A 57671-nucleotide genomic window follows, 5' to 3' on the forward strand; every position below is an offset into this window, starting at 1 on the left:
TTCTCCCCGGCATATTCGCGGAACCGGTCTGAAACTGTCAGATTTCGTCCGCTGATCATAAACTCCATGGTGCCCTCCAAATGACTTCGGTGACACGACGGCAGCACTTCCCTGGGCCGATCTGTTTGACAGTCAAGCCCCTCTCCGAGCCGCCATCGACAGGTACATTCTGTTCTTGGTACCCACCACCGACGTTAGTTCATAGCCATCCTTTATTCATCCTTTCCTGGTTTATTTTTTTCTAAGACATGCTCCCTTCCGCGGCCTTCCGGGGATGCGGCGCCGGGGCCTGAAGAGTCGGGCGGGCGTGTCGCAGCCAGCACGATTGCGCCCGTCACCAACGCACCGGACACGTGTAGTGCCCGGGCTGCTTCCGCGAGTGTCGCGCCTGTAGTGAGGACGTCGTCGACAATGATGCAGCGCTGTCCGGCTACTTGGTTCCGGCCACTTTGGCGGACCTGCATGGTACCCCGGACCCGCTTTGCGCGGCCGCCACGGTCGAGGCCTTTTTGCCCGCCCGGCAGCTGCAGGCCGCCCGACCCGGTCTTTCCCAGCACATCCTGCACCGCAAGCCCGGGCACCTGGCGTGACACCTCCTCCAGGAGCAGGTGGACGGGGCTGAAACCGCGTTTAAGGAAGGCCGCATTGCTGCTCGGCACCGGGACCAGACAGCTCACTCCCGTTCCGGGTGATGCGGAACGGACAGCACCGGCGAGCACCCGCCCGAGGCTGCTTTTAAGCTGATACTGGCCGTGGCGTTTGAAGGACAACAGTGCCTGGGCGAGCTCCTCCCGGTAAACACCGGCAGCCACGACGGGCAGAAGAACCCTGCCGCCAACATCCATCAGGGCAGGTGCTCCGCTCTCGGCACGGAATGGGTCGCACGTCAGCCGCCGGATACGGCGGTCGCACTGACCGCAGAGGGCCCGGTCTTCGGCGCCGCAGCAGACGCAGTCCACCGGAACAGCAAGCGCAAGGAGGTCTGCCGCAGCCCCCGCTGCCTGGTCCAGCAGCCGCAGGAGTGCACTCTGATATTCGGAGCGGTGGCCGGCGGACCGTTCGGGTGCCGGTGCAAGGTCCGGGTCCAGCCGAACCCTCCTCCCCGCCCCGGCCTCCGTAGTGCATTTGTTGCTCACCGCATAAGGATCTGCCCGCACGTACTCCGAGGAAACGACGCTCCACGCCTATGTGGACAACGCCGGGCGGGGCAACAGCATCAGCCAGGGAACGACGGCTCGATGGGTCCCTTGATCTGGGGGGACCAGCCATTTCCGAGCCGCTGGAAGACGCCTTCCGCGGACTGCGCATAGATTTCCTCAGCCCCGTTCCCGGCGCTGAGTGCCACCAGTCCGGGCCACGGGGCCAGTTGTTGTGGCTGCCCCGAGGTGAGGGACAGCAGCTCCGGCGTAACGTTCGACGCCGCGGCGCCCTTCATCACGGCAACGGTGGTGTCACTGACCCAGACGCCCTGGTCCGGTTCGCTGTTGGTGGCCAGGGAAACCGGCGGCGTCAGCTCCCGCGGTGTTCCGTCCGTGCCGCGGATAATGCCGGTCACCTGCACGCGGGTCTTCCCGTTTTGTTCGGAAATCACCAGCGCCCGGACTCCTTCCCGCGAGATCCGGAAGTCCTTGACGGTGCGTCCCGCCAGCCAGGCGGGCGCCAGGGTTACCGACGGTACGTTGGCTCCCTCGGCCACGCCCGTGGGGCGGTATGCAACAACTTCGGTTCCCCCCGAAGCTCCCGGCCCTGCCGACCACACCCATTCATTCAGGCCGAAGGACGGCCGGGTCAGGGTGCTCCGTGTAGTCAATGCCCTCGCCGGCTGGCCGGGATTGATGCTGTACAGGGTGGTGCGGCTGTCGTTGAGGAAGGCCGCTGTCTGTGACACCGGGGATTCTGCGGGAAACCGCGGGTTGAGGGAAGACACCGGCTGCATATCCGGCAGTGGTGACACCCTGTTGTTCTCGTAGCGCACCAGATCATTGCCGCTGACAGCAATCTGGCGTGAGGGCACGCTTTTGTCCAGCACCGGCGGGAGGACCGAGCCGTTGTCCTCGACGCGGACCAGGTCCTGGTTTGCGCGCAGCTCGACATTGACCACATCCGGCTGGCTGCGGAAGGTCAGGGTCAGCTGCATCTGCATACGCAGGCGGTCTTCGGGTGAGGTTTCAGTGAGTTCCTTGGCTGTCAGGTCCACCTGTGCAGCGCCTGAGACAACAGGCACCGATTCCCGGGCCAGCTTGATGCCCGAGGGGAAGGCGCTCACCACGGCACCACGCAGATACGGGGCAGGCCCGGCCAGCAGCGCACTGGTCATCGCCTTGACGGTCTTGTTCTTGATGAACCAGCGGACATCAGGAACCGCGTACGTGAAGCTGGGGTCATAGAAGTAGATGGGGTATGCACCGTAGATGACCTTGAAGGTTTCTTCGGCGATGGCTGTGCCATCCGGAAGGGCGGAAATCCGCCATTCCCCGTCCACTTGGGTAACCGTCACCGGGATCTTCTCAACGGTGCCCTCTGGGGACTGGGTGGCTATTCCGTCGGCGTCAACCGTGTAGGCGACGTCGAGCTCATAGTTGTAGACATTCTCCGCCTCGCCCGGCACAACCCGTGCTTCACGGTACACAAGGGCGCGCTGGTCCGGCTTCCAGGAGACGGATGACGCCTGGGTCAGATATTGGCGTGCGACCGCGTAGTCGTCCTCATAGCCGCTGCCTGCCCGGTAGAAGTAGTCGATGATCGTTTCGGGCGTAGCGCCGTCCTGCGGCGCAGCCGGCAGGAACACGGGTGCGCTGAGGTTGCCGGCGCTTCCCTCACTGCTTTTGCCTACCGGTCCGGACGTGGGGATGCGGGCGCAGCCGGCCAGCAGGACGGCCAGCAGGACCAGCAGTAAAGCCACGGGTTTTGCCCGGCCTGAGGTGTCGCCCGTCATGTGGTCTCCTTCGGCGTGGACGCCGGAACAAGCGGCGCTCCGCCGGCTTCCAGCACGAGCATGTTTTTGTTGTCCGCCTCGTCGGGGAGCGTGATGTCACTGGGTTCCAGCTGAACCGGCGACTTGTCGATGTCTTCGCCCTGGCGAAGAGGCAGTGTCAGCCGGAAGTTTGCCCCGTGGCCCTTCTTCCCCCACGCCTGGAGCCAGCCGTTGTGGAGTTTGGTGTCCTCCATCGCTATGGACAGGCCAAGGCCACTGCCCCCGGTGGTACGGGCGCGGGCAGGGTCTGCCCGCCAGAACCTGTCAAAGACGCGGGCGGCTTCCGCCGGTGCCATGCCAATGCCGTGGTCCCGGACTGCTATTCCGACGGCGGTCCGGCTGGCTGCCACGGTGACCCTTACCGGCTTTCCTTCGCCGTGCTCCACGGCGTTGAGGATGAGGTTCCGAAGGATCCTGTCAATCCTGCGGGCATCCATTTCCACGATGATGGCGCCGCCGGGGGCGCTGAGGATGATTTCGGAGCCGTACTCGGCTGCTACCGGCGCCGCCCCTTCAATAACGTGGGCCACCACCTGAAGGATGTCCTCCGGCTCGGCGTCCAGCATGGCCACGCCGGCATCGAAGCGGGAGATCTCCAGCAGGTCCGAAAGAAGGGACTGGAAACGCTCCACTTGGTTGTACAGGAGCTCGGCGGAGCGTTTGTTGATGGGATCGAATTCTTCCCGCGCGTCGTACAGCACTTCCGCTGCCATTCGGACGGTGGTCAATGGAGTCCGCAGTTCGTGGGAAACATCGGATACAAAGCGCTGCTGCATCTGGGACAGCGTGGCCAGCTGCGTGATCTGCTCCTGAAGGCTTGCTGCCATATGGTTGAAGGAGGCGCCAAGGCGGGCAACCTCGTCCTCGCCCCGGACCACCATCCGTTCCTGCAACTGGCCGGCCGCCAGCTTTTCGGACACCATGGCGGCGTGGCTGACCGGGCTGACGACGTTGCGCGTGACGTACCAGGCGATGGCGCCGATCATCAGGACCAGCACGGCGCCGCCTGCCCACAGCACGCTTTGGATCTCGTCGAGGGTCTGCTGCGCGGTGTTCAGATCGTAAATAAGGTACAGCTCGTAGACGGTGCCATTGAAAGTCACCTTGTTGCCCACGGCAATGCCGGGACGGTCCTCAGTGCCGACCGGGATCACGGTGGACGCCCAGTACTGGTCCTTTCCCGACTCCTGCACGGCCTTACGCAGCTCAGGCGGGATCACACTGACTGTTAGCTGGTCCGATGCCCGTGACTCCACCCACCGGTTGCGGGGTTTGGTCTGTTCGGGCATGGCCTCGAAGACATACCGCCGCTGGATGACGGAACCCCGGCCCTCCACCGCGTTGAGGGTGTCGTATACCAGGGTGATCACGCTGGACTGATCGGTGACCTGGGCGCCGTCGAAGGTGTCCTGGACTTGCTTGACGTTGTAGCGGGTTTCCGACTCGGCCTGGGTCAGCCGCTCCTGGAACAGGTTGTTGGCGATCTGGTTGGACAGGTATGCACCTACCACTGCAAACGAGGTGATCGCGAGCATCAGGGTGGTGAGGACGGTGCGGAACTGCAGCGACCGGCGCCATCGCCGGTGCAGGGCCCGCCCTATATAGCGGACCGCCGGAAGGAACCGCCGGATCCCTGTTAGAACCAGCCGGGCAACGCGCAGGCAGACGATCAGGGTGCGCCGCCGCCAGATCCTGGCGCGGAAGGACAGCTTCTGGAAGCCGGCAGTTACGGCGTCGGTGTGCTCCGGCGCCTTGTGGGGCTCAGGCCGGTCAGGCCCGCCGTGGGATTCCGGAGAATTTCCCGCAGCGGGCGCGTTGGCAGGTCCCCCCGTGGGAACTGCGGGGTCAGGCCCCTGCTTTGTAGCCGACACCACGCACCGTTAATACAACTTCCGGGGCTTCCGGATCCTGCTCGATTTTTGACCGGAGGCGCTGGACATGGACATTGACCAGCCGCGTGTCGGCGGCGTGGCGGTAGCCCCAGACCTGCTCGAGCAGCAGTTCGCGGGTAAACACCTGCCACGGCTTGCGGGCAAGGGCTACCAGGAGGTCGAACTCCAGCGGCGTGAGGGAGATCCGCTCATTGCCCCTACTGACCGTGTGGCCGGCTACGTCGATGGTGATGTCCGCGATCTTCAGGGTTTCCGGGGCCTTCTGGTCACCTGGCCGGAGCCGGGCGCGGACACGGGCCACGAGTTCGGCCGGCTTGAACGGCTTGGGCACGTAGTCATCGGCACCGGACTCCAGGCCGCGGACGACGTCGGAGGTGTCTGCCTTGGCGGTGAGCATCACGATGGGCACGTCAGACTCCGCGCGGATCTGCCGGCAGACCTCAATGCCGTCCACGCCGGGAAGCATAAGGTCCAAAAGGACAAGGTCCGGCCGGGATGAGCGGAAAACGTCAAGCGCCTTGGCGCCGTCGGCGCAGAAGACCGGCTCGAAGCCGTCATTGCGAAGAACAATTCCGATCATTTCGGCCAGCGCTTCGTCATCGTCTACCACCAGAATGCGTGCCTTCATAGTTATATATTCCCTTATCAGGCAGGCTTTGTCCTGTTCAGGGCGCTGCGGCATGGCGGAACGCTAGGTGGCCCGCCTGCGGAACTATAGGCTGGGACGAAGCCGGACGTTCCCGGTGCCCACCGTGTGCTGCAGCCCGGGCGCCGACAGCCGGGGCACAGCTACGGGGGAAGGAACAAGGGTGTCACAAGAAGATCCGGGCGCGCAACAGCCCCAGGGCTGGGACCGGTCCGCTAAAGGCGGCGGCGCCGGTAGCCAAGGCCCCGGCGCTGACAGCCAACCGCCCACTTACGGCCAGGCCGGTTGGGGTGCGGTACCCGCGTGGAACAAACAGCCTGAATGGGGCGGCCAGCCTGTTTGGGGCCCCGGGCCAGGGCAGCAGCAGTGGGGCGCACCGCAGTCCCCGCACCAGTACCCGGGCTATGGCCAGCAACCCTATGGCCAGCCCCGTTACGTAGCCCCGCCCAAACCCGGCATTGTTCCGCTGCGCCCCCTGATGTTCGGTGAGATCCTGGACGGCTCCTTCCAGACGATCCGGCGCAACGCAAAGGCCATGCTGGGCGCCGCCGTCCTCGCGCAATCGCTCGCAGCCATCCTCGCCGCAGTGATCACGGCCGTGACAGCCACCTCCTTGGTCTCCGTCGAAACCTGGGCGGAGAACGCCAGTCCTGCCGACCTTGCCTCCCTCGGCCTGGGATTTCTGGCCGCCATCCTGCTGGTAGTAGTCCTGACGCTCTTTATCTCGGCCGTGCTCCAGGGCGCAATGGTGGTGCCCGTGGCGCGGTCCATCCTCAACCGCCCCACCGGCTTCCGGCAAATGTGGGGCCTGGCACGTTCGCGGGCCTGGGCGCTGGTCCGCTTGGCCGCGCTGATGATGGTTGCGGGCTTGCTCGGGTTTCTGGTCATTGCAGCGGTCGCCGTGGGGCTGGTCGCCGGCCTGGAAGGCATGGGAGCCCTGCTGCTCATTCCCCTGGTGCCGGCTTTTATTGCCGTGTTCGTATGGATCTACATCAAGCTGATGGTGGCCCCCGCCGCCGTCGTCATTGAAGAACTTGGCGCCGTTGATGGCCTGCGCCGCTCCTGGGCACTCACCCGCGCCAACTGGTGGCGGATCTTCGGAATCACCTTGGTGGTGGGCATCTTGGTGGGCATCATCGGGCAGGTGGTGATGATCCCGGTGAGCCTGCTGCCCACCTTCCTGGGCGATTTCATCTCGCCCCACGGCGGCACCGAGCAGGACGTCGCCATCGCCGTGGGAGTCGGTGTGGCCACTGCCGTCCTGGGCGCACTGATCGGCGCAGTCGGCTATGCCTTCCAAACGTCTGTGATGGCGTTGATCTATATGGATCTTCGAATGCGGAAGGACGGGCTGGACATCGCGCTGCTCCGCCTGATGGAAACCGGCGCCGATCCGGAAGGAATCCCCGGACGCGGGATGACTGCATCGGGGCCGGGCCCTCTCCCCGGGACGGGCCCCGGCGGAGACTGGCCGAATGTCCGCTGAACCTCCGGTGCTCCCGGGGGCCGAGGAAGCCCGGCGGTGGGCAACTGAGGAACTCGCCAAATCCGAATACCGGGACGCCGAGCCGGGTTGGCTGGAATCGTTGTGGCGAAGTTTCCTGGACTGGCTGCTGTCCCTGGACGGGCCCGCCGGCGAACCGGGACCGGTGCCGAGCCCGGTGATCGGAATCGTCATCGCGGTAATCATCGCCGTCGCCGTGATCCTGGCCCGGCCCCGCCTGAACCCGAAGACGCGGCAGCGTAAGGAAGTCTTCGAGCCGGATACTGAACTGACAGCTTCCGACTACCGGCTGCGCGCGGAAGCCTCGGCCGCAGCAGGCAACTGGGGGGACGCCGTCGTCGACCGGTTCCGCGCGCTGGTCCGTTCCGCGGAAGACCGTACGGTCCTCGATCCGCAGCCGGGCCGGACCGCTGATGAAGTGGTCCTCGCCCTGTCCGTCCCGTTCCCGGCTGAAGCGGCACGCCTCCACCAGGCAGCCAGGACTTTCGACGCAGTGCGCTACGGAAGCTGGACGGCGGGCAACTCTGACTACCAGGCGATAGCCGGCCTGGACCAACATCTCGAGGCAACCAAGCCTGCCAAGAATTTGGACCAGCAAAAGGGCGCCCTGCAGCAGGATCCGGCGGCGCTGCCATGACCGGGATGGTTTCCGAGGCTACGGTCAGGGAGAACCACAGCGCCGAAACCGGGGTTGCCGGCAGGAATCCGCTTCGGTGGCTACGCAGGCACCGCGCCCTTGCTGCCGTGGCAGCAGTCGTGGCCGTGGCCTTGGGACTGGTCATCTGGGGACAACTCGCCCCCAAGGGCGACGGTGTTTCCTTGTCCGTCCATAACCCCGGACCAGAGGGGGCACGGGCTGTCACCCAAATATTAGGCCGCCACGGGGTTGACGTCCGGGACGCCGACACGTTCGAAGACGCAATGGCCGCCCTTGCCGACGGCGACTCCCCCACGCTCCTGCTGTACGACCGGGACGGGTTCCTGGATGACTCCCGGCTGCGCGAATTGTCCGGCGCCGCGAATCGCGTGGTAGTTGTATCGCCCCGGCTGCAGACGCTCGCCGCACTGGACAGCGGCATCAGCCAGGCCGGTGTGGTGCCTGAGGCATCAACAGTCCTGGAGCCCGGCTGCGCGCTCGCCGATGCGGAAGCCGCCGGTGCCGTCTCCGGCGAGTCCGGCTTCGTGTACGACGGCGGGACGTCCTGCTACCGGCCCACGGGCTCCGCCGCCGGGCTGCTGACCGTAAGCGGCGACGGGCACGTTTCAGTCCTGGGCAGCACGGCTATCCTCAGTAACGAACGGCTCGACGAACTGGGCAACGCCGCCCTCGCGATCCGGACCCTGGGCGGTTCAGCGGACCTGGTCTGGTACTTGCCGTCCGTGGAGGACCTGGAGACATCCGGTTCCCCGCAAACGCTGGACGAGCTCGCACCGGACTGGGCCCGTTTCCTTGGCCTCTGGCTCGCCCTGGTGGCCCTGGCGGCAATCCTCTGGCGGGGCCGGCGCCACGGACCCCTGGTTTTCGAGCCGCTGCCCGTGGTGGTCAAGGCTGTGGAGACGGCAGAGGGAAGGGCCCGGCTCTACCACGACTCGCATGCGATCGACCAGGCACGGGACAACCTTCGGGCCGGTACGCTGGTGCGGCTGGCCCGGAAGCTGCGGCTGGGGCCAGGTACCACCGCGGACGACACTGCGGAAGCGACGGCACGGTTCCTGGACCGGCCCTCCCGGGACATCAAACAACTGGTTAACGAACGTCCCCGCAGCGAGCCGCGGCTTGTTGCCTGGGCGCAGGAACTGGACACCCTAGAGAAAGAGGTCAGTAGCCGATGAGCGAACAAGGCAGCGGCCCCCGGGTCCTTGACAATACCCATGATTCCGCCCGTCAGGCGCTGCTGGACGTGCGCCATGAGGTGGCAAAGGCGGTGGTGGGGCAGGATGCAACCGTCACCGGCCTGCTGATTGCCCTGCTGTCACAGGGGCATGTGCTGCTGGAAGGCGTGCCGGGTGTGGCCAAGACCCTGTTGGTGCGGGCGTTGTCCGCGGCCCTGAGCCTTGACACCAAACGGGTGCAGTTCACCCCGGACCTGATGCCGGGTGACGTCACCGGTTCCCTGGTGTACGACTCCCACAGCTCCGAGTTCTCGTTTCGGGAGGGCCCGGTGTTCACAAACCTCCTGCTCGCCGACGAAATTAACCGGACCCCGCCCAAGACCCAGGCGTCGCTGCTCGAGGCCATGGAGGAGCGGCAGGTCTCAGTGGACGGCGTATCGCGGCCGCTGCCCTCGCCATTCCTTGTAGCCGCCACCCAGAACCCGGTGGAGTACGAGGGCACCTATCCCCTCCCCGAGGCACAGCTGGACCGTTTCCTGCTGAAGCTCACCATGCCCTTGCCGGAGCGCCGGGACGAGATGGAAGTCATCCGCCGCCACGCCGCCGGTTTCGATCCGCGGGACCTTGCAGCGGCCGGCGTCCGGCCGGTGGCAGGTGCGGCGGACCTTGAGCGGGCCCGGCAGGCGGTGGCCACCGTTGCGGTCGAGCCCGAAATTATCGGCTACATTGTGGACCTTGCCCGGGCCACGCGGTCGGCACCATCCTTCCAGTTGGGCGTCTCGCCCCGCGGTGCCACGGCGTTGCTGAACACCTCAAGGTCCTGGGCCTGGCTGTCGGGACGGGGTTTCGTCACACCCGATGACGTCAAAGCGCTGGCCCTGCCCTGCCTGCGGCACCGGGTGACGCTTCAGCCTGAAGCGCAGATGGACGGGGTGCGGGTGGACGATGTCCTGGCCAGCATCCTCGCTTCCGTACCCGTTCCACGCTGATGGCCATTTCCGGGCGTTTTGTGGTGCTGGTGCTGCTGGGCCTGGTGCCGGTCCTGCTGTTGCCCGGATGGGGAACGGTCTGCCTCGTGGCCGGCTGCCTGCTTGCCCTGGCAGCCGTGGATCTGGCCCTCGCCGGTTCGCTCCGCCACGTCCGGGTGGTGCGCCGGGAGCCCGGCAACGTGACCCTGCACGGGACCGCGGACTCTGTGCTTACTGTCCGGAACGATGGACGGCGCCGGTTGCGCGGAACCCTGCGTGATGCCTGGCAACCCTCGGCAGGGGCCCAAAATCCGGTTCAGGACATCAACGTTCCGGCAGGCGAAGGCCGGCGTAGCAGTGTGCGGCTGCAGCCTGCCAGACGCGGAGACCTCAAGGCCCCCCACGTCACCGTCCGCTCCTACGGACCATTGCTGCTGGCAGCCCGGCAGCGGACCATCGACTGCCCCGGCGTACTGCGGGTCCTGCCTCCTTTTAATTCCCGGCGGCACCTGCCGTCCAAACTGCGCAAGCTTCGCGAGCTCGACGGCAAGGCCGCCGTCCAGATCAGGGGTGCCGGCACGGAGTTTGATTCCTTGCGTGACTACGTCCGCGGCGACGACGTCCGGTCCATCGACTGGCGGGCAACGGCCCGCCGGTCTTCCGTTGTGGTTCGCACCTGGCGGCCGGAACGCGACCGGCGCGTTGTGATGGTCTTGGACACTTCCAGGACCTCGGCAGCAAGGATCGACGACGAGCCCCGCTTGGATACCGGCATGGAAGCGGCCCTCCTGCTGGGAGTCCTTGCCGAAAGGGGCGGCGACCGGGTGGATTTCCTGGCCTTTGACCGCCGGACCCGGGCGAGGGCGGGATCTGCCGGGCAGGGCAATCTCCTGGGCCAGCTGGTCCAGGCGATGGCCCCGCTGGAAGCCGAACTCATCGAACTGGACTGGTCGGCAATCCCGGGGCAGGTGCGGGCTGTGTCCGCCCACCGGTCCCTGGTGGTGCTGCTGACCTCCCTGGAAGGCGGCGCGCCGGAGGAGGGCCTCATTCCCACTACGGTGCAACTGGCCCGCCAGCACGTGGTGGTGGTGGCGGCCGTCCGGGACCCCCAGCTCGGAATGATGCTGCGGGAACGTGACAGTGCCGCCGGTGTCTTCCGCGCTGCCGCCGCCGAACGCGCGCTTTTGCAGCGCGCAGCAGTCACCGCCGAGCTCCGGCATCATGGCGTGGAAGTGGTGGATGCCGAGCCGCAGGAACTCCCGCCACAGCTGGCGGATATGTACATCAGGCTCAAGGCTGCAGGTAGATTGTGAAGTCCCTATCGCTGTCCGTGCCCCGCTCACGAGGAGGTCCCCCATGAACTTACCGATCTACCAGCAGGCCCTGGGTTCGGACTTCAGCCGGCTGCAGCCCGAACTGCAGGAGTACTTTGCCCTGGTGCCGGGCAGCGGCCAGTATGGCGTGGGCGAGGGCACGTTCGACGTCGTAGGCTGCCGCCAGGACTGGCTGCGTCCGCTGCTGCGGCTGACCGGCGGGGAGGAAGCGTTTTTTCCCGAGTACGGGGAGAACATTCCGTTCCGGATCGAAAACCACGCGCACCAGGATCCCTTTGGCCGTTCCAGCCTCACGGCGCGGCGGGAAATCCGCTTCCCGGGGCGTACCCGGATTTTCCAGGACACCACCAGCGTGGCCCGCCACAACGGGGCACCCCGGCTGGTGGACTACGTGGGGAGGTACCGGCGGCTGGTGACGGACCTGAACCTGAGCGTGACAGCGCAGGGGCGGCTCCGCGGCGTTTCCGAAGCCTCAAGGCTTTTCCTTGGCCCCCTCCGCATCCCCCTCCCCGCCGCCCTGGACGCCAAAGCCTACGCCGAACAGTGGTGGGACCCGGCCGAAGGCGGCAACGGGAAGCACCACATCCAGGTCAAGGTGATCCAGCCCCAGATCGGCCTGGTGCTGGTGTATGCCGGCAGCTTCGACTACAGGCTGCGTGCATACACTGGCGGGAGCGCCGCCCAGAGCTTCCTGCCGCGGTACGCGCAGCCGGACCGCTGGGAAAACCGGGTCTGACGCTCTTAGCCCTGCGCCAGCTGGTTCAGCCCATCGGCGAGCTGCGTGATCCGGCCCAGGACCGCCGTAGCCTCAGCCGGGCTGCGGCCGGCAAGTCCTGCAGAGGGCGTGACGCGTACCGTGCTGAGGGCCGTTGCCGGCAGGCCGAGCTGCCGCCACGGGCGCCATACCGCCTCGACGCAGTCAGCCACCCTGGGCAGTGAGTTCGCCGCTAAGTCCAGCGCCCCGATCCACAGGCGTTTATCCGCTTCCACGGCTCCGGCCAGCTGCTCCCATTGCCGGGCAGTCAGCGCCTTCAGTGGAACAGCAATGCCGTCGGCTCCGGCCGCGAGGACCTGTTCGAAAGGCGCTTCAATTTCAGGAACGGCAATAACGATCTCGGCGGCGCCGGCGGCCCGTAAAGCGTCCAAAACAACACGCCAGGACTCCCGCGCTTCGGAGGCCGCAACGGCACGCAGCGTGCGGTAGCCGCTGGACGTGGGAATGCTGCCGGCCAGGACGGCTGCGATGTCAGGCTCATCCACCTGGACCACCAGCCGGGCACCCGGAACTGCTGCCGAGACCCGGGAAAGATAAGCGCCGACGCCGGCAGCCAGGGAAGCTGCGAGGTCCCGCCGGGCGCCGTAGTCCATGAGGGCGCGCTCGCCGTTGTGCAGGTGGAGGCCGGCCGCAAGGCTTAGCGGACCCACCAGCTGGACCTTGACCTCCGCAGCAGGTTTCTCCTCGGCACCGGCCACATCGGCCAGGACGTTGATGTCAGTGGCAAGGGCCGAGGCAGCGCGGCGGAAGTCCTTGCCGGGACGGTCCACGAGCCGCCAACCATAAGGCTGGACGTCCACGGCCAACTCCTCGAGAAGGCAAGCGGTGCGGCCCAGGGCATCTGACCCCACGCCCCGGTCCGGCAGTTCGGCGAGGAATGGCAGATGGGGGCTGCCCAGCTCGCCCCGGATGATTTTTGCCGCCTCCACCGGGTCCTCGCCGGGCCAGGGCCCAAGTCCGGTAGCCGTTACCTCCCGCGGCGGCGCCTCGTTCCCGCGTGTTGCGCCGGACCCGGCTTCGTGCCGTTCTCCGGTCCTCACGCGAGTGCTGATGCCTGCGGGTGCTGCCCCGAGGCGGCCTCATGGTCTTCGGCGATCGCCTCGTGATGCCGGATGACCTCGCCGATGATGAAATTCAGGAACTTCTCTGCAAAGGCAGGATCCAGGTGGGCGTCTTCGGCCAGCCTGCGCAGCCGGGCAATTTGGGCGGCCTCACGCCCCGGATCGCCTGCGGGCAGCCGATGCGTGGCCTTGAGGAACCCGACTTTCTGGGTTGCCTTGAAGCGCTCAGCCAGGAGATAGACCAGGGTGGCGTCGATATTGTCGATGCTGGAGCGGATGGACAGCAGCTCAGCCATCACCGAGTTGTCCACCTGGCCGGCCAATGAACTGGCGGAGGGGTCGTAGTCATCGGAGTCAGGAGCGTGGAGGTTGTGCTGCGTCATGGTTCAAGTCTATGGGAGGGCTCCTGTTTCAACCGGGTGTTAAGCGCCGGTGCCGGTATCCGGCACCGGCGCTTAGTGCAGGCTCAGGGTCAGCGCATCAGATGCCGAGCAGCGCCCGGTGTTCTTCCCGCCGCCTCGCCTGTTCCTGCGGATCCGGTACGGGAAGGGATGCGATGAGCCGCCGCGTGTAGTCATGCTGCGGGTTTCCCATCACCTGGCTTCCGATCCCCTGCTCCACCAGCCTGCCCTTGTACAGGACGCCCACCCAGGAGGACAGGATGTCCACAACGGCGAGGTCGTGGCTGATGAAGAGGCAGGCGAAGCCGAACTCCTCCTGGATGTCCTTGAACAACTCCAGGACCTTGGCCTGCACTGAAACGTCCAGGGCCGACGTCGGCTCGTCAGCTATCAGCAGCCGCGGGTTGAGGCTGAGGGCCCGCGCCAGGGATGCCCGCTGGCGCTGCCCTCCGGACAGCTCGTGCGGGTACCGTCCTGCGTACGACGCCGGCAGCTGGACTGATTCGAGCAGCTCGCCGACGCGTTTGCGCGCCTGCGCCGGGCTTGGCTTCGTGTGAATGACCATGGGTTCGGCGATGCAGTCCCCGATGCTCAGCTGCGGGTTGAAGGAAGCAGCAGGGTCCTGGAACACAAAGCCGATGTCCTTCCGGAGCGGTTTGAAGGTTCGCTCCCGAAGGTTCAGCATCTCGTAGCCCAGCACGCGGAGGCTGCCTCCGGTGGTCCTGTTCAGGCCCGCGATGGCCCGCCCGATGGTGGTTTTGCCGGAACCGGACTCCCCCACCAGTCCGAACACTTCGCCCCGGGAAAGGGTGAAGCTGACCCGGTCCACGGCCTTGAACGCCGGTGTTCCGAGCCTGCCCGGGTACTCGATGGTCAGGTTGTTGGCTTCGACCAGGACTTCCTCTTCCTGGTGCGCCCGGGCGGTCAGTCCTTGCGACGCGGAGTTATGCCCGAGGTGCGGTACCGCGGCGAGCAGCTTTCGGGTGTAGTCCTGCCGCGGTTCCGCAAAGAGGGTGCTGGCGGGCGCCTCCTCGACGACGTCCCCCTGGTACATCACCACCACGCGGTCGGCGAGGTCCGCTACCACACCCATGTTGTGCGTGATGAGCACAATGGACGTGCCGTACTTGTCCCGCAGGTCCCGGAGCAGTTCCAGGATCTCTGCCTGGACCGTGACGTCCAGCGCGGTGGTGGGCTCGTCGGCAACAATCAGGCCGGGATTCAGTGCCAGGGCCGCGGCGATCACCACCCGCTGCTTCTGTCCTCCGGAGAACTGGTGCGGATAGTAGTTGACGCGGGTTTCCGGATCCGGGATGCCCACCTTGCGCAGCGCTTCAACAGCCCGGGACTTGGCTTCCCTGGCCGAAACCCGTTTTCCTCCGCTGCCCGCGTGGGCCCGGATACCTTCGGCGATCTGCCAGCCCACGGTGAACACCGGGTTCAGCGCCGTGGAGGGTTCCTGGAAAACCATTGCCACGTCACGGCCGCGGATCTGGCGGAGGCGCGCGGCGCTGACACTGATCACGTCGGCTCCGTTGATCACCACTGCCCCTGAACTGCTGGCCGTTTCCGGGAGCAGGCCCAGGATGGTCTTGGCGGTGACTGTCTTGCCGGACCCGGACTCCCCCACGATGGCGAGGACTTCGCCTTTCCGCACCTCCAGGCTGACGTCTTTGACTGCATGGACGGGACCGCCGTCGGTAGCGAAAGTGACCTGGAGGTGGTCGATGTCGAGAACCGGGAGGCCGCCGTCGGACTGGCCTTCGCCTGCGTGCCGTCCGGACAGTGGATCAATGTTGATCGTCATAATGTCCTGCCTTCGATTGCCATGGCGGCGTTGTCCACCGGCGCCGGGGAGCTGCCGCCTGTGCTCTTGCGTCCGCGCAGGCGCGGATCGTTGAGGTCATTGATGCTCTCGCCCACCAGGGTCAGGCCCACCACGGTGAGCACGATGGCCAGGCCCGGGAACATGCCGGTCCACCAGATCCCGGAGGTAGTGTCGGCAAGCGCCTTATTGAGGTCGAAGCCCCATTCCGCGGCCGAGCTGGGTTCGATGCCAAAACCAAGGAACCCCAGTCCGGCAAGGGTGAGGATGGCTTCGGAGGCGTTGAGGGTGAAGATCAGCGGCAGGGTACGGGTTGCGTTGCGGTAGATGTGGCGGCTCATGATGCGGATGTTGGAGGCGCCCACCACTTTGGCGGACTCTACGAACGGCTCAGCCTTCAACCTCACGGTCTCAGCCCTGATGACCCGGAAATACTGCGGAATGAATACCAGCGTGATGGCAGTGCCGGCGGCGAAGATGCCGCCGACGAGGCTGGACTGGCCCCCGCTGATAACGATGGCCATCACGATGGCCACCAGCAGCGACGGAAAGGCGTAGACGGCGTCGGCGATAACCACCAGGATGCGGTCGAGCCACCCGCCCAGGTAGCCGCTGACCAAGCCAAGGACGACGCCGACGACGATGGACATGGCCACGGCGACGACAATCACCAGGATGGCGGTCTGCGCACCCCAGATCACCCGCGACAGGACGTCGTAGCCTCCTACGGTTGTACCCAAAAGGTGCTTGCCGCCCGGGGCCTGCTGGGTGGGGAAGTTGCCATCGGCGTCGGACAGCTGGGAGAAGCCGTAGGGCGCCAGCAGCGGGGCGAAGAGCGCCGTCAGGACAAAAGCTCCGGTCAGGATCAGGCCTGCCACCAGCATGCCGCGCTGGAGGCCCACGCTTTTGCTGAAGTGCGAGACGACCGGCAGGCGCCGGTACCAGGGCGCCCGGGGGCTTTCCATGGGGATGGGAACGGTTGGAATGCTCATGTCAGTACCTCACCCGGGGATCGATCAGCGCGGCGATGATGTCCACGATGAAGTTGGTCATGGCCACGATGATGGCGAGCAGCACCACGATGCCCTGGACGGCGACGAAGTCACGCGCTGTGAGGTAGTTCGCCAGCTGGAATCCCAGGCCCTTCCACTCGAAGGTCTTCTCCGTGAGTACGGCGCCGCCGAGCATCACGGCGATCTGCAGCCCCATCACGGTGATGATCGGGATCAGGGCGGGCTTGTAGGCGTGCTTGGTGACCAGGCGGTATTCGCTCACTCCCCTGGACCGGCCGGCCTCCACGTAATCCCTGCCCAAGGTCCCGATGACGTTGGTCCGGACAAGTCGGAGGAAGATTCCGGCTGTCAGGAGCCCCAGCGCCACCGCAGGCAGAACAGCGTGGGCCATGACGTCGCTGAGCGCTGCCATGTTTCCGCTTCGGAGCGCGTCCAGCCAGTAGATCCCGGTGGGGGCCTCCAGGGATGTCAGGGCCAGTTCGCTGGATGTTTTGGCCCTGCCGGCAACCGGCAGCCAGCCCAGCCACACCGAGAAGGTCAGCTTCAGCAGCATGCCCGCGAAGAATACGGGGGTGGCGTAGCAAAGAATGGCGAAGACCCGCAGGACGGCGTCAGGCGCCTTGTCCCGGCGGTGCGCCGCGACCATGCCGAGCGGGATGCCTACCAGGAGGGCGACGAGCAGTGCGTTGATGGTTAGCTCCAGTGTTGCTGAGCCATAGGTTGAGAGCATTTCGACGACGGCCCGGTTGTCCGTGAGTGTGCGGCCGAAGTTGCCCGTGGCCAGCTGGCCGAGGTATTCGAAGTACTGGACCAGGAGGGGCCGGTCGTAGCCGGCCGCCTGGATGCGCTCCTGAAGCTGGTCGGCAGGCAGCCGCCCGCCCATGGCCGCAGTAATGGGGTCACCGGTAATCCTCATCAGGAAGAAAACCATGGTCACCAGGATGAAGATCGTGGGGAAGATCAGCAGGAAACGGATCAGGATGTACTGGCCCAGTCCCCCGCCGGAAGATTTTTTGGTGGCCGGGAGGAGGCCGTCCGCGTCGCTCGGGGGCGCGTCAATGAGTGTTGTCATGGGTACCTAAAGTTGTCGTTGCCGGCGCTGCAGCTCCAGCAGGAGAGCAGCAACCGTGACCAGCAGACGGGGCGGGACACGTGCACCTGGCTGCAGGCGCATCACGTCCCGCCCCGTGTGCGGTCAGAACCGGATGGTCGACGGACCTACTTGGACATCACGCCAAGACGGGTCTTGAACGACGCGTCCAGGGTCTTTTCGACTCCCTGGACATCCGTTCCGGCCACCATCACCTGGGCACCCTGCAGCAGCGGCAGCGTGGAGAGATCCTTGGCGATTGCTTCCTGGGCCTGGCCGAGCAGTTCGCTCCGCTCCGCCTTGTCCGTGGTTACCAGCTGCTTCTTGACGATGTCCGTTACGGCAGGGTTCTCGTAGTGGTTGCCGAGGAAGTTGCCGGGGATGAAGAACGGGGTCAGGTAGTTGTCCGCATCCGAGTAGTCCGGGAACCAGCCGAGCTGGTACACCGGGTAGGCATCCGCGCGGCGCTCCTTCGTGTAGGTGGTCCACTCCGTGGACTTGAGGTCCACGGTAAAGAGGCCGGACTTCTCGAGTTGTTCCTTCACGAGGGCATACTCGTCTGCGGCGGACGTGCCGTATCGGTCGGTGTACTGCAGCTTGAGGTCAACCGGGGAGGTGATGCCGGCGTCGGCCAGGACCTTCTTTGCCTTGTCCAGGCTGGGCTTGCCGCTGCCGTCACCGTAAAGGCTCTTCAGCGGTTCCGCAGCTCCCTCGAATTCCTTGGGGACGTAGGAATAGACGGGAGTGTAGGTGTTCTTGAAAACCTGGGAGGCGATGACGTCGCGGTCAACGAGGTGCGCGATGGCCTGGCGCACGGCCAGCGACTTCGCGGGATCGGCTTCGGGAGTCTTCGCGCCGAACGGCATGGTGTCGAAGTTGAAGACCATGTAGCGCAATTCCCCGCCGGGGCCCTTGTGGACCTTGACCTTGGAGTCCTTTTCCAGGTCGGCCACGTCGGTTGCCGTGAGGATGCGGCCTGCGACATCGATGTTGCCCTGCTGGACGTCGAGTTTCAGGTTGTTCGGGTCCGCGTAGTGCTTGAGCGTGGCGCCGTCATTGGCGGCTGCGCCCAGCATCCCTTGGTAGTCCGGGTTGGGCTTGAAGCTGACCAGCTCGTTCTTCTTGTAGCTTTCAATCGTGTACTGGCCGGCAAAGGGCTTAGCGGCGATGATGGCGTCATCATCCATAATCTTGTCCGCGGGGAAGACTTCCTCGTCCACAATGGGTCCCGGGTTGGAGGCGAGGACGCCAGGGAACACCTGGTCGTTTCCTGCGGCGAGGGTGAACACCACCGTGTTGGGGTCCGTCGCTTCGATTTTCTCCATATTGGCCAGGAGCGAAGCGGGGCCGTTGGGATCGTCGATGGCCTTCACGCGGTTGAATGAGAAAACGACGTCGGAGGAGTCAAGGGTGTGGCCGTTGGCGAACTTCAGGTCCGGTTTAAGCTTCACAGTGAATTCGGTGGGGCTGGTGAAGGAAGCAGACTCAGCGATGTCCGGGGTGGCATCGGCGGTGCCAGGCTTGTAGTTGAGCAGGAAGGGATAGATCTGGTTCATCACCATAAACGAGCCGCCATCGTAGGAACCGGCGGGGTCCAGCGTGACGACTTTGTCAGTGGTTCCGTAGGTGATGGCCCCGCCGCCGGCATCACCGGTGGAGGTTCCGCCGCCGCCTGAGGGGCCCGTGCAGGCAGTCAATGCGAGTGCGGAGATGCCTGCCAGCGCGATCGCGCCGTGCAGTGCCTTGTTGCTCTTCGTCATCTGTGAACTTTCTGTTCGATGAATACGCGGCCCGCCGGTCGCTGCAGGGTGCCTTTGCTTCGGCGGGAGCGCGCTGTGCTGATGCCTAGATTCAATCAGAGAGTCAACCCCCAACACGGGCCATTTTGTGAGTTGAGACACAAAATTTACCTGAATGATGCGGTGCTCTCATTTGCCGGCGGCGCAACGAAGAACGCCGCCCCGGTTGAACCGGGGCGGCGTGTGGAATGAATGGTTCTAGAGCGCGGCGCGCTGGAGTGAGCGTGCGGCGTCGATAGTGGCCTGGCCCAGTACCCGGCTGCCCTGGTAAAGGACCACGGTTTGCCCGGGGGCCACGCCCCGCAGCGGCGTAGTCAGCCGAACCACCAGTTCAGCGCCGGCACCTTCTTCCTGAGCTTCCATGCGGGCCGTAGCGGGGACCGGGTCGCCGTGCGCCCGGACCTGGGCGTAGCAGGCAAAGTTCCCGCCCGTTTCCACTTCCGCAATGGGCAAGCCCGCCCAGGACACCTTGATGCCCCTGATTTCGTCAATGGCCAGCAGGGCTTCGGGACCCACCACCACCTTGTTTTCCTTGGGCCGGATCTCAAGGACAAACCGGGGCTTGCCGTCGGCGGCGGGTGTGCCCAGTTTCAGGCCGCGGCGCTGGCCCACTGTGAAGGCGTTGGCGCCGGGGTGCTCCCCCACCTTGGTACCTGTTTCGTCCACGATGTCGCCGGTGGTCATGTCGATCTTTTCGGCGAGCCAGCCGGCGGTGTCGCCGTCGGGGATGAAGCAGATGTCGTGGCTGTCGGGCTTGTTGGCCACGGAGAGTCCGCGGCGTTCAGCCTCCGCACGCACTTCAGCCTTGGAGGGTGTGTCGGCCAGCGGGAACATGGAGTGCTTGAGTTGCTCGTGGGTCAGGACGCCCAGGACGTAGCTCTGGTCCTTTGCCCAGTCAGCGGCGCGGTGCAGTTCGCGGTTGCCGTCCGCGTCCTCGATGACCTTGGCATAGTGTCCGGTGCAGACGGCATCGAAGCCCAGGGCGATCGCCTTTTCCAGCAGCGCCGCGAACTTAATACGCTCATTGCAGCGCATGCACGGGTTGGGGGTGCGGCCCGCGGCGTATTCATCGATGAAGTCCTGGACAACGTCCTCCTTGAAGCGCTCGGAGAAGTCCCACACGTAGTAGGGAATGCCCAGGACGTCGCAGGCGCGCCAGGCGTCCCGGGAGTCCTCGATGGTGCAGCAGCCGCGGCTTCCGGTCCGCAGCGTGCCGGGCATGCGGGAGAGCGCCAGGTGGACCCCGACGACGTCGTGCCCCGCCTCGACGGCGCGGGCGGCGGCGACGGCGGAATCAACTCCGCCGCTCATGGCTGCTAGGACTCGCATACTGGCTTTCTGTTGGGGGTGTTTCCGGCTCTTGTCCGTGTGGTGCCGGACGGTGCTGGCTGGACCTGCTGCCGAAAACTCAGGCAGGCTCACGGGAAACGATCTTGGCCTATCTATTCTACGGCCTCTGGCAAATGCACGGTCAGCGAGCGCCCAAACCCTGCCGGGCAACGGTACCGGCCGTCTGGATGGAGGACTCGTGGCCGGCCATCCCTGCCTGCCGCGCCCGCACGTAGGCATCGGGAAGGGCGGCCAGCAGCGCATCGACGTCCTCTGCCTTCGAGGAGTGCCCCAGAGTGAACCGCTGGGCGCCGCGCGCTGTTTCCTCGTTCAGTCCCATCGCGAGCAGCACGTGCGAGGGCCTCGGCACGCCCGCAGTGCAGGCTGACCCGGTGGACGACTCCACACCAGCCAGGTCCAGGAGGAACAGCAGGGAGTCCCCTTCGCAGCCCGGGAAGGTGAAGTGGGCATTGCCGGGGAGCCTGCCGGCGGCGGGTGCACCGCGCAGGACTGCTTCCGGCACCTGCTCGCGGACGCCTTCGATCAGCCGGTCGCGGAGTGCGGTGATGCGCTTCGATTCAGTACCAAGGTTCGCGACGGCGGTTTCGGCCGCCGCGGCGAAGGCTGCGATGGAGGCGGTGTCCAGGGTGCCTGAGCGGACGTCCCGTTCCTGGCCTCCGCCGTGCTGGACCGGGGTGAGTTTCACCGACCTTCCGAGCAGCAGGGCGCCCACTCCTACAGGTCCGCCAATCTTGTGCCCGGAGACGGACATGGCATCCAGGCCTGATGCCTTGAAATCAACCTGCAGTGATCCGAACGCCTGGACCGCGTCGGAGTGGACGGGAACATCCACGGCGTGCGCCAGTTCCACCACGCGTTCGACGGGCTGGATGGTTCCTACCTCATTGTTCGCCCACATCACCGTCACCAGGGCGATGGTGTCCGGGTCACGGGAAAGCTCAGCCTCCAGGAACGCCAGGTCCACCAACCCGTCGCCGTCGACCGGAAGCCAGGTGACCTCGGCGCCCTCGTGCCGCTCCAGCCACTCCACCGTGTCCATCACTGCATGGTGTTCGACGGCGGAGCACAGGATGCGCCGCCGCGCGGGGTTTTCGCCGACCCGGGACCAGTACAGGCCCTTGACGGCAAGGTTGTCCGATTCGGTGCCACCGGACGTGAAGATCACCTCGGAGGGATGGGCGCCTGCCGCTGCGGCGAGGGCTTCCCGTGCATCTTCCACGGTGCGGCGTGCCCTGCGGCCGGAGCCGTGAAGGGAGGACGGATTTCCGGTGCGGGCAAGTTCACGCGTCAGGGCAGCCAACGCCTCAGGAGAAAGAGGGGTGGTGGCTGCATGGTCGAGGTAAACGGGCACCCTGTAATTCTAGCCGTCCTGCCCCACCGGTCCGGGGCCGCAGCTTTTGGCGAATTTAGGCAGGCGGCATGATCCTGACACAGCAGTGGCCGGGCAGGTCTACAGGTGCGACGCGGTCCGAGGAGGCGTCGAAGTGGCTTGCGGCGCCCCTCAGGAAAGCACCGTTCATGGTGCACACCACCCCCGGATGCCCATCGGAAAGGCGGTGGAAAGGACAGTTTGGCAGGCGGAAACCGCCGTCGCCATCCGGCTCCGGGCGGTAGCCGGACTGCACCAGGAAGTCCTCCAGGGTCTCCGACGTTTCAGCGAGGGAGCGGCCCTTCCGGAATGACTCGGCAGGCAGGGAATCGCCGACTGGCTCACCTCCGGTGGTGGACCGTTCGATCGCAGCTGCCATCAGCTCGCCGGCGAGGTCGTAGTTCCGGTCCGGCACTGACGCCCCGATTTCACCTGCAACCGGACGGTACATCTTGGCCGGGCGGCCCGAGCCCGGCCCCGACTTCCCCGGCGGCTTGTGGAACTCAACCGCCAGCAGGCCGTCCTGCACCAGCCGGTCCAAGTGGAAGGAGACAGTGCTGCGGGGAATTCCGGTGGCACCGGCCACTTCGTCCCGGCCTACGGCTCCCGGGGAAGCCGCAACGAGCTCAAAGAGCTGGCGGCGCTTTTCATCACCAAGGGAGGCGAGTGCGGCCATCCGGCCGGCCCAGGAAAGTTTGCTCATTGCCCACCAATCCAAAGTCAAGATGTATTGATTATAGACCCGTCCGGATTCTAAAATAGCATTACCCATTTTTAGAAGGAGTCAGCTGTGAAAACCACATCAGCACTGCGCGCCAACGCCACCGCAACCGTGGAGCCGGCCCGGCAGGCCTTCCTGTTGCTGCGGACCGTTTTTACCGTTGCACCCATCGTCTTCGGACTGGATAAGTTCACGAATATCCTCGCGGACTGGACCACCTACCTCGCACCGCAAGCCACGGCCCTGGTGCCGTTGCCCGCCCCAACCCTGATGTACGTCGTCGGGGTGGTGGAAATTGTTGCCGGTATCGCCGTAGCCGTCCGTCCGCAGTTCGGGTCGCTCCTCGTGGCCGCCTGGCTGGGCGGAATCATCCTCAACCTGCTGCTGCTCGGAGCCTTCTTCGACGTGGCACTTCGTGACTTTGGACTACTCGTCGGCGCCCTGGCCCTCTACCGGTTGTCCCGGCGGACCGACAAGCCCTCCCGCAGCTAGGCCGAAGGCGGCAGCACCGGCAGGAACCTGGCCACGTCATCGCGTGCCGCGCCCAGGGATGCTGGGTCCGGGCATGACACGGAAACGTAGACCGATGATTCCGCAGTTCCAAAAAGCCTGGCCAGCACCGCTGTGGCCCTGCCTCCCGCCGAGGCAGCCTGTTCCAGAACCAGCACTTCAACCGAGCGCCCCGGGGAGGAGTCATCCCCTCCCCACCGCAGCGTCCCGGCTTTGAGGTAGTCCGGCAGGATCGTGGGATCCAGGTACTGAAACAGAGCCACAGTGGACTCGTGGTCGCCGTCCCGGGCCAGCACAGACTGGTTGGTCCGGACCTTTGCGGCCACCAGGCAGCCATCAGCCTTTCGATACTGGCTTTCGCCGGCAACATCGTCCTTCACCATCGTCCAGCCGGGCGCGTCCTTCAGACCGTCCGAGATCCCCACCGGTACTCCAGGGGCCAGGATGCCGCCCGCGGAGAAGGGCAGGTCCTGCCCCGCCACTGCCTCGGCGTCATGGCCCGGAGTGATGGTGGGCGTGGCAACCACCGCCACGCTTTCCACGGGTTCCGGCGCCGCAGGGTCAGGAACGCCAACACTGCAGCCCCCGGTAAACACGGCACTCAGCACGGCAGCGGCCAGCGGCACTCTTCCCGCACGAACCCTGCGGGCCCGGCCCGCCGTCGTCGGCTTTTGCATGCGCTCCCCAGTACACTCCCTGCCCGGCCCCCGCGGCCGTCATCCCCAAGAGTCTAAACGCCGTCCCCGCCTGTCCGAATGGGCAACAGGCGGCCGGGAACCCGGAACGCCGACACGATCGTTGTCAGGGCAAGGGCCGATAAGCTGGGCCGACAGGGCTGCCCCCGCGGACTGGCCATACCGACAGAAGGATGAGTGCTTGACCGAGAGCAGCTCGCATTACCAGGTGCTTCGTGTGGCAGTCACCGCCACCGAGAAGGAAATTAAGGTGGCCTATCGGCGCGCCGCCCGCGTTGCCCACCCCGACCATGGCGGGGACGCGGCCGCTTTCCGCCGGGTCACCAGCGCCTACGAAACCCTGATTGATCCACAACGCCGGAAAGCCTACGACCGCTCCTATGCAGCCGGCACTGCCGGGGTAAACCAGGATTCGGAGCCGCACTTTGATGCACCGCCGGCGGGCAGCCGGGCTTCGGCCACCGTGCACAGGACCGGCGGCAGCCGCAACACTGCCGGAGACCCTCCGGTCTACGTTCCGCCCTACGATCCCGCGGACGGTGAGATAGTTCCCCTGATCCCGCTGGCTGAGGCTAGTCAGCAGATTCACGGCATGCCGCGGAAGCGCGGGATCTTCGGGGCCGAAGCGCGGATCCAGCGCGAGATGCGCACCGTCCAGCTCCTGACCCGCCAGGTACTCCCCGCCATACCGGCGGCGAGGCTCATCAACGGGCTCCAGTCACCGGCGGACAACAGCCACATCGACCACGCCGTGCTGTCCGGCTACCGGCTGGCGCTGATCGGCTCCATGCTTTTGCCCAAGGGCGCCTATGCCTGGGACGGCAGGACCCTGAACCACGGCGGACGCTCTGTTGCCCCGCCGCAGCTGGCGCACGTAGTCCGTGCCATGCAGGACATTTTTCCGGAGTTGAATGTCACCGGCTGGACGGTGGTGCATAGCCCTGGCGGGAATCTTCACGAGCCGGTAATCGACCAGCATCGCCGCTCGGCCGGCGCACTGGAGACCGTCCGCATTGTGAATGCCGCGGGCATGGTCCGGGGTCTGAAAGAGTTCCTCGCGTCCGGTCCGGCTCCGAACACTGTCAACGTTCCTGTACTGGCCAGGTTGCTGCGCGGCATGCACTGACGGCGTTGACTAGGATGGGATGGTGTTCCGCATCCTCTTCCACGCCCCCGAGATCCCCGGCAATACCGGCAACGCCATCCGCCTGGCAGCCATCACCGGCGCTGAACTGCATCTGGTGGAGCCCCTGGGATTCGACTTCTCGGACGCGAAGCTCCGCCGGGCCGGCCTCGATTACCACGACCTCGCCGTCGTCACAGTGCACCGGAGCATGGAAGCCGCCTGGCAGCACCTCCAACCGGAACGCGTTTATGCCTTTACGTCGGACGGAACCGCCAGCTACGCAGACATCGCTTACCAGCCGGGAGATGTCCTGATGTTTGGCCGGGAATCCGTGGGCCTGCCACCGGAATTGAAAACGGATTCCCACGTCACTGCCACCGTTCGGCTGCCCATGCTGCCCGCCCTGCGCTCGCTCAACCTCGCCAACGCCGCTTCCATCGCCGTCTACGAAGCCTGGCGCCAGCAGGGATTCGCCGGCGCACGGATCTAGGGCCGCGGGTCCGCTTCACTCCGCCCGGCAGGATGCTGCCGGAATGCGCCGCCAAACAATATTGGGCCCCGGCCAATCCGCCTCCGCAGCTGCGCCGAATAACTCCTGAGAACATTCCACAGCGATTAAGGAGCGGCAGGTGACACTTCTCCGGGAAGGTTCCAGGTCAGGCCACCGCATCCCCGGCGGCACTGCTAAGGATTCATCTCCTGGAGACTTATGCTTGGTAGTGATGGAAACTCCCAACGCGCCTCATTCCGAGGCTCCGGCCACGGTGGCGGAAACGCCGGCCGACGTCAACCAGCGACTTGTTGCCCTGCTGCAGCAGATAGCCGACGGCGACCGTACGGCATTCGCGGAGTTTTACCAACTGACGTCCCGGCGTGTTTACGGTATGGCGCGCAGGGTCCTCGTAGACGCTGAGCTCAGCGAGGACACGACGCAGGAGGTATTCCTGCAGGTCTGGCAGAACGCGGCCAAGTTCGATCCGGCCGCCGGCAGCCCGCTGGCGTGGCTCATGACCATTTCGCACCGGCGTGCTGTGGACAAGGTCCGGTCGTCCCAGTCGGCCACCGACCGTGAAGCCCGGTACGGTGCCAGCACCCAGGACATCGACCATGACAGCGTGTCCGACGAAGTGGGAAGCAGGCTCGAAGCAGAGGCCGTGGTCCGGTGTCTTGGCACGCTGACCGAGACGCAGCAGGAATCGGTTCGCCTCGCCTATTACGGCGGGCTCACCTACCGCGAAGTCGCAGAACGCCTGAACGCCGCAGTTCCCACCATCAAGTCCCGCATCCGCGACGGACTAATCCGCTTGAAGACCTGCCTGGGGGTGAGTTGAAATGACCGAAATGAATAACGGACGCAGCCGCTCTGGCGCCTTCGGCGATACCGTCTCTGCTGACCTCGCCTCCGGCCGTGCTGTTGACCTGGCCGAACTGTACGCTATGGATGCAGTGACGGACGAGGAACGCCGTACCATCGAGCAGTATATTTCAACGGCACCGCCGGCGGAACGGGACTCCTTCGACGAACGCGTCCGCCAAGCCAGGGAAACGCTGACGCGCACGTTCAAGGCGGAGGAAGAACCGCCGGCTGACCTTTTCGACCGGATCACAGCCCAATTGCCGGCGCAGCTGCCCGCCCATTTGCCCGCTCAGGACGCGCGCCGGGACACCGTCGCGCCCGCTCCTTCCGCCGGCTCCGCCTCCTTCCCTGGCGTCGGGGAAGATTCCAATGACGAACTGGCCCGGGCCCGGCAGCGCCGTGAGGAACAGCGCCGTCCGGGTGGCGCCCGCCGCTGGCTCGTCGGAATCGCAGCGGCAGCAGCGATAGCCCTGGGCGGAGTTGGCGTCGGCTCCTACATTGCGGACCAGAACGACCCCCTGAACCAGGTGGTCCGTGCAGGGGACCTCCGGGAGGCCTCGGTGGACGTTGCCGGCGGCGGTACTGCCACCGTCCAGATTTCCTCGTCCCAAGACGCAGCCGTTGTCAGGATGAAAGATGTTCCTGCTCCGCCCGAGGGCAAGGTTTACCAGATGTGGCTGATTCCCAAGGACGGGTCAGCACCTGTCTCGCAGGGGCTGATGGACGCGGAAGCACTCTCCAAACCCGCAGTAGTGGAGGGAATCTCCTCTGCCGCAGCGCTCGGGATCACCGTCGAGCCCGTCGGCGGCTCCGAGTCCCCCACCCTGCCCACCGTCGCCGCCGCCCCCTTGGACGCGTAGCACCGGCCAGCAAAGCATCACAAAGGCGCCCAGCGGAAATCCGGAATGAAAGCCGCGGGGCGCCTTTTGTGTATTCAGAACACCGGTCCCCTAGAAACCAGCTATGGTTCCGGGCCCGTTGACCGCTACTACATGGAACGCTTCAGCGCTGTGCCCGGCGGGAAGCCCGGCACGGGCAGCATTGGCGTGCATGCCCTGGCGTACTGCTGATTCCATGGCCTCGACGTCCGGGTGCTGACTGACGTGTACATGGATGGCGTCGAGTTTGGCGTCCACGTGCTCGGTGACATCAACGAAGTGGTTTTCCCGTTCGTCCGGCCCCGCGTACAGCCAGAGCCACGGAAGCTTGTACGCCTCCAGCCCGGCCTCGGCGAGTTCGGGGTAGGCGAACGGATTTTCCAGCGCCGGATAAACCGCGCGTGTCACGGCCTCCCCCACGGCAAGGTGGTCCGGATGGCTTTTCTGGATCCGCCGCCAGTTCCGTTCCGGATGCATGGCAAGTACGACGTCGGGACGAATTTCGCGGATGAGCTTCACCACTCCACGCATCACCTCGTGCGAAGGTTCGAGGTAGCCGTCACGCTGATGGAGGTAGTGGATGTCGGTCACCCCGACCAGTTCAGCAGCGCGGCGCTGTTCGGCGTCGCGCATGGCAATGATGTCCGCCCGGTGCGCCGGGTCGAAGCCGCCCGCGTCGCCGTCGGTCATGATGCAGTAGCTGACCTGCACACCTGCCGCCGTCCAGGCCGCGATGGTGCCGGCAGCACCGAAATCAATGTCGTCAGGGTGGGCCGCAAAACAGAGCACCCGCCCAATCCGGTCCGTGGCCGGGTTGAACGGGCTCTCCGCCTGCGCAGTGAAGGCAGCCAATAATCAGCCTTTACGCTTCTTGATTTCTGCAGTGGCCTGCGGGAGGACATCGAAGAGGTCCCCGACTATGCCGAAGTCCGCGATCTCGAACACGGGGGACTCGGCGTCCTTGTTCACCGCGACAATGACCTTTGCTGTCTGCATGCCGGCCTTCTGCTGGATGGCACCGGAGATACCTGCGGAAATATACAGCTGCGGGGAAACGGTCTTGCCGGTCTGCCCCACCTGGGCGTCATGGCTGATCCAGCCGGCGTCGGTGGCTGCACGTGAGGCTCCCACGGCCGCTCCCAGTGCGTCTGCGAGTTCCTCGACGGGACCAAAGTCGCCGTCGAGGCCGCGTCCGCCGGCCACCACGATCCGGGCGTCGGTCAGGTCCGGGCGGCCGCTGGCAACCTTCTGCTCGCGGGCGGTGATCCGGGCCGCGGCTTCAGTGCTGCCCACCGGAACGTCAACCGTGACGGTTTCCGGCGTGCTCGGTGCGGCAGCCGGCTCCGGGACCACGTTGTTGGCCTTGAGGGTCAGCACGGACACGGGCGTGGTGGTTTTGCACGCGGTGTTATAGGAACCGGCGAGAACCGACTTGTGGGCTGTTCCGTCAGGGTCCACGGCGACAACGTCGGTAATAACACCGGCGCTAAGGCGGATTCCGAGGCGGGCGGCAATTTCCTTGCCCTCCGGAGAGTTGTCGAGCAGCACGGTGGCGGCCCCGGTGCTTTGCGCTGCGGCCGCAAGGTAAGCGGCCTTGGGTGCCACAAGGTAGTCGTCCAGGTCCTGCGCGGAGGGGCGAAGGACAGCGCTGACGCCGTACTCGCCGAAAGCAGCTGCTACGTCGTTGTGCAGTTCCCCGTTCAGGGCAACAACGCTTTCCCCTAGGGAACGTGCCAGCGTCAGCAGCTCAAGGCTGCTCTTCTTGAGCGAGTTGCCGGGGTTGTCAATAAAAACAAGTACTTTTGCCATGTCGATGTTCCCTCTTAGAGCAGCTTCTGGGCGGCCAGGAAGTCAACCAGCTTGATGCCGGCGTCGCCTTCGTCGGTGATGATGGTGCCGGCGGTGCGCGGCGGCCGTTCCTCGGCATTGGTCACTGTGGTCCACGAACCTGCGTGCCCCACCTGGGCGGGATCCACTCCAATGTCGGCGAGGGACAGGGTGGTGATGGACTTGCGCTTGGCGGCGATGATGCCCTTGAAGTTGGGGTACCGCGGCTCGTTGATCTGATCCGTCACCGACACCAGCGCCGGGAGGGCTGCCTCGACGGTTTCCGAGCTCGTGTCCGCGTCGCGCCGCGCCACGAGCCGTCCGCCGTCCACCTCCAGTGAGGAAGCGAACGTGACCTGGGGAAGGCCAAGGCGTTCGGCCAGCTGCGCGGGGACCAGGGAGGTCTCGCCGTCGGTGGAGGCCATACCGGTAATGATCAGGTCCACAGGCGCATCCTGGCCCAGGTACCGGACAGCTGCCGAAAGTGCCAGTGACGTGGCCGCCGCGTCGGAGCCTGCCAGGGCATCGTCCGTCAGGTGCACGCCCTCGGTGGCGCCCATCTGAAGGGACTTCTTGACCGAGTTGACCGCACCGGCGGGGCCCATGCTCAGTGCGATGACCTGGTTGCCCGCCTTGCTGCCGCCGCGCGCCTCTGCCAGCTGCAGTGCCGCCTCGAGGGCATATTCGTCCAGCTCGGACAGGATGCTTTCATCACGGTCCGTCGTGTAGCCCTCCCCGTTGAGGTGACGGTCGAACTGGGCGTCCGGTACATGCTTGACCAGGACGATGATTTTCAATGTCTTTTCCACTGTATCGACAGCAGCCTTCCATGCTTGTGGACAGCCAGCCGGGTAGGGTCATGGCCGCGGAATGCCCGGCGTACGGGTAGCTCCTAGCTAACCATATAGGCGCACCTGTGCGCCGTCTTCCGTTAACGCCTGTGTCAGCACTCCCTTGACGCCGGTGCCGCCTTCCCCCGCAAGCGCGGAAACAACGACGGCGACGCCCCCTCCCGAAGGTGGGCACGCCGCCGTCGTACTGCTGCTGCGCGGTTGGCGCCGCGTACGGCGCTTAGCTCGCTGCGGTGCCCAGCGTGACGTCGAGCGTCTGTTCCTGGCCGTTGCGCAATACGGTGATCTTCACTTTGGAACCGCCGGGCTGCTCACGGACAGCTGCGGTCAGTTGCTCCGGTTCACCGACTGCAAGGTCGTTGAACCTTGTGATCACGTCACCCACCCTGATTCCCGCCTTAGAGGCTGCCGAGTCCGGTTCCACGGTGGCGACGTCTGCGCCCACAGAGAACTCTGAGGACGCGCTTGTGCCCTTCGGCTTGACGCTGACACCCAGCTGTCCGTGCGAGGCCTTGCCGGTCTCGATGATCTCGTTGGCCACGCGCTTGGCGTGATTGATGGGGATGCTGAAGCCCACTCCGATGTTGCCGCTCGAGGAGGACAGCGAGCCGGATCCGGCCGATGCGATGGCCACGTTGACGCCGATGATCTCGCCGCTGCTGTTCACCAGGGCGCCACCCGAATTGCCGGGGTTGATGGCGGCGTCTGTCTGGATCACGTTGATGGAGATCTGGCCCTGTGCCGCCGATTGCTGGCTCTGGCCGCCGTCCGGAGGCGCAAACTGGAACCCGCCCTCGTCGTCGCCCTCGGCGTTGTCGCCCTCTTCAGGGGCTGCGGCTGAGGCGACGCTGATGGTCCTGTTGAGCGTGGAAACGATGCCATCCGTCACCGTTCCGGTCAGGCCCAGCGGCGAGCCGATCGCAATGGCGGTGTCCCCGACGTTGAGCTTGCCGGAGTCGCCCAGGGTGGCAGGCGTAAGGCCAGAGGCGTTGTCCACCTTGATGACGGCAAGATCTGACAGCGGGTCGGTACCAACCAGTTTGGCGGTGACCACCCTGCCATCGCTGGTGCGGACTTCGAGGGCGGCGTTGGCCGTCTGGCCGTCCAGCGTGACCACGTGCGTGTTGGTGAGGATATGGCCCTGGTCGTCCAGGACGATGCCTGAACCTGTACCGCCGGCGCCGTTGCTTGAAGCGCTAATGGTCACCACGCTCGGTGATGCCTTCAGGGCGGCAGCCGTTATGGCGTTGACATCATCCTGGTTGTTGACGATGACCGTTCCGGGCTGGCTGTTGCTGCTGGTAGCTGAAGCGGAGCCCGGGCTGTCAAAGGCCTCGCCGCCCGCAACGGTCGCTACGCCGCCGCCCACCAGGCCGGCCGCGAGGATGCTGGCCACCAGGGTCCCGACGCCAAATGAAGCCTTCTTGCGTGGGGCATCCTTCGGATTCGGAGCCAGTCCCGGATGACCACCGGGGGCATGGTGCTGGCTCTGGCCGTAGGAGCCGTCGTGGGGCTGGGAGCCGTGGGGTTCATTGTGTGCAGGCTGGCCTGGGTGCTGGCCGGAAGCAGCCTGCCCGTAGAACGGCTGGCGCTGCGGATAGGGCTGGCGCTGCGGGTACGCCGGCCGCGCTCCCGGAAGCTCCTGGGTGGGGTTATCCCCCGGGTTCGTCCGGTCCAGCTGTTCAGTCGGATACTGGCGCGGACCGGGAGCCTCATTGGGCGCGTGTCCCGTGGAACGCGGGGCGGCCGTGCCATCCGCATCCTGAACCTCGCCAGGATTGTTCCCCGGCTGGGTTGAGTGCTGCTGCCAGGAATCCTGCCGCCCCGTGCCGCGGCTCTCCGGAGCGGCACCGGGGGTTTGGTTCTCAGTCATGGGACTTCCTTTCATCCTCGTCTGAATTAACTATGGACTCCCTCCCTGTAACAAGCGCGGATGTTTGCTGAGAGCTTGCTGTGGACTTTTCCGGAGACTGATTTCGCCCTCCCCGCGACGTTTCGCTGGTGGCATATTCGACCCGATGGACGGCCTGTGGGGTGCACCATAGAATCAAGATGATTGCCACAGCGACCTGCGGCTACACACATGCGTGGGGGCGCTGCTGCATTCTGAGACGACCGGTTCGTCCCGAATCGGTGTCAGGCGTGCTGAAGGGTTGCACATGCGGTCAAAGTTCAAACGTATTCTCGCCGTGATCGGCCTTACCGGCCTGCTGGCGGTTCCCGCCGCGGCCGCGTGGGCAGAGGATCCGGTCACCTTGGATCCGGCATCAAAGATAGTCGATTCCGCCGGTGTCCTGGGTTCCCAAAAGGGCGAAGTACAGGAAGCCATCAAGAAGCTCGGCACTGACCACGCGACCGTGCTCCACGTCGTTACGGTCAAGAGGTTCGAAAACCCGGCTGATCGGGAAGCATGGACGGACGCCGTAGCCGAAAAAGCAAGCCTCGGGCCTAACGCCTTGATTTTCGCGGTCGCCACCGATACCCGGCAGTACGTCCTGAATAAGGGCGGCAGCAAGATCACCGCGGCCCAACTCGAGAACATCAAGAGCAAGGCCATTGGTCCGCAGCTGGCTAATGACAACTACGCCCAGGCAGCAATCAACGCTGCTGCGGCAATCGGCGATGCTGCCGGAGGCGGCAGTGGCAACGTCCCTTCAGGTGACGGTGCCGGGGCAGCCGTACTGGTGGGAACCGGCGTGGTTGCCGCAGGCGGTGCGGGCGCATACCTGTACTTCCGGAACAAGCGCAAGAAGGCTGCTGCCCAGGCGTCCAGCGCGAGCTACGGCCCGCAGGGTGCCGAAGTTGATCCACTGGCTTCCCTGAGCGTAGAGGAGCTTCGCCGCAAGAGCGGATCCCTCCTTATCGAGGCCGATGACGCGATCAAGTCCAGCGAGCAGGAACTGATGTTCGCCCAGGCACAGTACGGTGATTCTGCCGTCGGCAACTTCACCAAGGCGCTGGAGGAAGCCAAAGGCCACATGACGGAATCGTTCAAGCTGCAGCAGCAGCTGGACGACCACATCCCCGACACCGAAGAGCAGCAGCGTACGTGGCTGGGTGAGATTATCCGCCGTTCGGAAGCCGCACTCGCCTCGCTCCAGGAGCAGAAGGCAGACTTCGATTCCCTCCGCGAACTTGAGAAGAACGCCCCACGGGCACTGGCAGCAGTCAACGCCGGGGCCCGCGAAGCGGATTCGAAGATCGCCAGCGCTGAGCAGTCCCTCACCGCGCTGAGGGCCAAGTACGCGGAGAGCGCACTGGCGCAGGTTTCGGACAATATCCTGCAGGCCAAGGAACGGCTCGCCTTCGTCCAGAACGCCTCAGCCACTGCGGAGCAGAAGCTGGCTGAGGGCGAAGGAAGCCTGGCCGCCGTTGCTGTCCGCGCCGCAGAAGAGAGCCTGCACCAGACAAACGTCCTCATCGATGCAATCGCCAAAGTCTCGTCCAGCCTGGATGAGGCCCGAAGCGGCCTTGATGCGGCAGTAGTTGACACGTCCCAGGACCTCGCGCAGGCACGGGCCATGATCCAGTCCGGCGCCCATCCCGATCTCGCCGGACCGGTGGCGGCCGTTGAAGCTGCACTGGCCCAGGTCAAGTCAGAGATCCAGGGCGGGAAGATTGACCCCATCGCCACCTTGCAGCGCGTCGAAACGGCACACCAGTCGCTCGACCAGTCACTCAGCGGCATCAGGGACCAGCAGGAACAGGCGCGCCGGGCCCAGGCATCACTTCAGCAGACCATCATGTCCGCCCAAGCCCAGATCAGTGCCACCTCCGACTACATCACTGCCCGCCGCGGCGGAGTGGGAACAGAAGCACGCACCCGGCTGGCGGAGTCGCAGCGCAACCTGGATTACGCGCTGTCCATAGCACGCACTGATCCGGTGACGGCCCTTACCTACGCCCAGCAGGCACACGCACTGGCGGCGCAGGCAGCCCAGCTGGCACAGGCCGATGTTGACCACTTCGACGGCTACGCCAACCAGGGCTACGGCCGCGGCGGCATGTTCGGCGGAGGCGGCGGCGGCGGACTGGGAGGCGCCATCCTCGGCGGCATCCTGATCAACTCAATCCTCAATGGAGGTGGTGGCGGCGGCTGGGGCGGCGGCCACAGCGACGGTGGAGGATGGGGCGGCGGCGATTTCGGCGGCGGAGGAGACATGGGCGGCTGGGGCGGAGACTCCGGCGGCGGTGGAGACTTCTGATCCGTTAGGCACCATCCCTGGCCGGAACGGCACTTGAACCCCTTGGCCTGGCGCCCGGGGCGCAGTACATAAACGTTCACTGATTTCAGTGGTCAACACAGAGCAGGACGAAAGGTAACACCATGGTTAAACAGTCCATTTTCGGTCGAGTCGCGCAGCTGGCAAAGGCGAACATCAACTCCTTGCTGGATAACGCTGAGGATCCGCAGAAGATGCTGGACCAGATGGTCCGGGACTACACCAACAACATCGCTGAGGCGGAGTCAGCCGTCGCGCAGACCATCGGCAACCTCCGTATGCTCGAGGACGACTACAACGAGGACGTCAAAAACTCGCGCGACTGGGGAAACAAGGCCCTTGCCGCATCCCGCAAGGCTGATGAGTACCGCGCCAGCGGTAACGTGTCTGACGCCGAAAAGTTCGACAACCTTGCCAAGGTGGCCCTGCAGCGCCAAATGGCCGCTGAGAATGAGGCCAAGGGTGCAGAACCCAGCATCATGTCGCAGCGCGAAGTGGTGGACAAGCTGAAGACCGGCCTGGACCAGATGAAGGGCAAGCTTAACCAGCTGACCAGCAAGCGCAACGAACTGGTTGCCCGTTCCAAGACCGCAGCTGCCCAGGCACAGGTCCACGACGCCATCAAGAGCATCGACATCATGGACCCCACCAGTGAAGTGGGCCGCTTCGAAGAGAAGATCCGCCGGGAAGAAGCCAAGGTCCGCGGGCAGCAGGAACTCGCCTCGTCGAGCCTTGACGCGCAGTTCAACCAGCTTGAGGACCTCGGTGAGCAGGTGGAGATCGAGGCACGCCTGGCTGCCCTGAAGTCGGGTGGCACATCAAAGCCTGCCATCGGCGCCGCGGGCTCTGCCGCCTCCGACGAGTCCACTGCGACTGAAATCGACTACGACAAGCTCTGACCGCCGGGCGGGGAGCAGCCTCCCCACTAGCACAATAGGAAGGCCGGGACCGTTGCCCCGGCCTTCCTGGTGCCGGGGTGTGTAGCGTGGTGGCATGGCTTCCCCTGACGCAACGTCCCTCGTCTGGCTGCGTGATGACCTCCGCCTGGACGATAACCCTGCGCTGACCGAGGCGGCAGCGCTGGGCCTGCCCTTGACCGTCGTCTTCATCTTGGACGAGGAGTCGGCGGGGATCCGGCCGCTGGGTGGAGCAACCCGGTGGTGGCTTCACCATTCCCTTGCGGCGCTGGCCGCTTCCTTGGAAAACAAAGGTTCGCGCCTCCTTCTTCGCCGCGGGCCGGCGGCAGCTGTGATCAAGGAACTGGCCGCCGAAATGTCTGCCACGCACCTCTTCTGGAACCGGCGTTACGGACTGGCGGAGCGCACCGTGGATGCCGATGTGAAGGCCTGGGCCGGCGGCAACGGCGTTGACGCATCCAGCCACCAGGCAAACCTCCTGTTCGAGCCCTGGACCATTCGCACCGGCGCCGGTGGACCCTACAAGGTGTTCACGCCCTTCTGGCGTGCATGCCTCGCCCACGGCGACGTGCGGGACCCGCATGAGGTACCGCTCCAGCTTCCCTCCCCCGCCCTGGAAAGAGGAGGAGCACTTCCTGCCGGTGAAGAGCTGGACAGCTGGAACCTCCTGCCCCGCTCCCCCGACTGGAGCAGCGGCCTGGCAGACACCTGGGAGCCGGGCGAAAAGGGCGCCCTGCGCCGCCTGGCGGATTTTTTGGACGGACCGGCGGAAGACTACGGAACCGGGCGCAACGTGCCGGGTGTGGAAGGTACCAGCCGTCTGTCCCCGCACCTGCGCTTCGGCGAGGTCAGCCCGTTCAGGGTGTGGCGCGAGATCCGGGAACGGTACCCGCGCAAGATACCGGCCGACGTCGGAATATTCCGTTCAGAGCTGGGCTGGCGGGAGTTCTGCTGGCACCTTCTTTACACGAACCCCGAACTCGCCACCCGCAACTACCGGCCGGAGTTTGACCGCTTTGAGTGGCAGCAGCTCAGCCGTGGCGAGCTGAAGGCGTGGCAACAGGGCCGCACGGGTTATCCCCTCGTTGACGCCGGGATGCGGCAGCTGTGGCAGACAGGCTGGATGCATAACCGCGTGCGGATGGCGGCCGCTTCATTCCTGGTCAAAAATCTCCTGGCGGACTGGCGCATCGGCGAGCAGTGGTTCTGGGACACCCTCGTGGACGCGGATGCTGCCAGCAACCCCGCCAACTGGCAATGGGTGGCTGGCTCCGGAGCCGACGCGTCCCCCTACTTCCGCATCTTCAACCCGGTGACGCAGAGCAGGAAATTCGATCCCGCAGGCAGCTACCTGCGCCAATACATCCCGGAACTTGCCGGCCTTGACGGTAAAGCCATCCACGAGCCATGGAAAGCCGCCGACGCGCCCGGGTACCCGGCGCCGCTCGTTGGGTTGCCGGAGTCCCGGGAGAGGGCACTGGAGACCTACAGCAGGCTCAAGGACTAAGGGCTGATGCGCGGGCCCCCGCCGCGGATTACCGGCTGACCTTGCCCATCAGGGACGCTATCGGCCGCAGGAAGATGGGGCGGGCCAGGAACCAGGCCGCCACCATGACCACAACCGAGGCGAGGAAAACCCAGAACCCGAACCAGCCGTCGTCGTCCCGTACTCCGTACATGTGGTTGAGGTTGCGCAGCGCTCCTGTAGCGAGCACCAGGAAGACGTGCACCACAATGAAGGCAACGAAGTAGATCATCACCGGGAAGTGGACGGCCCGGGCCCATTCAATCGGGTAGGACTTGTTGAGGCCGGTTGCCTTCTTCGGCCACGCAGACGACATCCGGAGGCCCGTGATGAAGGCCAGGGGCGCCGCGATGAAGACCGTCACGAAGTAGGAGAGCAGCTGAAGCGCGTTGTAGTTCACCCAGCCGTTCTCTGTGGGCCAGCTCAGGGAGGCGTACTGCAGGGCGGCGGAGAGCGCATTGGGGAAGACGTCCCAGCTGGTGGGAACAATCCGCATCCACTGCCCGGTGGCAAACAGCAGGACCGCGAACACCAGGCCGTTGAGGATCCACAGGGCGTCCAGCGTGAGGTGGAACCAGAGCTCAAGGCTGATCTTGGTGGGCGGGTTCTTCGTCTTGATCAGGCCCTTGTTGTTGCGGGTCCAGTGTCCGCTGGGGCGCGTGGTGGTCCGCACCTGCCATCCAGTCCGGATGATCAGCAGGAGGAAGAACGCGTTCAGGAAGTGCTGCCAGGCGAGCCAGGCAGGGAAACCCTCGGGCGCCCCAGCCGGCAGCTCCGAATGCCCGGGATAGTCCGCCACGAAGGAGGCGACGGCGGGCAAACCCATCAGCCACTTGGCTATCAACACCACGAGGACCAGCGCCGCAAGGACCGCGGGCACACCCCAATAGAGTCGGGACCGCTTGCCCGCGGCAGTGCCGGGCTTTTTCGTGGGTGTGGACATCGAGCAACATTCCTCTCGAGAATGACTGGCGAAGTGCTCACAATGCGTGAGTCTCTGCGAAAGAGAATACTAGGAACTACCGGCATTCAAGGAAAAAAGAAGGCCCCGTCCGGCTTGTCTGCCGGTCGGGGCCTTCTCATGGTTGCGGGGACAGGATTTGAACCTGTGACCTCTGGGTTATGAGCCCAGCGAGCTACCGAACTGCTCCACCCCGCGTCGCTGAAACAACACTACCCTATTTCCGCGGCGGGTTTTTACACACTGCTTCAGGGCCCCTTTTCGTCCCGAACCCGGGCTCGACGATGAAACCAAAAAGTCCCGGACACTGTTGCCAGCATCCGGGACTTCCGTCAGTTGCGGGGACAGGATTTGAACCTGTGACCTCTGGGTTATGAGCCCAGCGAGCTACCGAACTGCTCCACCCCGCGTCGCAAGAACTACTTTACCGGCCGGTGAACAGCAGGCCAAATCGGGAAGGCGTGATCTCCGTCTCGCCGGACCGGCACCCGCTCCAGGTGGAACGGGTGCCGGGTGCCGCCGTCGTGATCGACTAAAAGGTGATCAGCTGCTGGGTGACGGCGAAGGCGTGGCTTCAGGTGTCGCCGTAGAGGCCGGAGCCGGAGTTGCCTCGGGAACGGCGACTGGGATCTTGTTCTCCGCCTCCAGGGCCCGCTGGAGGGCCGCGGAGATACGCTTCTGCGCCTCACCATAGGCTGCAAAGTCGCCGGCAGCCAGTGCCGCCTGCCCCGCCTGGATTGCAGCGTTTGCCTCATCCAGCGCCGCCCGCAGTTCAGCCTTGGCATCCGCTCCGCCCGGTGCAGTCGGAGCAGCCGGATCTGTGGGTGTCTGGCCGTTGTTACCGGAGTCGCCCGCAGACGCCCCGGAGTCGCCGCCGAAGAGCTGCTTCAGCGCCTCGTCAAGCGTCGGGGCGAACCCAACCTTGTCGCCGAAGGCCACCAGGACGCGCTGCAGCGTGGGGTAGGACGTCTCACCGGTGGACTTCAGGTACACCGGCTGGACGTAGAGGATGCCTCCACCGACAGGGAGCGTAAGCAGATTACCGTTCAGGACGTCAGAGGCCCCCTGGCGGAGCAGGTTAAGGGCCTGCGAAACCGTGGGATCAGAGTTGAACTTGTTCTGCGCCTGGCCCGGGCCGGGGACCTGGATCTCCGGCGGGATCTGCAGCAACCGCAGCTTGCCGTAACTCTCAGCCTTCACACCCGCCTGGTTGCCGGCATCGGAATCGGCGGCCAGGAAGCCGTAGAGGACGTTACGCGCGTTCCCGTTGACGATCTGCGGAATGAACGACGACGTCAGCTGGAAAGCAGGCTTATCCTGGTCCGGCATCTGCAGCGACATGTAGAACGGCGGCTGCTTGACGTCGTTCGTCGAATCAACCGTGGGGTCGTTCGGCACGCTCCAGGCGTCCTTCGTCTGGTAGAAGCTGGACGGGTCCGTCACGTGGTACTCGCCCAGCAGCTGGCGCTGGACCTTAAAGAGGTCCTCCGGGTACCGGACGTGGCTCATGACATCGCCGGACATTTCCGAATAAGGCTTCAGCGACGTGGGGAACACTTTCTGCCAGGACTTCAGCAGCGGGTCCTGATCGTCCCAGGCGTACAGCGTGACCGAGCCGTCGTAGGCGTCGACTGTGGCCTTCACAGAGTTCCGGATGTAGTTGACGGTGCTGTTCGGCAGGGCGACTGCACGGCCGGAAGTGGTCTGCGAATCGGCGGTGGCGTCCGAGAGCTGCTCCTGCTGGGAGTACGGGTAGTACTGGCTGGTGGTGTAGCCGTCCACGATCCACTTCACCCGGCCGTCAACCACTGCAGGGTAGGCGTTGCCGTCCACGGTCAGGTAGGGGGCCACCTTCTCTACGCGCTCACGTGGGTTGCGTTCGTACAGGATCTGCGATTCCGGGTTGACGCCGTCCGAGAGCAGCAGGTCCGAGGACTGGAACTTGATGGAGTACAGCACCCTGTTGAAGAAGGTGCCTACGTTCGGTCCGCCGTTGCCTTCGAAGGTGTACTGGGTCTCGCCCTCACCTGACGGCCTGTCCTGCTCGCGGGGCGGAGCACCGTCCGGTGCACCCACGATTGAGTAGTCCGGCGAGTATTCGCCGAAGTAGATCCGCGGTTCGTAGCTGGAGTCATCGCCCAGCACACCCGTGGAGGGAATGCCTGATTGCAGGAACTCCGGCTTGCCGTCAACGGTGAACTTGTTGCCCTTGGCTGCCACCACGCCGTAACCGTGGGTGTACACAACGTGCTGGTTGAGCCAGCCCTGCTGGTTTGTTTGCACGTTGGTGGGGTTCAGCTCGCGGACGGCGATAACGGTGTCCTGGATCTGCCCGTCCACCTCATAGCGGTCAACGTTGAGGGACTCCGGGAACCGATAGTACGGGCGGTACTGTTCCAGCTGCGAGAACGCGTCCGAGATCAGGTTCGGGTCCAGCAGCCTGATGTTTGCCGTGGTCTGGGCATCCGGCGCCAGCGCGCCGGTGCTCGCGGTGTTGGTGGCATCGTAACGGTCCACCTGGATGGCATCCAGTCCGTAGGCGGCGCGCGTGTTGTCGATGTTGCGCTGGATGAACTCCTTTTCCAGCGTCTCTTCCGAGGGGCGTACCTGGAACTGCTGGATCACCCAGGGGTAAACGCCGCCGGCAAGGATGGACGTGATGACGAGCATCGCCGTGCCGATCACAGGCAGGCGCCACCGGCCGATGACGGCGGCCACGATGAACAGGATGGCGACGAGTGCTGCAGCCACCGCCAGGATGGACTTGGTGGGAATCACGGCGTTCACGTCCGTGTACAGGGCGCCGGCCCAGCGTCCGCTGTTGCTCTGGACAGCCGAATAGCGGTCAAGCCAGAAGTTGATGCCCAGGAGGACCAGGAAGACGGCACCCGTTACGGCGATGTGGATCTGGGCCGCGCGGCTGGTGAAGACGCCCCGTTCCATCAGCCGAATACTGCCGTAGAGGTAATGGGTCAGGATGCCCGCGATGCCGGCAATCACCACCACGCTGATCAGGAACCCGGTCACGAAGCCGAGGAACGGCAGCGTCATCAGGTAGAAGCTGATGTCCAGGTTGAATTCCGGATCCGACTTTCCGAAGGGTTCCTGGTTGAAGAAGAGAAGGACCCTCTGCCACTGGCTGGATGCGGCGCTTCCGGCGAAGAGGCCGAACAGGACCGGCAGGCCCACCATAACCACGCGGCGGACAGGTTCCAGCTGTGCCTGGTAGCGGTTGAGGTTGTCGCGGATTTCCGAGTCCGGGGCGTAGACCGGCCGGGACTGGTAGGCGATGCGGATAGCGTAGAAGACCGCAAGAAACATGATGGCGAACCCTGCAGCGAAGATCCCGATCCGCGCCAGGTTCTCGGTGACGAACACTTCAATAAAGCCGAGCTGCCGGTACCAGAGGACATCGGTCCAGACGTTGGCAAAGAAAATGAAGCCCACAACTACCAGGGCAACAACGATCAGGGTGGGCGTCAGCGCGCCGCGTCTTGAAGGGGGTTTACCTGTGGACATGGTGCTGGCTGGACGGGACAAACTCGGTACCTCATAGCTGGTCGTCAGAATATTCGAAGCGTGCGTGCGAGCGACGTACTTACCGGTCAAACGCTGGTTTCGTCCGTCTTAATTGCCACGAGTGGCAGTAATGCTTAGTTCCTGCCCAGTCTAGTTGCTTGTGCACGCCGGCAGGCCGGATGTGTCCCCGCCGGAACCGGCAAGCTCAACGGCGCGGCGGGCCTCCGCGAGGTTCTCGACCTTGACCACTTGGAGACCGTCGGGAATATTGCCCACCACTTCCCCGCAATTGGCAGCGGGAGCGAGGAAGAGCGTGGCTCCCCCGGACCTTGCACCCTGCATTTTCTGCCCGATGCCGCCTATGGGCCCCACCACACCGTCCGGGGTTATGGTTCCGGTGCCGGCCACGTGTTTTCCTCCTGTGAGGTCCCCCGGAGTGACTGTGTCGATGATGCCGAGCGAGAACATCAGTCCCGCGCTGGGGCCCCCGACTTTTTCGAGCGAAATCTCCACGTCGAAGGGGAACGTGAACAGGTACTTGAGCATGACGCCCAGGATGAAGCGGCCCGTACCGTTGTCTTTAGGGGTAATCACCTGCGTGACCTCTTGGCCATCGCGTTGCACCACCACTGTGGCAGCCGCGCCCTTGCCTGCTGCCAGTTCCCCCTGGATGACGGCGAGGGAGGTAATCTCCTTGCCGTTGATTGTCTTGAGGATATCCCCCGGCTCGATTTTTCCCGCGGCAGCAGAGTCCTCGGAGAGGTCTGCTGCCTGAAGCTGCTGCGCAAAGGGAATGTCCAGCTCGTTGAGGGCCGAGGCCACCGCATTCTCCTGGGACGTTGTCATGGCCACCGAGCTCTGTTCCGCGGCCTCCTCCCTGGTTGTGCCGCTGGGGTAGATCAATTCCTCGGGGTACACGGCTTTTGATGGGTCTAGCCAGGCGGAGAAAGCGCCCAGGACACTCACTGGGCCGTTCGGGCCGCCGCTCACGTAAACGGTGGTCAGGTCGAGGTTGCCCGCTGCCGGATAGGTTTCCCGGCCGCTGACTTTGATGACCGGGCTTCCCTGGCTCTGGCCCAGCGTGTTGTAGGTGGGGCCGGGTGTTTCGACGACGTACGGGACCGGCAGGGTGCCCACCGCGATTCCGAGTCCCAGGGCCGTTACTCCGGCCACCATCATGGCCGAGACTTTCCTGTCCCGGCGCGGCGGACCGCCGGGGAACGGCGGGGTGCCGGCCGCTGGCGAAGAGCCTGCGGCACCTGTTGGCGCGCCGGCTTCAGGGCCGCCTGATTCCCCGTGCCAGGGATCGGAAGGGAGCTCGGCAGCGTGGTCCTCGGAGGGGTGGCCGCCACGGGTTGTAGTCACTGAACCAACACTACGCGGTGCCGGCAGGCGGAGTTCTTTGCCTACAGCGAACGGTAACGCACTCCGGCAGACAGCCGTCCACCACCGGGGTACCGTGAAGGTTGATCAACAGTCACACCGACGATCGGCGGGATCATGACCTCCAACCCACTTAATCCGTCCAACGGCGACGACACCCCCAAGGACCCGTTGACAGAGATGCTGCAAAACCTGATGGGCGGCAAGGGGATGGAGAATTTCGACCCTGCCGAGCTCGCAAAGGCTGCCGGCCTTCCCAACGACCCCAACCTCCTGGCCCAGATGTTCTCCCAGGTCCAGGCCATGATGAGCGCGCCGTCCGAGGGCCCGGTGAACTGGAAGCTGGCCCACGAGAATGCGCGGCGGGTCGCGGCCGGCAGCGCGGATCCATCGGTCACCTCACAGCAGTCCCGCGAAGTGGACGAGGCCCTGCGGCTCGCTGAACTGTGGCTCGACCCCGTCACGGATCTTCCTGCCACCGGCCTGATTGGCCGCGCTTGGTCCAGGGCGGAGTGGGTGGAGGCGACCCTTGGCACCTGGAAGAGGCTGACCGAGCCGGTCGCCAACAGCATCGCCAATGCGCTCTCCTCCGCAATGACCGAGCAGATGCCGGAGGAGATGAAGTCCATGATGGGCGGAGCCTCGTCCATGCTCCAGAACATGGGCGGCGCCATTTTCGGCATGCAGCTGGGGCAGGCCATCGGCGCCCTCTCCACGGATGTGGTCAGCTCCACCGACATTGGAGTTCCCCTCGCCGATCTTGAGATGGCCCTGCTGCCCCTGAACGTCGCCGCTTTCGGCGAAGGGCTTTCCCTGCCCGAGAACGACATCCGGCTCTTCCTCGCTGTTCGGGAAGCGGCCCACGCCCGGCTCTTTGTCCAGGTTCCGTGGCTGCGGGGCCACCTGCTTGGCGCCATCGAGGCCTACGCACGGGGAATCCATATTGATACCTCCCGCATTGAGGAACTGGCGCGGGAACTTGATCCCGGCAATCCGGAGGGCATCCAGGAAGCCTTGTCGCAGGGCGTATTTATGCCTCAGCGGACGCCCGCCCAGGACCAGGCGCTCGAGAAACTGGAAACGGCGCTCGCCCTGGTGGAGGGATGGGTGGACGAACTTACTGCTGCGGCCACCGAGAATGTTCTTCCGTCAGCGGGCGCTCTTCGCGAAACCGTTCGCCGCCGCCGTGCCACCGGCGGCCCGGCCGAGCACGCCTTCGCTTCGCTGGTTGGTTTGGAGTTGCGCCCCCGCCGGCTGCGGGATGCTGCCACACTGTGGGCCACGCTGAAAGAAGAACGTGGCATTGAAGGCCGTGACGCAATCTGGCACCACCCCGACCTGCTGCCCACCGCCGAGGACTTGGACGATCCCCGCGGGTTCAGCGGACGCCGGAAGCTGGCGGAAGCCAGCGACACCGAGGTGGACGACGCCCTGCAGAAGTTGCTGAGCGGCGGGTTTGACGACTCCCCCTCCAGCGGAAACGAAGACGCCGACGGCGGCCAGGACGGGAAGCCGGCCGAGGATCCGGATGCCGATGGGCAGGACGGCGGGCCTAAAAGCTAAGCCGGTCTAGTCGGCGTCGTCCGTCCAGCGCTCCCCGCCTGGGCGGACGGCACCGGTTCCGCCCCTCGTTTCGCTGCCCGGAAGGCCGCGGGCCATTGCGAAGGAAACCCCTTCCAGGAATGCTTTCGCCCGCCCGGTCTCCGGGTAGGCCGCCAGCAGCTTCCAGAACGCCGCATTATGGCTGGCCACCAGGAGGTGGGCGAGTTCATGGAGCAGTACATAATCGATGACCCACTGGGGCATGGGGCGGAGCTTGTCCGAGAGACGGATAGTGCCGTCCGCCGGGGTGGCCGAACCCCACCGTGAGTTCTGGTTGCTGACCCAGCGTACCGACGCCGGCACGGCCTTTCCGCTGAGGTACTGCTCGGAGAGCCGGACTGCCTGGGCAGCCAGGGCGGCGTCCGAAGCAGGGCGCTTCCTGCCGGAAGCTGACCGCCGTTCCCCCTGCCGGTGCAGCTTGGCCAGCATCCGCTGGACCCATTCCTTTTCCTGGGCTGCTGTGAACCGCGCCGGAATGGCTACCACGGCGGTCCCGTTCTCCCAGAAGGCGGCGACAGTCCGGGTCCGGCGGGCGGAGCGCCGCACCTCGACCGGGGCGCCGCCCTCGGTGGTGATCACAGCGAGGTGCTTTCCACCAGGACCCGCAGAACGTCTTCCCCGTAGCGTTCCAGCTTTGACGGTCCCACTCCGGCAAGCGCCGCAAGTTCTTCCAGGGAGGCCGGCCGGGCTTCGGCAATGGCCGTGAGCGTTGCGTCGGTGAACACCACGAAGGCGGGAACGTCGGCGGCGAGGGCCACCTCGCGCCGCCAGGTCCGCAGGGCGTCAAAGGTCTGTTCCTCGTAGCTCGGCGGGCAGGCGTTGCACCGCCCCACCTTGCGTTCCGCACCGGTGGCCAGCATGCTGCCGCAGACCCTGCAGACAGCCGGGGCGGCTGCCTTGCGGCGGGGCGCGGGCCCCTTGCCCCTGATATTTGAGCCGGCAACGGAATCCGGGCGCAGGCCGTCCAGGAACCTGGAGGGCTTGCGGTTGGCCCGGCCGCCGGGAGTCCTGGCCGTAGACCAGGACAGTGAGAGGTGTTCGCGCGCGCGGGTAATCCCCACGTAGAGGAGCCGCCGCTCCTCGTCCACGGATTCCGGAGAGTCTGCAAAGGAAATGGGCATCAAGCCTTCGCTTAGTCCCACCAGGAACACCGCGTCCCATTCCAGGCCCTTGGCCGCGTGCAGCGAGGCGAGGGTCACGCCCTGCACTGTGGGTGCATGCTGGGCCAGCGAACGCTCCTGGAGCTCGTTCACAAAGTCGGCCAGGCCAAACTCCGGTCCCCGGGTCTGGACGAGTTCGTCCGCGAGGGCTACCAGCGCCGCGAGGGACTCCCAACGTTCACGGAGCGCACCGCCGTTGTGGGGTGCTGCCTCGGTATAGCCAAGGGAAGCGACGATGTCCCTGACCAGCTGGCCCAGCGGTTCCGGCGACTCCGTCGAGACTGCCCGGGTGGCTGCCCGCAGCTGGAGGATGGCATCGCGTACTTCCTTGCGGGCAAAGAAGCGCTCTCCGCCACGCAACTGGTAGCCGATGCCGGCGGCAGCAAGAGCCTGTTCATAGGCCTCGGACTGCCCGTTAGTGCGGAACAGGACAGCCACCTCGCTGGCTGGAGTGCCGGCGTCGAGCAATGCCTTGATCTTTTGCGCCACTGTGGCGGCTTCCGCTTCATCGTCCGAGCACTCGGTGAACTGGGGGGCAGGCCCGGCCGGCCGCTGGGCCACGAGCTGGAGCGGAGCGGCCCAGGCGGCATCAGCGGCGGCTCCGCTGCTCCGCCTGCCGGCGAGGAGATCGTTGGCGAGCTTTACCACCTGGGGCGTGGAGCGGTAGTCCCTGATCAGTTTCACCACGTTGGCTTGCGGATAGCGGGCCTTGAATTCCAGGAGGTGCTTCGGAGAGGCCCCGGTGAACGAATAGATGGTCTGGCTGGCATCCCCCACGACGCACAGTTCGTCCCTGCCTCCCAGCCATAGTTCAAGGAGCCTTTGCTGCAGCGGGGAAACGTCCTGGTACTCGTCCACCACAAAGTGCCGGTACTGCTCGCGGACGGTGGCGGCAACCTTCTCGTCCTCCTGCAGGATGCCTACCGTGATCAGGAGGACGTCCTCGAAGTCGATGACATTGCGGTCCGTCTTAACATCCTCGTAGGACTGGAAGACCCGGGCGACGGCGGTGAGGTCGAAACCGCCCGGCGCTCCCCGGTCCTGCGCGTTTTCCAGGTAGTTGGCGGGCGTCAGCATGGAGACTTTGGCCCACTCAATTTCCGAAGCGAGGTCGCGGATCGAGGCCCTGTCAGTGCTCAATCGAAGCCGGCGGGCTGCCTCGGCGAGCATCTGGGCTTTGTGGTCCAGCAGGTTGGGCAGCGTCCCGCCGACAGCCTGCGGCCAGAAAAACTGCAGCTGGCGCAGGGCTGCTGCATGGAAGGTCCGGGCCTGGACGTTGCCTGCGCCAAGGTCCCGCAGCCGGCTGCGCATTTCTGCCGCCGCGCGGGCAGTAAAGGTCACGGCCAGGAGCCGCTGGGGAGTGTAAACACCTGAGTGCACGCCATAGGCGATGCGGTGTGTGATGGCCCGGGTTTTTCCCGTGCCGGCGCCGGCTAGAACGCACAGCGGTCCGTTGAGCGTGCTGGCAACCTCGCGCTGCTCGGCGTCCAGGCCGCCCAGGATCCGGTCCTCCAGGGACGCTGCGCCGTCAAAATTTTCTGTAGTCACTTTGCTGCTTTTTCGTCTCGACTACCGCGTGCTGGAGTCTGATGGATAAGTAGGGCTTCAGGCGCCAACCCGGTCCTGAATCCGTCCGCCGTACCAGTGCTCAATCAGGGAGCGGGCAATCGACAGCCGGCTGGAGATGGTGATTTCACCGCTGAGCACAGCCTCCTGGAGTTCCTCCCGGCTGAACCAGCGCGCCCTGGTGACCTCCACGCCGTCGGGCGTTGCCTCGGCGTCTTCGGTGACGGCGGTAAATCCAAGCATAAGGGAGGCCGGGAAGGGCCAGGACTGCGAGCCAAGGTATTGGCAGGCAGCAACCCTCACTCCCACTTCCTCATGGATCTCCCGTACCACTGCCTGCTCCAAGGATTCCCCCGGTTCCACGAACCCCGCCAGGGTTGAATAGTTCCTGGCATCACGGGCCCCGCCGCCGCCCAGGAGCAGCCGGCCGTCCGGGCCCACGACGGTAACGATGATTGCGGGATCGGTCCGCGGGTAGTGTTCAGACGAATCGGCCGGGCAGCGCCGCACCCATCCCCCGGCTTCCACGTCCGTGGGAGAACCGCAGCGCGGACAATGCGTGTGCGTGGCATGCCAGTTGGCAATGGCACTGGCTTCAACAAAAAGGGCAGTATGTGTTGGACTCAGCCCGGCGGCAACGTCACGGAATCCTGCCCACGAAGCATCAGAGGGTATCCCGGCAGTTCCAGGCTCCACCGCTTCCGCCAGGACGAAAAGCAACAGTTGGGTACCCGGCGCAAGGTCCGAATCGGGCAGGGCGGAACCAAGGTAGACCGTCAGCTGTGGCGCCGTACCTGCGGCGGCCAGTTCCGTAAGGAGTGGCCGGGCCGCCGACGTGAACAGCCCGCCGGCATGGATCAGCCCCTGCCTGCCGGAGAGGACGACCGCCACCGTGTCTGGTTTGGCGAGGAGTTCCTCCACCATTCCCGGTTGCGCCCGGGCGACGGATCCGCGGTCAACCAGCGCGGGGGGCACCGGGAGTACCGTGTCCATGAGGTGGTTCGCCGGCAGCCGGGCCGCCTTGCCCAGGTGGACCGGTGTTGCAGACTCCGTGTGGCTCATGTGTCCACCGTACTGACTGGGGCCGACAATTGATATTTGGGGTACACGTCCCCGTGGCCGGGCTCCCCTGCCTACCCTGATTTGGACTATATCTGAAGACTCGCCGTCCTTGGACCGGTGTCTTGGACTGCACGCAATCTACCGTGGAACGGTGAGAAGAAAACCGATTGAACTGGCAGCCGTTGCAACCGCGGCAGTCCCCGGACTGACCCCGACGGCCGTTAGCTCTGCCCCGGATGACCCTGCGGACTTCGACTCCGCCCTGCTGCTCGATTCCGAGGGCAAGCGGTGGCGCGTGCGCTCACCACGGCACGCCGAGGCAAGCGCCCGGCTTGAGACGGAATTCCTCGTGCTGCGTGCCTTCGCCCCGGCCATCAGGGCCGAGCTGCCCTTCCTGATGCCCACCGTTGCAGGCAGCGTGCGGCTGGGTACCTTAAGCACGTTCGTCTACTCGCATCTGGCCGGCAGCACGCGCAGCGTCGAGGAACTGACCGCAGGCCCGGACGCCCTCGCCCGGGAGATCGGCGTCGCCCTTGCCGCCATCCATGACTTGCCCCATTCACTGGTCAGCAATGCCGACCTGCCCAGCTACACCCCCAATGAGTTCCGGCAGCGGCGGCTGAATGAACTTGACCAGGCGGCCACCACGGGAAAAATCCCGCCCGCCCTGCTGCTCCGCTGGGAGCATGCCATGGAAGACGTGTCCCTGTGGCGCTTCAACCCGAGCGTAGTGCACGGCGACCTTCACGAGGACAACCTCCTGTTGGAGGGCCAGCGCGTGACGGCGGTCACCGGCTGGACCGACTTGAGGATCGGTGATCCCGCCGACGATTTCGCCTGGCTTGTTGCCTCCAATGAGCAGGACTTCGTGGACGCGGTACTGGGCGCCTACACGGCCAGCCGCAGGGACACCCCGGACAACCACCTCCTGCGCCGGGCAGCACTTTCCGCCGAATTCGCCCTGGCCCAGTACCTGGTGAAGGGAATCGCCTCGGATGACCCCGGCATGATTTCAGAAGCAGAAGAGATGCTCGGAACCCTTGCCCGGGACATCGAAGAGCACGGCGGGCAGCCGATCAGCGTGGAGCCGCAGCCAGCGGCGGGCGCGCCGGCTACGGGCTTATCCGCGGCCGGTGGCTCGGGTGCCCATGCAGCCACAGGGAAGGTGTCAGCGATCATGGCGGCCGACGCCGGTCCTTTGGGTTCGGGGCCGCCCGTTACGGTAGTCCCGCTGCCGGTTCCGGCCCCGGTCCAGCCGGCGGTCCACATCACTCCCATCCCGGTGGAGCCCCCGGCTAAGGCTGGTGCAGAGGACCCCGCGGGGGGCAACGGGCCGACGGCGGACGGTGGGCAGCCCAAGGCGGAGGATAAAAAGGAATTGGACGACACCTCCACAGCCGCGATCTCCATCGTGGACGTCAAGAAGAACTGAGGGCAGCCGCCACAATCTCCTCCAGCTCGCCGGCTGTACCGAGGTCGTGGGGACGCACAACCTCGTTGTCCGCGACGTAGAAAAAGGCTGCCCGCACTTCCTCCAGAGGCACCTCCTTCAGCCGCGCCCAGGCAAGGCGGTACACCGCAAGCTGCACGGACCTGGTCCTGAGCTGGGCCGCGGACGGCCGCCGTCCGGTCTTCCAGTCCACCAGGTCCCACCGGCCGTCGGCGTCCCGGAAGACCGCGTCAATGCGCCCACGCACCACGACGTCGCCCACCCGGGTCTCTACCGGAACCTCAACGAACGCGGGCGACCGTTCCGCCCAGGGAGAGGCCTTGAAAGTTGCCACCATGGCATCAAGGTCGTAGGCAGCATCAATATGGTCATCCGAGCCCGGAGCTTCACCGAGGTCGAGCATTCCGGCGGCACCGAAGTACTCCTCCACCCATTCGTGGAACGCGGTTCCCTTCCGGGCTGACATGCCCGGTTCCCGTGGCACGGGCCTACGGAGCCTGCCAAGCACCGCGGCGGGGTCCTCCCGCAGTTCCACCAGGGTGGATGCGGAGATGTGGCCGGGCAGGTGCACTTCCCGGCCGGCGCTCCTCCTGGTGCGTCGTTCCAGCAGCAGCGCCGCTTCCCGGGCCCATCCCCGTGCCACCCCGGTCAGTTCCCTGCCCGGACCAGCCTGCCCTGGAGGTTCTTCGAGTGGTTGCAGAACCGGAAGGGCTTCGCTGTCCTGGATTCCCAGCGCAGCAAGAACCCTGGCAGCAGCTGTCTCCATTGCCTGCCGCCGTCCGCGCGAAAGGCGCAGGCGTTTCCCGGTGCGCGGATCCACGGGCCCCTCAAGGGGGTCGTACGGCCAGTTGGCAACTTCTGCTTCAAGGGTGAGCGGGCTCTTTTCGGGAAGAACCTCTTCCTCCAGTGACCCCGGATGGACTGTCGCAGGAGGCCGCGGCCCACCCCCGGACACTTTGGTGAGTGCCTCGAGCCCGGAAAGGAACGGTGACATCTCAGCACGCCCCGCCCGGGACCCGACCCACGCAGGACTGGACGCCCAGAGGACGTGCTTGGCCCTGGTGTAGGCCACGTAGGCGAGGCGGCGTTCCTCTGACTCCCCGTGGGCCTGGACAGCGGACTTGAAGTCCTTTTCGGCGTCCAGCCAGCCCTTCTGGTCCGGCTGGTCGAGGTCCCACTGGGGAAGGTCGGCACGGTCACCCCGGAGCGGCCAGGGCAGGGCAGCCGAGCCACTGCTCCACCGGGAGTCCCTGTCGCTGGGGAAGGCTCCCGCATTGAGCCCGGGGACAAAAACCACATCCCATTCAAGGCCCTTCGATGCATGGACTGTCAGCAGTTGCACAGCCTCCCGGTTCACGTCACTGGCCGGCGCTTCCAACCCGTTTTCCTCAGCAGCGGCAGCTTCCAACCAGGACAGGAACGCGAGGATGTCCACACGCTGGGAGGTGCGCAGGAACCCTGCGGCGGCGTCCTGGAAGGCGTCAAGGTTGCGGCGGGCTTGATGGATGCTGATGCCTGGCCGCGCGGCCACTTCGATATCCAGCAGCATGGCCCGCTCAACCTCGCCCAGCAAGGTGGTGAGGTCATCCCCGAGGTAGCTTCGGAGTTGCCGCAGTTCAGACGACAGCCGGGCAAGCCGGCTGCGGGCACCGGGGGTGAGCGACCTGCCGTTGGCGGACGTCCAGCCCTCCCGGGGCAGCCAGTCCAGGGCTTCCACCAGGCTGGCACCGTCAGTCAGATCGCTCTCGAGGACCGTGCCATTGGTGGGGTCGTCCGGCTGCCCGTCAAGGGACCGTTCGGCGACGTGTCCGCGCCGGCGCGCGAGCTGACTGGACCAGTCGCGCAGCGCCATCAGGTCGGCCGGGCCGATGCGCCAGCGGGCACCTGCCAGGAGGCGCATCAGCGAGTCGGAGCGTCCGGGGTCGGCAAGCACACGCAGCGTAGCCACGAGGTCCACGATCTCGGGGGTATCCAGGAGCCCGCCAAGTCCGACAATCTCATACGGGATTCCCCTGGCTTCAAACTGGCGCCGGATGGTCTCCATCTGCGCGCGGCGGCGGCAGAGGACGGCAAGGGCAGGCGGTACGGGGGTTCCGTCGGGTTTGAGCTCAAAGTCCGTCACCCGGTACTTCAAAACGTCCTCTGCGATTGCGGACGCTTCATCGACATCTGTGCCGAAGCGCCCCAGCACCACCGTTCCCTCAACTGCACCCGGGCTGGGCTGCAGCGGAGGCACGTCCCCGGGTGCCGCCCCTCCCCCGCCGGCCGGTCCCCGCTGGGCTGCTGCCTTGCCCAGGGACTCGGACATTACGTTGGCTGCCGAGAGGATTGCCCGGCCGTTCCGCCAGGCCGTTGTCAGGTAGGAGGTGGGGGCAGGAGCCCATTTTCCGTCGTCGGCAGGACCGCCGGTGACTGGGAATTCCCGGACAAAGTGGAAAAGCTGCCCGGCCGAGGCTCCGCGGAAACCGTAGATGGACTGGTTGGGGTCGCCCACTGCGGTCACCGCATGTCCGCCTCCGAAGAGCCGGGAGAACAGCACCAACTGGGCATAGGAGGTGTCCTGGAATTCGTCGAGCAGCACCACTTTGTACCGCTGCCGTTCCATGTGTGCGGCCAACGGAACTTCCTGCGCCACCTTGGCGGCGAGCGCCACAAGGTCTCCGAAGTCAAGGGCACCCCGTGACCGCTTCGCCGCTGCGTACCGGCCCACCATGTCCGCCACGCTGGCCCTGGTCCGCAGCATCCCGGCAAGCTCGGCCGCAGCCTGGGGTGGGTTCTTCTTTTTGCCCGCCTGGTACGGCAGGGATTCGAATTCGGACAGCCTTGCCATCAGCCAGGCTTCCACGTCCTCGGGCTCCTGGAGGTGCTCCGCGCATTCCCCGGCCAGCTGGATAACCGCCTTCACCAGGGTGGACTTTGCAGACTTGAAGTGGGCGTACTCGCCGTCGTAGGCCTCCACCACTTCACTGGCCAGCTGCCACGCCTGCGCTCCACCGAGGAGGACCACGTCCCGCTCCACGCCAAGCCGCAGTCCATAGTCCGACACGATGCCGCTGGCAAAGGAGTGGTAAGTGGACACCTTGGGCTCGAGGGAATCGCTGCTGACCAGCTGTGCCGGGAACAGCCGCTGCGCCGTGTCCTGGCCGGCCAGCCGTTGCAGGGCGGCCAGCTTCACCCGGATCCGGGATGCAAGCTCCCCTGCTGCCTTGCGGGTGAACGTCACCCCGAGGACTTCCTCCGGCCGGACCCAGCCGTTGGCCACCAGCCAGACGACGCGATCCGCCATGGTGGCGGTCTTGCCCGATCCGGCGCCTGCAATGACCAGCCGCGGAGTCAGCGGCGAACTGATGATGTCCGACTGCTCCCGCGTGGGCACGTTCTTTTCGCCCAGCAGCAGGGAGAGTTCTTCCGGCGTGAACCGGGCTTCGGGGACGTTGAGTGCGGCCACCGCTGCTTCCACGCTCATTCGGTGACCTGCCTTCCCCGTACGCACAACGGACATACTTCGGGGAGCCTGCAGCCGTGTCCGCCATGGCTTCCCTTCGCTGGATCATGCCGTGCCAGGAATTCGCTGCCGGCCATCACAGTGGCGGCCTCCTTCACCATGTCCAAAGCCCAGTTCTCCTGGGGGTCAAGCGGATCCTGCTGCTGGATGCCTGGATTTTTTGTTCCAGTTCCAAGTTGGGCAAGTACTGCACCGCCGGGAACGGCAGGGTTACCCCCGCCGGGACTTTCGCTGAATCCGCCGGCGAGCACTGCGGCCTGGTAGGCGCCGAGCTGCGGATGCGCGGAGAGTTCCGCTTTACCCGGCTGGCGTTTTCCTGTCTTGAGGTCCACGATGACCAGCCTGCCCTCACTGTCGATTTCCAGGCGGTCCACCTGGCCGCGGAGGACTGCCGCGCGGGCCGTACCGTCGTCCACAGCCACGTCCGGGAGCGCCACCTCGAAGTCCTGCTCGACCCCCAGCAGGCTCCGGCCTTCGCTCCTCATGACCAGCACATACTGGGCAAGCTTGCGGACCATGGCCTCCGCGCGCTGGAAATCCAGTCTCCCCTCCCAGTTGTCCTTCATCCCCAGCGCGGGCCAGCGGCGCACCAGTTCCGCGACGTACTCTGCTCCTGACGCATCCGGCAGTTCCTGCGCGATGGCGTGGACCAGCGTGCCCAGGCTCCTCGCGAAATCGGTGGCCGCCTCGCCGCCTGCGGCCTGTACGAACCAGTCGAGCGGCGACTTCTGGACCGTCTCAACTTTCGACGGCGACACAAACACTGTTCCGCCGGGGGGAACCACGGGATCGGACGAGGTCAGCTGTGGCAGCCCCCACCAGCTTCCGGGATGCGCGCCGGCCACGGGAGGCTCGGCAGCCGCGAGCCGGGCAAGGACCCTAACCGCTTCCTCCGCCTCAGCCTCATGCCTTCCATCCAGCTGGGCATATTGCCGCAGTTCGGCAACCAGGGCACGCAGGGTCATGGGACGCTCCACCGGGGTGAATTCCCGGCCCGCCTGGCCCGGGCTGGGAGGTGAGACATAATCCAGGAAGGAGGACGGCTGATCGTCCTCTGAGGAGACGGCAGTACAAATTAGGAGCTCCCGTGCCCTTGACACCGCCGTGGAGAAGCTCCGTAGTTCGTCATACCGGATGTCCCGCAAACGGCTCAGCGGATCCCGCTGCAGCGCGTAAGGCGCTCCATGCTCAACAGCATCGGCGTAGAGGGTGCTGCCCAGGAGTTCACCGCGCAGCCGCGTGTTCGGCCATACGCCTTCCTGGAGCCCGGCCACCAGGACCACAGGCCATTCCCGCCCTGCTGCGCTGGCGGGAGTCATCAGTTCGACGGCGTCGTCCAACTGGGCGCGGGCGGCCAGCGTGTCCATGGGGAGCTCCTGGTTCAGCAGGTACTCAAGGAACTGCTCCGGACCGGCACCGGGCATCTGGTCTACGTACCGTTCGGCCGTGTGGAAAAGCGCCATCATGGCGTCGAGGTCGCGGTCCGCGCGGGCACCGTGCGGCCCGCCGGACAAAGCGGTCTCCGTCCAGGCAGTGGAAAGACCAGTGGAATTCCAAAGGGCCCACAACACGGACTCGGCGTTGGCACCCGGTTCGAAGGCAGCTTTCCGTCCTGCCTGGATCATGCCTGCCGTGCGCCGCGCCGCACGGCCCTCCATGCCGAGGGAGGATAGGGCCCCGGGTTCGAGCAGGGCCTCGACGAGCAAGGCATCACTGGTGCGGCCTCCGCCGCCCAGGAGTTCCTCGCGCCTCAGCGACTGCCGAAGCCGGCGCAGCTCGATGGACGTGGCACCGCCGATGCGTGAGGTCAAAAGGGATACAGCTGTTTCAGGTGTCAGCTGGCTGGGGTCAAGGGCGACGGCGAATGCGTCGAGCAGGGGCCGTACCGCCACCTCGTCCCGGACAGCCGACTCGGCCACAGGCACGCGGACCGGGATCCCCTGGCCGGACAGGTAACGCTGCAGCTCGCTGACCTGCCCTCCGTTGCGCACGATCACCGCGATCTCGGCCAGGTCCCGCCCGTGGTTGATGTGCTGGTCCAGGATGCGCTGGGCCACATACCGAAGTTCATGCACGGCTGACGGCACGAGATGGGCTTCCACCACTCCCTGCGCCCGGTGCCCTGCCGGCTGCTCGAGTTGCCTTGCCAACTGCCCGCCGGCACGCTGCGATATACGTGCGGCAACCCCCAGCCATGCGTCTGCCAGCGCCTGCGTGTGCCGGTGTGCGTATCGCAGGGGCCGCTCCAGGGCGGGGGCGTGCGGCGACAGCAGGCGCGGCAGTTCGGCCACCAGATCCGGGCGCGCTCCCCGGAAGCCCTGGACGACGGTGTCCGGGGAGAAGGCAATGAAGCAGTCCGTCCCGCGGGCGATGTCCGCCAGAAGCTCAAAGACGGCAGGGTTTGCCTCCTGCACGTCATCAACAACAACCACCTGCAAGCGCTCGCGTTCGGCAGCCAGGAATTCCGGGACGTCCTGGAAAATCTGGCGTGCCGCGGTAATGATCCCCGCGGGATCAAAGGCCTCTGGCATCCTGAGGTCCAGGACGTCACGGTACTCTGCGTACAACCCGGCGGCGGCAATCCAGTCAGGCCGGTCGCACTGGCGGCCCAGGTGGGCGAGGTCCGCGGCGGTCAGGCCGGACTCGATAACACGGTCGAACAGCTGCCGTACTTCCTGCCGGAAGCCGCGCGTCTCCAAGGCTCCCGCAAGATCGTCAGGCCAGGGCAGCTCCAGCCCTGGCAGGCGGTGGCCTTCGAGGAGTTCCTTGATGATGAGGTCCTGCTCCGGCCCGGACAGGAGGCGCGGCGGCCTTGAGAGGGGCAGCACCCCTTCGGCCTTGGCGCGCCGAAGAACATCAAAGGCGTAGGAGGCCCAGGTCCGGGCTGGCGTCGTGCTGAGGCTTCTGTCCAGCCGGGCCGTAAACCGGTCGCGGAGGGAATCGGCCGCGAGGCGGGTCGGGGCCAGGATGAGCATCCGCTCGGGGTCAATTCCGTCCCGCAGCACCCGCGTGACCGCGGCTTCGATCAAGACAGTGGTTTTTCCCGTGCCCGGCGCCCCCGGTACCAGGACAGGCCCGGCCCCTTGGGGCACGTCCACAGCGGCCTGCTGATCGGAGGTCAGCGACGGGGCTTCGGCATGGATCCGCCGCGGCGGCAGCAGTTTGAGGCCCGGAGAGCCGGTCTGGCCTGGGTGCCCGCTCCCGCCATCGTGCAATGCTCCGGCTGCTGTACCGAATTCGGCTTCGAGACCAGCTGCTGATACCTGCCGGTACTCGTCGCGGGGACCTGTGAAGGGAACTGTTACTGTCACCCGGACATTCCATCATCAGCCACCGACAATTTATGGAGCCGACGCTCCAACTCCCCGGAGACAGCGTCGATCTGCCCAAAATCTTCAGGTGTCGGCGCCCAGCGTGCTGCGGAAAGGTCCACCCGCCAGGAGCCCTCCCCCGTCCGCAGGTAGGTTTCGTGGTCGCCTGTGAGGGGCGTTCCTTCCTTTAGGTAGTGGCCGAGGGCTTTCACTTCGTGTCCCTCCGGAGCGTGTCCGCTTGCCTTGAGGATCCGCCACCAGGGAACGCCGCTGCCGTAGTGGCTCATGACTGAACCGATCTGTCTGGGCCCGCCTGATCCCAGCAGTTCGGCGACGTCCCCGTACGACACTGCGGCCCCGGCCGGAACCAGCCTCACGATGGCCAGTACCGCCTCCACATACTCAATCCGCATTGATCCAATATTAGCTGCAGTGGCGCTCCCGGGAATTGTCGGTGGCCGCCGTTAGCGTGGACGTATGAGCACCTGGAACACCCTTCCCCGAGCAGCCTTCGACCTCGAAACCACCGGCCGCAACTCGCGTGCCGCCCGGATAGTCACGGCGTCAGTCACTGTGGTGGACCACAAGGGTGAGGTCATCAGCGAGCATGAGTGGCTGGCCGATCCAGGGGTTGAAATACCCACCGAAGCCAGTGATGTGCACGGCATCACCACTGAACAAGCCAGGCGCGAGGGCAGGCCCGCCCACGAGGTGACGAAGGAGCTCGCGGCAGTGCTGCAAGGGCTTTTCGATGACGGTACGCCGGTCATCGCGTTCAACGCGAGCTACGATTTCACCGTGCTCGCAGCCGAGTCGGCCCGCTATGGGGTCCCGCAACTGACGCGCTTTCCGGTCCTGGACCCCTACATCATGAACAAGCAGGTGGACCGATACCGCAAGGGCAAGCGAACCCTGACTGCATTGTGCGAAGAGTACGGCGTGGTCCTGGACAATGCCCATACGTCGGCCGCTGACGCCCTGGCTACCCTGAAGGTCCTGGATGCCATGGCTGGAAAGTTCCCGAAACTGAGCATGCCTGCCAGCCAGCTGCACCAGCTTCAGGTGGACTGGGCCGTGAGCCAGGCTGCGGACTTCCAGGGCTACCTCCGCAAGACGAAGCCAGCAGCCGTGATCGAAGGCGACTGGCCCGTGCTGCCCCCGCAGGATGCCAGTGCCGGCGGCTTCTAGCCCTCCGGTCACCCTGCCGCTCCGAGATATATTTCACAGTCATATCGCTTCATAAGGCAGCTTGCTTTTGGGCAGCGAGGATTCGCCGTCACGGCCCTACCAAGCTCCAGCTGGGCAGGCGAATCAGCGCGAGGCCGAATTTTGTTCGCCAGAGGTCCCGTCTCATCCGCGCTTCTTCACAATCCGGACCAGAATCGCCAAAGTGAGACAATAAAGTTTTGCGGTCACCCCTGCCCTGGCTTGCTTGACCAGCACCGGGCAGGTGCCAGGCGCCACCAGCGCAGCCTTGCGGCCCGGTTGACTTATGACTCAATGAAAGTGACAACCTGATGAAAATCAAAGCGATGAAGTGGCTCACAACCGCTCCCGTGGCACTCGCCCTCGCGGTTTCCCTCGCAGCATGCGGCTCAGGATCTGCCGAGCCCACCGGAACGCCCACGGATGCCCTCGCCGGCAGTGACCAGCAGACGCTGGACAAGTACACCACCGCCGACGTCACG

46 protein-coding genes and 2 tRNA genes (2 of these 48 cut by a window edge) are annotated in these 57671 nt (G+C 65.4%); 18 read left to right on the plus strand and 30 right to left on the minus strand.

Annotated elements, in window-relative coordinates:
- The 5 genes from hpf to mtrA all read right to left on the minus strand — a co-directional run.
- On the minus strand, positions 1-68 hold the start of the coding sequence (gene hpf / locus AC5RV1_RS05635) for a ribosome hibernation-promoting factor, HPF/YfiA family (protein WP_493946625.1). It extends 658 nt beyond the left edge of the window; 68 of the gene's 726 nt are visible here — the first part of the coding sequence; it begins with the start codon at positions 66-68; its stop codon lies off the left edge, out of view.
- A 144-nt stretch (positions 69-212) separates the two neighbouring features.
- Positions 213-1136, minus strand: a complete 924-nt coding sequence (locus AC5RV1_RS05640; RefSeq protein ID WP_493993833.1) for a ComF family protein — start codon at positions 1134-1136, stop codon at positions 213-215.
- 80 nt (positions 1137-1216) lie between these two features.
- A complete protein-coding gene (locus tag AC5RV1_RS05645) occupies positions 1217-2935 on the minus strand; it encodes an LpqB family beta-propeller domain-containing protein (RefSeq protein WP_493993834.1) in 1719 nt (572 codons plus the stop codon).
- On the minus strand, positions 2932-4683 hold the full coding sequence (gene mtrB, locus AC5RV1_RS05650; protein ID WP_493947179.1) for an MtrAB system histidine kinase MtrB: 1752 nt from the start codon (positions 4681-4683) through the stop codon (positions 2932-2934). The genes AC5RV1_RS05645 and mtrB overlap by 4 nt, the downstream gene beginning before the upstream one ends.
- Before the next feature lie 136 nt (positions 4684-4819).
- A complete protein-coding gene (gene mtrA, locus AC5RV1_RS05655) occupies positions 4820-5494 on the minus strand; it encodes an MtrAB system response regulator MtrA (RefSeq protein WP_163162297.1) in 675 nt (224 codons plus the stop codon).
- Positions 5495-5675: 181 nt separating this feature from the next.
- Here mtrA and AC5RV1_RS05660 point away from each other — a divergent pair, with 181 nt between their 5' ends.
- The 6 genes from AC5RV1_RS05660 to AC5RV1_RS05685 are packed head-to-tail and all read left to right on the plus strand — an operon-like array spanning position 5676 to position 11887.
- The gene (locus AC5RV1_RS05660; RefSeq protein WP_493993835.1) at positions 5676-6998 is read left to right on the plus strand and encodes a DUF7847 domain-containing protein; all 1323 of its coding nucleotides are present in this window, start codon (positions 5676-5678) and stop codon (positions 6996-6998) included.
- Positions 6988-7653: a DUF4129 domain-containing protein gene (locus AC5RV1_RS05665; protein ID WP_493946629.1), complete on the plus strand. Its 666-nt coding sequence runs from the start codon at positions 6988-6990 to the stop codon at positions 7651-7653. The genes AC5RV1_RS05660 and AC5RV1_RS05665 overlap by 11 nt, the downstream gene beginning before the upstream one ends.
- Positions 7650-8849, plus strand: coding sequence for a DUF4350 domain-containing protein (locus tag AC5RV1_RS05670; protein ID WP_493993836.1), 1200 nt, complete (start codon positions 7650-7652; stop codon positions 8847-8849). Before AC5RV1_RS05665 ends, AC5RV1_RS05670 begins: the two co-directional genes overlap by 4 nt.
- On the plus strand, positions 8846-9838 hold the full coding sequence (locus AC5RV1_RS05675) for an AAA family ATPase (protein ID WP_493993837.1): 993 nt from the start codon (positions 8846-8848) through the stop codon (positions 9836-9838). The genes AC5RV1_RS05670 and AC5RV1_RS05675 overlap by 4 nt, the downstream gene beginning before the upstream one ends.
- Positions 9838-11130, plus strand: coding sequence for a DUF58 domain-containing protein (locus AC5RV1_RS05680; RefSeq protein ID WP_493993838.1), 1293 nt, complete (start codon positions 9838-9840; stop codon positions 11128-11130). The genes AC5RV1_RS05675 and AC5RV1_RS05680 overlap by 1 nt, the downstream gene beginning before the upstream one ends.
- Positions 11131-11173: 43 nt before the next feature.
- Positions 11174-11887 (plus strand): DUF4166 domain-containing protein, encoded by a 714-nt coding sequence (locus AC5RV1_RS05685; protein WP_493946633.1) that lies wholly within the window; start codon positions 11174-11176, stop codon positions 11885-11887.
- Between the two features lie 5 nt (positions 11888-11892).
- On the opposite strand, the gene AC5RV1_RS05690 is transcribed toward AC5RV1_RS05685, so the two are convergent.
- The 9 genes from AC5RV1_RS05690 to AC5RV1_RS05730 all read right to left on the minus strand — a co-directional run bounded on the left by AC5RV1_RS05690 (position 11893) and on the right by AC5RV1_RS05730 (position 22537).
- A complete protein-coding gene (locus AC5RV1_RS05690; RefSeq protein WP_493946634.1) occupies positions 11893-12966 on the minus strand; it encodes a uroporphyrinogen decarboxylase/cobalamine-independent methonine synthase family protein in 1074 nt (357 codons plus the stop codon).
- Complete coding sequence (locus AC5RV1_RS05695) at positions 12963-13370, minus strand: chorismate mutase (RefSeq protein WP_256248486.1); 408 nt, start codon at positions 13368-13370, stop codon at positions 12963-12965. Before AC5RV1_RS05695 ends, AC5RV1_RS05690 begins: the two co-directional genes overlap by 4 nt.
- Before the next feature lie 97 nt (positions 13371-13467).
- Entirely contained in the window at positions 13468-15195 is a 1728-nt protein-coding gene (locus tag AC5RV1_RS05700) for an ABC transporter ATP-binding protein (protein WP_493993839.1), read from the minus strand.
- Positions 15192-16205 (minus strand): ABC transporter permease, encoded by a 1014-nt coding sequence (locus AC5RV1_RS05705; protein ID WP_493946636.1) that lies wholly within the window; start codon positions 16203-16205, stop codon positions 15192-15194. The genes AC5RV1_RS05700 and AC5RV1_RS05705 overlap by 4 nt, the downstream gene beginning before the upstream one ends.
- A gap of 1 nt (position 16206) precedes the next feature.
- Positions 16207-17298, minus strand: coding sequence for an ABC transporter permease (locus AC5RV1_RS05710; protein ID WP_493946637.1), 1092 nt, complete (start codon positions 17296-17298; stop codon positions 16207-16209).
- 146 nt (positions 17299-17444) lie between these two features.
- Complete coding sequence (locus tag AC5RV1_RS05715) at positions 17445-19076, minus strand: ABC transporter substrate-binding protein (protein ID WP_493946638.1); 1632 nt, start codon at positions 19074-19076, stop codon at positions 17445-17447.
- A gap of 237 nt (positions 19077-19313) precedes the next feature.
- Complete coding sequence (gene mnmA / locus AC5RV1_RS05720) at positions 19314-20444, minus strand: tRNA 2-thiouridine(34) synthase MnmA (RefSeq protein ID WP_493993840.1); 1131 nt, start codon at positions 20442-20444, stop codon at positions 19314-19316.
- A gap of 142 nt (positions 20445-20586) precedes the next feature.
- Entirely contained in the window at positions 20587-21816 is a 1230-nt protein-coding gene (locus AC5RV1_RS05725) for a cysteine desulfurase family protein (protein ID WP_493993841.1), read from the minus strand.
- A 55-nt stretch (positions 21817-21871) separates the two neighbouring features.
- Complete coding sequence (locus tag AC5RV1_RS05730) at positions 21872-22537, minus strand: helix-turn-helix transcriptional regulator (protein WP_493993842.1); 666 nt, start codon at positions 22535-22537, stop codon at positions 21872-21874.
- 87 nt (positions 22538-22624) lie between these two features.
- On the opposite strand from AC5RV1_RS05730, the gene AC5RV1_RS05735 reads away from it, so the two are divergent.
- The gene (locus tag AC5RV1_RS05735; RefSeq protein WP_493946642.1) at positions 22625-23047 is read left to right on the plus strand and encodes a hypothetical protein; all 423 of its coding nucleotides are present in this window, start codon (positions 22625-22627) and stop codon (positions 23045-23047) included.
- On the opposite strand, the gene AC5RV1_RS05740 is transcribed toward AC5RV1_RS05735, so the two are convergent.
- Positions 23044-23742: a hypothetical protein gene (locus AC5RV1_RS05740; protein ID WP_493993843.1), complete on the minus strand. Its 699-nt coding sequence runs from the start codon at positions 23740-23742 to the stop codon at positions 23044-23046. The two genes, AC5RV1_RS05735 and AC5RV1_RS05740, sit on opposite strands and share 4 nt — an antisense overlap.
- Before the next feature lie 199 nt (positions 23743-23941).
- On the opposite strand from AC5RV1_RS05740, the gene AC5RV1_RS05745 reads away from it, so the two are divergent.
- From AC5RV1_RS05745 to AC5RV1_RS05760, 4 genes are all read left to right on the plus strand, one after another.
- Complete coding sequence (locus AC5RV1_RS05745; protein ID WP_493993844.1) at positions 23942-24886, plus strand: J domain-containing protein; 945 nt, start codon at positions 23942-23944, stop codon at positions 24884-24886.
- 22 nt (positions 24887-24908) lie between these two features.
- Positions 24909-25376, plus strand: coding sequence for a tRNA (cytidine(34)-2'-O)-methyltransferase (locus AC5RV1_RS05750; RefSeq protein ID WP_493947180.1), 468 nt, complete (start codon positions 24909-24911; stop codon positions 25374-25376).
- A gap of 232 nt (positions 25377-25608) precedes the next feature.
- Positions 25609-26217 (plus strand): ECF RNA polymerase sigma factor SigK, encoded by a 609-nt coding sequence (gene sigK / locus AC5RV1_RS05755; protein WP_493946645.1) that lies wholly within the window; start codon positions 25609-25611, stop codon positions 26215-26217.
- A 1-nt stretch (position 26218) separates the two neighbouring features.
- Complete coding sequence (locus tag AC5RV1_RS05760; protein WP_493946646.1) at positions 26219-27103, plus strand: anti-sigma factor; 885 nt, start codon at positions 26219-26221, stop codon at positions 27101-27103.
- A gap of 90 nt (positions 27104-27193) precedes the next feature.
- On the opposite strand, the gene AC5RV1_RS05765 is transcribed toward AC5RV1_RS05760, so the two are convergent.
- The 4 genes from AC5RV1_RS05765 to AC5RV1_RS05780 form a co-directional block, all read right to left on the minus strand.
- The gene (locus AC5RV1_RS05765) at positions 27194-27973 is read right to left on the minus strand and encodes a PIG-L deacetylase family protein (protein ID WP_493946647.1); all 780 of its coding nucleotides are present in this window, start codon (positions 27971-27973) and stop codon (positions 27194-27196) included.
- Positions 27974-27976: 3 nt separating this feature from the next.
- Positions 27977-28930: an electron transfer flavoprotein subunit alpha/FixB family protein gene (locus tag AC5RV1_RS05770; RefSeq protein ID WP_493993845.1), complete on the minus strand. Its 954-nt coding sequence runs from the start codon at positions 28928-28930 to the stop codon at positions 27977-27979.
- A gap of 14 nt (positions 28931-28944) precedes the next feature.
- Positions 28945-29745: an electron transfer flavoprotein subunit beta/FixA family protein gene (locus AC5RV1_RS05775; RefSeq protein WP_163162895.1), complete on the minus strand. Its 801-nt coding sequence runs from the start codon at positions 29743-29745 to the stop codon at positions 28945-28947.
- Between the two features lie 274 nt (positions 29746-30019).
- Positions 30020-31672 (minus strand): S1C family serine protease, encoded by a 1653-nt coding sequence (locus AC5RV1_RS05780; protein ID WP_493993846.1) that lies wholly within the window; start codon positions 31670-31672, stop codon positions 30020-30022.
- 286 nt (positions 31673-31958) lie between these two features.
- Here AC5RV1_RS05780 and AC5RV1_RS05785 point away from each other — a divergent pair, with 286 nt between their 5' ends.
- From AC5RV1_RS05785 to AC5RV1_RS05795, 3 genes are all read left to right on the plus strand, one after another.
- Positions 31959-34004: a TPM domain-containing protein gene (locus tag AC5RV1_RS05785; RefSeq protein WP_493946650.1), complete on the plus strand. Its 2046-nt coding sequence runs from the start codon at positions 31959-31961 to the stop codon at positions 34002-34004.
- Positions 34005-34126: 122 nt separating this feature from the next.
- Positions 34127-34921 carry a PspA/IM30 family protein gene (locus AC5RV1_RS05790; protein ID WP_493946651.1) on the plus strand — a complete coding sequence of 265 codons (795 nt, stop codon included), beginning with the start codon at positions 34127-34129 and terminating at the stop codon, positions 34919-34921.
- Positions 34922-35015: 94 nt separating this feature from the next.
- A complete protein-coding gene (locus AC5RV1_RS05795; protein WP_493993847.1) occupies positions 35016-36446 on the plus strand; it encodes a cryptochrome/photolyase family protein in 1431 nt (476 codons plus the stop codon).
- A 28-nt stretch (positions 36447-36474) separates the two neighbouring features.
- Here AC5RV1_RS05795 and AC5RV1_RS05800 read toward each other — a convergent pair whose 3' ends face one another.
- From AC5RV1_RS05800 to AC5RV1_RS05820, 5 genes are all read right to left on the minus strand, one after another.
- Positions 36475-37407, minus strand: coding sequence for a cytochrome b/b6 domain-containing protein (locus AC5RV1_RS05800; protein WP_493993848.1), 933 nt, complete (start codon positions 37405-37407; stop codon positions 36475-36477).
- A 139-nt stretch (positions 37408-37546) separates the two neighbouring features.
- Positions 37547-37623: transfer RNA gene (locus tag AC5RV1_RS05805), tRNA-Met, on the minus strand.
- A gap of 138 nt (positions 37624-37761) precedes the next feature.
- Positions 37762-37835 (minus strand) — tRNA-Met (locus AC5RV1_RS05810).
- Between the two features lie 133 nt (positions 37836-37968).
- Positions 37969-40944, minus strand: coding sequence for a UPF0182 family membrane protein (locus AC5RV1_RS05815; protein WP_493993873.1), 2976 nt, complete (start codon positions 40942-40944; stop codon positions 37969-37971).
- Positions 40945-41094: 150 nt separating this feature from the next.
- Positions 41095-42309, minus strand: a complete 1215-nt coding sequence (locus AC5RV1_RS05820; RefSeq protein WP_493993849.1) for a YlbL family protein — start codon at positions 42307-42309, stop codon at positions 41095-41097.
- Positions 42310-42444: 135 nt separating this feature from the next.
- Here AC5RV1_RS05820 and AC5RV1_RS05825 point away from each other — a divergent pair, with 135 nt between their 5' ends.
- On the plus strand, positions 42445-43890 hold the full coding sequence (locus AC5RV1_RS05825) for a zinc-dependent metalloprotease (RefSeq protein WP_493993850.1): 1446 nt from the start codon (positions 42445-42447) through the stop codon (positions 43888-43890).
- 6 nt (positions 43891-43896) lie between these two features.
- Here AC5RV1_RS05825 and AC5RV1_RS05830 read toward each other — a convergent pair whose 3' ends face one another.
- The 3 genes from AC5RV1_RS05830 to nudC are packed head-to-tail and all read right to left on the minus strand — an operon-like array spanning position 43897 to position 47717.
- Positions 43897-44508 carry a M48 family metallopeptidase gene (locus AC5RV1_RS05830; protein ID WP_493993851.1) on the minus strand — a complete coding sequence of 204 codons (612 nt, stop codon included), beginning with the start codon at positions 44506-44508 and terminating at the stop codon, positions 43897-43899.
- Positions 44505-46637 carry an ATP-dependent DNA helicase UvrD2 gene (locus tag AC5RV1_RS05835; RefSeq protein WP_493993852.1) on the minus strand — a complete coding sequence of 711 codons (2133 nt, stop codon included), beginning with the start codon at positions 46635-46637 and terminating at the stop codon, positions 44505-44507. The genes AC5RV1_RS05830 and AC5RV1_RS05835 overlap by 4 nt, the downstream gene beginning before the upstream one ends.
- A gap of 57 nt (positions 46638-46694) precedes the next feature.
- On the minus strand, positions 46695-47717 hold the full coding sequence (gene nudC, locus AC5RV1_RS05840; RefSeq protein WP_493993853.1) for an NAD(+) diphosphatase: 1023 nt from the start codon (positions 47715-47717) through the stop codon (positions 46695-46697).
- Between the two features lie 151 nt (positions 47718-47868).
- Here nudC and AC5RV1_RS05845 point away from each other — a divergent pair, with 151 nt between their 5' ends.
- Positions 47869-49149 carry a macrolide 2'-phosphotransferase gene (locus AC5RV1_RS05845; RefSeq protein WP_493993854.1) on the plus strand — a complete coding sequence of 427 codons (1281 nt, stop codon included), beginning with the start codon at positions 47869-47871 and terminating at the stop codon, positions 49147-49149.
- Here AC5RV1_RS05845 and AC5RV1_RS05850 read toward each other — a convergent pair.
- The 3 genes from AC5RV1_RS05850 to AC5RV1_RS05860 all read right to left on the minus strand — a co-directional run bounded on the left by AC5RV1_RS05850 (position 49136) and on the right by AC5RV1_RS05860 (position 56396).
- The gene (locus AC5RV1_RS05850) at positions 49136-52633 is read right to left on the minus strand and encodes an ATP-dependent helicase (RefSeq protein WP_493993855.1); all 3498 of its coding nucleotides are present in this window, start codon (positions 52631-52633) and stop codon (positions 49136-49138) included. The genes AC5RV1_RS05845 and AC5RV1_RS05850 overlap by 14 nt on opposite strands.
- Positions 52630-55887 carry an ATP-dependent helicase gene (locus tag AC5RV1_RS05855; protein WP_493993874.1) on the minus strand — a complete coding sequence of 1086 codons (3258 nt, stop codon included), beginning with the start codon at positions 55885-55887 and terminating at the stop codon, positions 52630-52632. Before AC5RV1_RS05855 ends, AC5RV1_RS05850 begins: the two co-directional genes overlap by 4 nt.
- A gap of 92 nt (positions 55888-55979) precedes the next feature.
- Complete coding sequence (locus AC5RV1_RS05860; protein WP_493993856.1) at positions 55980-56396, minus strand: MGMT family protein; 417 nt, start codon at positions 56394-56396, stop codon at positions 55980-55982.
- A gap of 64 nt (positions 56397-56460) precedes the next feature.
- Here AC5RV1_RS05860 and AC5RV1_RS05865 point away from each other — a divergent pair, with 64 nt between their 5' ends.
- Both AC5RV1_RS05865 and AC5RV1_RS05870 read left to right on the plus strand, forming a co-directional pair.
- Complete coding sequence (locus tag AC5RV1_RS05865) at positions 56461-57171, plus strand: 3'-5' exonuclease (RefSeq protein WP_493993857.1); 711 nt, start codon at positions 56461-56463, stop codon at positions 57169-57171.
- A gap of 329 nt (positions 57172-57500) precedes the next feature.
- Positions 57501-57671 carry the 5' end (the start) of an ABC transporter substrate-binding protein gene (locus AC5RV1_RS05870; protein WP_163162223.1) on the plus strand. 765 nt of this gene lie beyond the right edge of the window, so 171 of the gene's 936 nt are visible here — the first part of the coding sequence; it begins with the start codon at positions 57501-57503; the stop codon falls past the right edge of the window.

The sequence above is a fragment of the Arthrobacter sp. Hb9-2 genome, assembly GCF_059091165.1.

What these genes read in the sequence shown, in the direction of transcription:
- AC5RV1_RS05645 (WP_493993834.1), bottom strand. Translation starts at nt 2,935, where the DNA reads ATGACGGGCGACACCTCAGGCCGGGCAAAACCCGTGGCTTTACTGCTG.
- mtrA (WP_163162297.1), bottom strand. Translation starts at nt 5,494, where the DNA reads ATGAAGGCACGCATTCTGGTGGTAGACGATGACGAAGCGCTGGCCGAA.
- AC5RV1_RS05665 (WP_493946629.1), top strand. Translation starts at nt 6,988, where the DNA reads ATGTCCGCTGAACCTCCGGTGCTCCCGGGGGCCGAGGAAGCCCGGCGG.
- AC5RV1_RS05670 (WP_493993836.1), top strand. Translation starts at nt 7,650, where the DNA reads ATGACCGGGATGGTTTCCGAGGCTACGGTCAGGGAGAACCACAGCGCC.
- AC5RV1_RS05675 (WP_493993837.1), top strand. Translation starts at nt 8,846, where the DNA reads ATGAGCGAACAAGGCAGCGGCCCCCGGGTCCTTGACAATACCCATGAT.
- AC5RV1_RS05680 (WP_493993838.1), top strand. Translation starts at nt 9,838, where the DNA reads ATGGCCATTTCCGGGCGTTTTGTGGTGCTGGTGCTGCTGGGCCTGGTG.
- AC5RV1_RS05685 (WP_493946633.1), top strand. Translation starts at nt 11,174, where the DNA reads ATGAACTTACCGATCTACCAGCAGGCCCTGGGTTCGGACTTCAGCCGG.
- AC5RV1_RS05695 (WP_256248486.1), bottom strand. Translation starts at nt 13,370, where the DNA reads ATGACGCAGCACAACCTCCACGCTCCTGACTCCGATGACTACGACCCC.
- AC5RV1_RS05700 (WP_493993839.1), bottom strand. Translation starts at nt 15,195, where the DNA reads ATGACGATCAACATTGATCCACTGTCCGGACGGCACGCAGGCGAAGGC.
- AC5RV1_RS05705 (WP_493946636.1), bottom strand. Translation starts at nt 16,205, where the DNA reads ATGAGCATTCCAACCGTTCCCATCCCCATGGAAAGCCCCCGGGCGCCC.
- AC5RV1_RS05710 (WP_493946637.1), bottom strand. Translation starts at nt 17,298, where the DNA reads ATGACAACACTCATTGACGCGCCCCCGAGCGACGCGGACGGCCTCCTC.
- AC5RV1_RS05715 (WP_493946638.1), bottom strand. Translation starts at nt 19,076, where the DNA reads ATGACGAAGAGCAACAAGGCACTGCACGGCGCGATCGCGCTGGCAGGC.
- mnmA (WP_493993840.1), bottom strand. Translation starts at nt 20,444, where the DNA reads ATGCGAGTCCTAGCAGCCATGAGCGGCGGAGTTGATTCCGCCGTCGCC.
- AC5RV1_RS05730 (WP_493993842.1), bottom strand. Translation starts at nt 22,537, where the DNA reads ATGAGCAAACTTTCCTGGGCCGGCCGGATGGCCGCACTCGCCTCCCTT.
- AC5RV1_RS05740 (WP_493993843.1), bottom strand. Translation starts at nt 23,742, where the DNA reads ATGCAAAAGCCGACGACGGCGGGCCGGGCCCGCAGGGTTCGTGCGGGA.
- sigK (WP_493946645.1), top strand. Translation starts at nt 25,609, where the DNA reads ATGGAAACTCCCAACGCGCCTCATTCCGAGGCTCCGGCCACGGTGGCG.
- AC5RV1_RS05760 (WP_493946646.1), top strand. Translation starts at nt 26,219, where the DNA reads ATGACCGAAATGAATAACGGACGCAGCCGCTCTGGCGCCTTCGGCGAT.
- AC5RV1_RS05770 (WP_493993845.1), bottom strand. Translation starts at nt 28,930, where the DNA reads ATGGCAAAAGTACTTGTTTTTATTGACAACCCCGGCAACTCGCTCAAG.
- AC5RV1_RS05780 (WP_493993846.1), bottom strand. Translation starts at nt 31,672, where the DNA reads ATGACTGAGAACCAAACCCCCGGTGCCGCTCCGGAGAGCCGCGGCACG.
- AC5RV1_RS05785 (WP_493946650.1), top strand. Translation starts at nt 31,959, where the DNA reads ATGCGGTCAAAGTTCAAACGTATTCTCGCCGTGATCGGCCTTACCGGC.
- AC5RV1_RS05790 (WP_493946651.1), top strand. Translation starts at nt 34,127, where the DNA reads ATGGTTAAACAGTCCATTTTCGGTCGAGTCGCGCAGCTGGCAAAGGCG.
- AC5RV1_RS05795 (WP_493993847.1), top strand. Translation starts at nt 35,016, where the DNA reads ATGGCTTCCCCTGACGCAACGTCCCTCGTCTGGCTGCGTGATGACCTC.
- AC5RV1_RS05800 (WP_493993848.1), bottom strand. Translation starts at nt 37,407, where the DNA reads ATGTCCACACCCACGAAAAAGCCCGGCACTGCCGCGGGCAAGCGGTCC.
- AC5RV1_RS05815 (WP_493993873.1), bottom strand. Translation starts at nt 40,944, where the DNA reads ATGTCCACAGGTAAACCCCCTTCAAGACGCGGCGCGCTGACGCCCACC.
- AC5RV1_RS05825 (WP_493993850.1), top strand. Translation starts at nt 42,445, where the DNA reads ATGACCTCCAACCCACTTAATCCGTCCAACGGCGACGACACCCCCAAG.
- nudC (WP_493993853.1), bottom strand. Translation starts at nt 47,717, where the DNA reads ATGAGCCACACGGAGTCTGCAACACCGGTCCACCTGGGCAAGGCGGCC.
- AC5RV1_RS05850 (WP_493993855.1), bottom strand. Translation starts at nt 52,633, where the DNA reads ATGAGCGTGGAAGCAGCGGTGGCCGCACTCAACGTCCCCGAAGCCCGG.
- AC5RV1_RS05860 (WP_493993856.1), bottom strand. Translation starts at nt 56,396, where the DNA reads ATGCGGATTGAGTATGTGGAGGCGGTACTGGCCATCGTGAGGCTGGTT.
- AC5RV1_RS05865 (WP_493993857.1), top strand. Translation starts at nt 56,461, where the DNA reads ATGAGCACCTGGAACACCCTTCCCCGAGCAGCCTTCGACCTCGAAACC.